This window comes from Formosimonas limnophila (genome assembly GCF_014652675.1).
Taxonomy (GTDB): domain Bacteria; phylum Pseudomonadota; class Gammaproteobacteria; order Burkholderiales; family Burkholderiaceae; genus Hydromonas; species Hydromonas limnophila.
In genome coordinates this window covers 1-57,671 of sequence record NZ_BMZG01000010.1, presented here as the reverse complement: position 1 = coordinate 57,671, position 57,671 = coordinate 1, and the positions used below count along the sequence as shown (strand labels likewise).

Sequence of the window (57,671 nt, the reverse complement as noted above, 5' to 3'; positions counted from 1 at the left end):
GAGCTGGTCGGACGTGTTAATGACCAAGCTGGCTAACTCGCTTTTTGAACCTGCGGGGGTTTTCCAACGCATTTTGAGAAATGCGGGTTCACGGCCTGAATCTGATTTTGGCTTTTCATTTTGGTAACTCAATGAGTCAGCTTTAACATCACCCTTACTGCCTTTGAGAACCAACTCATACAAAACAGTGACACGTTTGCCCGCGCCGATGTCGCCCGCATCCACTTTGTCGTTATTAAAGTCTTCGCGAGCAAGCTGGCGGTTTTCGTAACCGATTTGACGGTATTCGACCACTTGAAAACTCACTGAGTGTTTTAATGATCGTGAGCCCCAAAAGCGTCAAAGATGGCTGCATGGTTTATTATTTTAAAAGCTCGTTGGTTAGAAAGCGCTTTGTCATACGAGGGCACACTCGCATTTCATCCACGTTCTGCCGTTATGATGTATTTTTACCCAAACTTGGTACTCATCATGAATTTATTTCCCATCATCGTGACATCTTTATTGATTCTTTTGGCCGCTTATATAGGCTGGCGGTTGGTACCGTCGCGAGGGTTTGTCGGCTGGCGGGTGCTCGCTTGGTTGTCGATTGTGGCATTAGCGGCGTGTGTGCCATTTGGGTTCATATTGCGCGGGAGTAATAGCGTCTGGTTGCCGTCGGTCAACTATGGTTTTGGATTGTATTCGCTGCTATTGGTATTTGTGTTTTTGCGAGACGCGTTGCTGCTGGGGACAAAATTTTGGCCAAAAAGCCAATCAGCATCGCTAGAACGACGTGAGTTTTTAAGAGGTGCATCTCGCGTGGGTGCAGTCGGTGCAGCCGCTGCGGTATTTGGTTACGGAGCGGCACGTGCAGCGGCATCACCGACGGTGGTGCACATGGATGTATTGGTAAAAAACTTGCCTGACAGCCTAATTGGCACAACGATTGTGCAGTTATCTGATGTGCACATAGGCCAGCTCGCAGGTGAAGCAACGTATGTGCAGCGAATCGTGACGACAGTGAATGAGCTCAATGCAGATATCCTTGCTCTCACAGGTGACTTTGTCGATGGCTCGGTGGCAAGATTACGAGAAAACTTCGCGCCATTGGGCCAACTCAAGGCGAAGTATGGCGCGTTTTTTGCCACAGGCAACCATGAGTATTATTCTGGCGTGGCAGAATGGATGGAGGAGTTTCGTACATTAGGCTGGGATGTCTTGGAAAACGAACACCGGGTACTGAACATCAACGGTAGCCCGCTCGTCCTCGCGGGCGTACATGACTACAAAAGCGGCAGCCGCTCAAAAACCCATCGCTGCGACCCAGCGGCGGCGCTCGCCAACGCCCCCGCCGATACACCACGCATTCTGCTTGCACACCACCCCGACACAGCATTGCTCACCGACGGACTGAATGTAGACTTACAATTATCTGGCCACACTCACGCAGGCCAATACTTCCCAGCAACGTGGATTGTCCACTGGGTGCATCAATACGCCCAAGGATTAAATCGCCGTGGTGACATGAACATCTATGTCAATTCGGGGACAGGTTACTGGGGGCCGCCAATTCGCACCACTGATATCACAGGAGAAATCACTTTAGTGACCCTTAAAAAAGCATAAATTCCACCAAAAAGAACGTGCGCTCACAGCATAAACCGAATATTCTTTTGTCTAACGCGCCAAATCTGCCAATAAATCACCAATTGTGTGTAAATTTTGGAGGGTAAAAACCACCCACCAATGTTAGCATACGCCCGCAACATTTTCTTTTGTTCACAACAACATCAACATGCGGGCTGGAGACTGTAACTTTATACACCCGCACACAAAGAGAAGGATGGTTTTATGGAAGCGTTTCACGGTTTTATTAATGACATCAACGGCATACTTTGGTCGTATGTTTTGGTTTACCTACTGTTCGGTGTGGGGATTTACTTCACCATCCGTTTTGGCTTTTTACAATTTCGTGGTTTAAAACGTGCCTGCCAAGTCACATTCGCCAAAGCAGGCCCAGGTGAAATCAGTTCATTCCAAGCATTCGCCACAGGTTTGGCCTCTCGCGTGGGTATGGGGAATATCGCAGGTGTCGCCACAGCCATCAGTGTTGGCGGCCCAGGTGCTGTGTTTTGGATGTGGGTGACGGCATTGCTCGGTATGTCATCAGCATTCGTCGAAGCAACGTTGGCTCAGATTTTTAAAGTCAAAAACGGTGACGGTACATTCCGTGGTGGCCCTGCTTACTATATCCAACAAGGCTTGGGTTCACGTGGCTGGGGTATTGCATTTGCGTTGAGTCTATTGCTTGCATTCGGTTTGGTATTTAATGCGTTGCAAAGCAACGCGATTGCCGAGTCCATGGAAGTCGCATTTGGCATTGACCGCACGTTGATGGGCATTATTCTGGTTGCAGCCTCTGGCGCGGTGATTTTTGGTGGTGCACGTCGCATTGGTAAAGTGGCTGAAATTCTCGTGCCTGTGATGGCGGTCATTTATCTACTCGTCGCAGTGTACGCCATCATCACCAACATTGGTGAGTTGCCACGCGTTCTTGGCCTGATTGTTTCTGCTGCCTTTAACCCACAAGCGGCTTTGGGTGGTGCTGCAGGTGTTGGCTTGAAACAAGCGATGGAAATGGGCATCAAACGCGGCTTGTTCTCTAATGAAGCAGGTATGGGCTCTGCACCAAATGCGGCAGCTTCTGCCTCAACACCACACCCTGTTAACCAAGGCTTATTGCAAATGCTCGGCGTGTTTGTCGACACCATCATCGTGTGTAGCGCGACAGCACTGATAATTTTGCTATCGCCTGCCTACACCGCAGGTGATGAAGCGAAAGGGATTGCGTTAACGCAAGCGGCGGTTAATCACCACGTTGGCGCAGGTGGTCCCGGCTTCTTAGCTATTGCCATCTTCTTATTTGCCTTCACTTCCATTATTGGTAACTATGCTTATGCAGAGAGCAACATCAACTTCATCAAACGTAGCCCAACACTGGTGTTGATTTTCCGCTTAATGGTGCTAGGTATGGTGATGTTCGGCGCAACAGGCAGCTTGCCACTCGTGTGGGACATGGCTGATGTCAGCATGGGCTTCATGGCATTAATTAACTTAGCCGCCATTTTGCTTCTTTCTAAATTCTCTTTCGCGGCATGGAAAGACTACGCAAGCCAGCTCAAAGCAGGCAAAGAGCCTGTTTTCAAAAGCGAATCAATTGAAGGTTTGAAAGGTAAGTTAATGGACGACAACTGGAAGTAATCCTTTGCCGTTTGATTGACCAACAAAAAAGCGACGCCGCTGAGGCGTCGCTTTTTTTTACGTCAATCAATTTAGACCACAATTGAGCAAGCACCCAAAAAAACAGATAAAATGCCTTATCTTTGGTATTGCTCTTGAAAATCAAAAGCGCATCACCAGTTAGCCCATAGATTCTATTCACACCACAAGGAAAACCCATGAGCACCCTAAAGCATGTTACCGACGACACTTTTGAAGCAGACGTTTTAAACGCCGCCACCCCAGTATTGGTGGATTTTTGGGCTTGCCCCAGTATTGGACGAATTATCAAAAGACTACGATGGCAAAATCACCATTGTGAAAGTCAATGTCGATGAAAACGCCAACACGCCTGCCAAATTCGGTATTCGTGGCATCCCCACTTTGTTGTTGTTCAAAAACGGCACAGTCATGGGCACAAAAGTCGGCGCAGCGAGCAAATCACAATTGGCCGCTTTCATCGACAGCCACCTTTAATCAAAGCACACAGCGCGGTGGTTATAACCGCGCTGTGGCGTTATTCATAAAACCCTCACCTTACCCTGTTTTTCAGCTATAATCGCGCATCTTATCGATTTTCGTGTCGCTCGACACATTCTGCAATACTTCTTATTTCCCCTCAAAAAGTTATTTCCGCCGCGTCACTCGCACGCATCTTAATGATTGTTCATCATGCATTTAAACGAATTAAAATCCCTACCCATCAAAGAACTCGTCGAAATGGCGCTTGAGCTGGGCATCGAAAACGCCAGCCGTCTGCGTAAACAAGAGCTCATGTTCGCCGTGCTCAAACGTCGCGCCAAAACAGGCGAGTCGGTCTTCGGCGATGGCACGCTCGAGGTTTTGCCCGATGGTTTTGGATTTTTGCGCTCACCCGACACATCTTATCTCGCCAGCACGGATGATATCTACATCTCACCCTCACAGATTCGTCGTTTCAATTTACACACAGGCGACACCATCGAAGGTGAAGTACGCACACCGAAAGACAACGAGCGCTATTTCGCCCTCGTCAAAGTCGATAAAGTCAACGGCCTTGTCCCTGAGCACACCAAACACCGTATTTTGTTCGAAAACTTAACCGCGATTCACCCGAACAAACTCCTGCCGTTAGAACGCGACATCAAGGCCGAGGAAAACCTCACAGGCCGTATCATTGACATCATTTCCCCCATCGGTTTGGGACAGCGTGGCCTCATCGTCGCCCCGCCCAAGTCGGGTAAAACTGTCATGCTGCAAAACATCGCTCACGCCGTTGCCGAAAACCGTCCTGACATTGACTTATTTGTCCTATTGGTTGACGAGCGTCCCGAAGAAGTGACCGAAATGCAACGCGCTGTCAAAGGCGAAGTCATCGCCTCAACATTTGATGAGCCAGCCACCCGTCACGTCCAAGTCGCCGAAATGGTCATCGAAAAAGCCAAACGTTTGACCGAAACAGGTAAAGACGTCGTTATTCTCGTTGACTCCATCACCCGATTGGCACGCGCATACAACACCGTCATTCCAGCCTCAGGTAAAGTCCTCACAGGCGGTGTCGATGCCAATGCCCTACAACGCCCAAAACGTTTTTTTGGTGCAGCACGCAACATCGAAGAAGGTGGCTCACTGACCATCATCGCCACCGCGCTCGTGGACACGGGCTCACGGATGGATGATGTGATTTTTGAAGAATTCAAAGGCACGGGCAATATGGAACTGTGCTTGGATCGCCGCATGTCAGAGAAACGTGTTTACCCAAGCATCAGCTTGAACAAATCATCCACGCGCCGCGAGGAGCTTTTACTCAAACCAGACGTTCTTCAAAAAATCTGGATTCTGCGCAAATTCCTCTACGAGATGGACGATATCGCAGCCATGGAGTTCATTGTCGACAAAATGAAACAAACAAAGAACAATGCTGAGTTTTTTGAAATGATGAGACGCGGCGGGTAATCAACGCCATCAAAAAATCAGTACTGTAGCACTGATTTTTTTTCGATCAGTCTTACACTTGAGTAACCTTGATTTTCCCTCTTGAGAAAACCATCGATCATTTGTAAAACCGCACTCATTCACTCAGCGATATGGGTAGCCTCACAGTCACCGTTGTTCACCGACCTAACTCGCTTTTAACAACCAAATGCCCTTGATGCCGCATAATAACCGTTCGCGCCATCGCAAACCCAACATCAAGACTATTTGCAGCATCTGGTTGCGTACCCTGCGTATGTGGGATGAGCTGCAGACCCAAATTCAATCGTGCGAGTTGCTCGTTTGACATCCCTCGCCAGCCATCAATAATACGACAGATGAACCCACTGGGGATTAGAGCCTTCCGTGCACACAGCGACTCTGACCACACTGTCGCTTTCGCTATAACGAATCGCATTGGACAACAGGTTATCCAAGGCACGAATCAGCAAAGCACCATCACACAAAACCCAGATACTTGTGGCAGCTAATCTGTCTGCCTCATCGAACGTCAGTTCAATGCGTTTAGCCTGCACCTGAGACCAAACATGCTCAACGGCTTCATCGAGTATCTGAGTCGCATTTAGCTCATTCATTTGATATTGGTTGACTTTGACCTTGGATAGATCAACCAAGTCTACCGCCCAATCCAATGTTTGGTGTACTTTATCTACAATTTGGCTATAAAACACCTCATCATCCACACGACTGTTCGACTGCCGCTGTAACTCCAATCAACGACAGAATCGAAACTTGAGGGCTGCGCAAGTCATGGGACAAAAACTCAATCAACTCACCACGCTCACGCTGCATCAAACATTCATTTGATAGATTCAAAAAATTCACCAACCACACACTGCTTTTGCCCAAAGTATTTGACACCACTGCAGTTTTACCATCATCGGTCAGTGCCACTTTTTTTATAATTAAGGTAATAACATCACGCAATTAACCATCATCTGTTATTTTGTATAAAGTGCATATCACTTAGATGCCTTAAATTCGGCCATACGACAGCACGTACCCATCATCTTGACGCACATCTAATTGCGCCACTCGACCCACAGGTAAAGTTAGCTTGTCTCGAACATGCCCAAATGGCAGATCGGTCAAAAGCGGAATATCGATGCGTGAACGCAGATGTTTGACCATTTCATCAAAATCGTAGCCCGCATCATTTTCATAAAGTTTGTAACCGTTAAACTGCCCAAGAATCATGGCTCTCTGCTGGGTTAAAATCCCCGCCTCTCTCAGCTGGTAAATCGCTCGCTCGATGCGATAGGGATGCTCATTGATATCTTCAAGAAACAAAATACCATCTTTAACTTCTGGCAAATAACGACTACCCACCAGCTGGGACACCATAGTCAAGTTCCCCCCCCACAACATGCCTTCTGTTTTGAACTGATACGGCTGAGCCACTCTGACTTTTATGGCGTCAATACCCGCGCCCAGCAATTCCCAAAAGTGGTGTTGCGTAAAAGAAGAAGGCGAATCAGCACCGAAATCAAAACACGTCATCGGCCCACTATAGGAAGCCTTACCCGTGAGAGCATAGTACGCCAGTGTGAATGCAGTAAAGTCGCTGTGACCGATAAAAACTAAATCTGCAGCTGCCAAGCCATCAAAATCAATACGATCAAGAATGCGCGACAAACCATAACCACCACGAAGTGCCATAACAAGGTCAGGCTTACTGTCTTTGAATTCGGGCTGTGCGTATTTGGTCAAAGCATTTAGCTCAGCCGCTCGCTCGTCGTCCGTTCCTGCGAATCTCTGAAAGTGTCGCAGCGCAGAAGATTGGCCTTTGACCTGCCAACCTTTTTCTTGAAAATAATCAACAGCACGAGCAACAGCGTCCTGATCCTGAGGGTCACCTGATGGGGCAATGAGATGTAAGAGAGGCATGGTTATCAACAAAAAAGAGGTGAGTGAAACAATAAAGATTCATTGTACCCTTTCCTCACGCCCGTGTGAACGTATGCAGATAGGGCTTGTGCACTGCGACACCTAAAACCACCAAGTGGATTGTGTGTGTCTGCAATATTGGTATCCAACGTATCCAACAAATGAAACAAAGACGCGATCAATCGCGTCTTTGTTTTAAATTCTGAACCCTAAGTACCATTTAGTCATTCAATCCTTGGCTATCGAGGTAAGACTCATAGTCACCTTTGTAATCAACAATGTTTCCATCGCCTTTGACCTCAATAATCCGTGTCGCGACGTTGTCAATAAACTGGCGATCATGCGACACAATAAACACCGTGCCTGTGTACTTCTCCAATGCCAGCTGAAGCGACTCAATCGACTCCATATCCAAGTGATTGGTTGGTTCATCGAGCATCATCACATTGTGACGCCCCAGCATCAAACGACCAAAGCTCATACGGTGTTTTTCACCACCCGAGAGAACCCGTACTTTTTTACCCACGTCCTCGCCAGAAAAAAGCAGTTTACCCAACACGCTGCGAATCGCTTGATCATCATCGCCTGCCTGACGGAATTGGCCCATCCAATCCATCACCAACTCATCTGAGTCAAACTGCTCAGCCACATCTTGCGCCATGTAGCCAATATCGGCATTCTCAGACCATTTGACTTTGCCGCTATCGGGTTCGAGCTCACCTTTGAGAATCCGCAGTAGCGTGGTTTTACCCACACCATTGCCACCAATAATGGCGATTTTCTCACCTGCCTCAACCATGGCGGAGTAGTTTTTGACAATCGGTTTATCAAAGGTTTTTGCAATGGTCTCAACTTCAACGGCCAAGCGATGCATGACTTTGTTTTGTTCAAACCGAATGAAAGGATTTTGGCGTGATGAAGGCTTCATCTCGACGGTGTCCCCTTTGATTTTTTGAATCATTTTCTGGCGTGAAGTGGCTTGACGAGCCTTGGCCTTGTTCGCCGCAAAGCGCTGAACGAACTCTTGTAACTCCGCAATCCGTTCTTTAGCTTTTGAGTTGCTGGCCATTTGACGAGCGCGCGCCTCAGCCGAAGCCATCATATAGTCATCGTAGTTGCCCGAATACACCGTGAGCGTGCCGTAATCCATATCGGCCATGTGGGTACACACCGCGTTCAAAAAATGACGGTCATGCGAAATGATGATCATCGTGCAGTCTTTTTCGTTAATCGCGTGTTCCAACCAACGGATGGTATCAATGTCCAAGTTATTGGTTGGCTCATCCAGCAGCAAAACGTCAGGATCAGAGAACAGGGCTTGTGCCAGCAACACACGAACCTTCAAACCTGGAGGCACAGCACTCATGAGACCGTCGTGATAACTATTGACAATCCCTACCCCAGAGAGCAACTCACCCGCACGAGCTTCGGCAGTGTAGCCGTCGTATTGGGCAAAGACCCCCTCAAGCTCAGCCGCTTTCATGTAATCGTCTTCAGTCGCTTCCATGTTGGCATAAATCGCATCACGCTCGGTCATGGCGAGCCACATCTCAGAATGCCCCATCATGACCACGTCCAGCACGCGCAAGTCTTCGAAAGCAAACTGGTCTTGACGCAATTTACCCACGCGCACATTGGGCTCAACACTGACATTACCCGCACTCGGCTCTAAATCGCCGCCGAGGATTTTCATGAACGTTGACTTGCCACAGCCATTAGCTCCGATGAGGCCATAACGATTGCCTTCGCCAAACTTAACACTGATGTTTTCAAACAAAGGCTTTGCGCCAAACTGCTGGGTAATATTTGCTGCTGATAACACGTTAAACTCCAAAATGAAAAACAAAAGAGCAGTCACCTACTTTTTTGTCGCTCAGTTTAAACAAGTTGCTTGGGAGCCTATATCACTCGGCCAAAGCCCCAAACACAATTAAAACCAAATTTAAAAAACAAGTGCTCATCAATCAATGATGCACGCTGTCCTAACAATATTTTTGTCGCGACACATTGACAACCGGAACACCACAACAAACAAGGCAGGGATTACCCTGCCCAGCTTTGGCCATTAAGCCGTTTCTTTTTTAGCCGCGACGATTAACTCAGGATACGTTTTCACACCATAACGTGCACGCAAAACCTGTAAATAAGCCGTTAATTGCAGCTGCTCTGCCACGCCGCTCCACTCCGCCAGCAAACCATCAAAATTGGCATTATTCGTGTCAAGCGGCGCACCTTTGCCCAAAACCCGGACCAGCTCAATTTTATCACTGCCCGCACTAAGCAACAGCTTTGGTGCACCGTCAGTAACACCCAAAACCTGCGATACCGTCGCTGAATCCAACCCATTGCCCTGAACCAGCGCAACGGTTTGTAGCGGGCCAATACTTGTAGCTGCACTCATAACGCTGAGTTTGCCTTCGTAGTCTTTACGCGCAGCCGTGACAGCCGCCTCTGTCCTGAGTATTTGCTCAATGACTGCTTTAACAACCTCCAACGGCTGCAAGCCCCCTGGGGTTTGTCGCGTGACCTTACCAACAACCAGCGTGTAATCATCCGCTTGGACTGGGTTACTGATGGTCTTTTTGGTAACATGCTCGCCACTGAGCAACACTTCGCGAACTTCCGCGCGAACCAATGGGGTGTTTTGTAAAGCTGGAGCCACTTCACCAGCACGTGACACATTTTGAGCAGAACCGAGTCGAGCACCAAACGTTTTTACTAAAGCAGTCAAGTCACTGGGGGTTTTAGCCAGTTCTTCACCCAGCTTCTTTGACATATCAGACACACGAGCGGCAGCGGCTTTTTTCATTACTTCTCGCGACTGATTTTGATCAGCACGCACCTTCGCGTATTGCTCTGCAGTCCCTTCACCAAAAGCGAGTTTAATGTCCTCATCGGTGATGACATAGTTTTCCGGCAGAACAGGAATAATCGCATACTCAACATCGGACTGGTCTGTCACTGTAAACTTGGCAGGATTTTTTGCATAATACCCCTGCACCTGCTCCGCAGTGACGGACACATTCGCCAAATAAGGCGTCAAATCAATCACCCGACGCTCGATTTGTCGAGTTTGGCTAAGCAAAGTCTTTAGTGCTGCACTTTGTGCAGGCAATAGTCCCAGAACTGAACTCATTGAATTTGATAAAATGATTTGCGCTTGCTGCTCACGCAACCGTGATTCGTAGACAGCTACCGTCATACCATTGGCTTTAACCATGTTTTGATAAGCCGCCGTATCAATTCGACCGTCTTCAGTTTTGGGCAGATTAGCAGCAATACCTGCCTGAATCGCTTTACTCAACGCAAAATCAGACACTTCTATACGCTCGTCTTTTGCCGCTTCTTTAATCAACGCTTCATTAACCATGGACTCTAAATAAACCGCACGCTGCTCGGCGGTATCAAACTGTGTCGCATCATAAGCACTACCCAACATTTGTTGCACCTGTCCCAATCGATTGCTAAAAGCTGCTTCAAACTGCTGCTGCGTGATGTGCTGAGAACCAACGACAGCCACATTAGGCGAACGCGCTGTGTCATTAAAAAATTGCCCCCCTGTTAACACCAACGCGGGCACCGCGATAGCAAACAACAAAACTTGAGCGAATCGCTTATTTCTCTGAAAATACTCAATCATAATCGTCCTTAAATCTTGAATACGTCACCACCGCCCCAAACCATCCAACCCGAGCAGAGCCAATCGCGTATTATATAGTGATTCACAAACCTGTGGTGCGCTGTTCGCCACCTACATGTGGCTCAACCAGCGTGATGAGCGCAACAAAAAAGGTGAACCAATCGGTTCACCTTTTATATACTGGCGGAGCGGACGGGGCTCGAACCCGCGACCCCCGGCGTGACAGGCCGGTATTCTAACCAACTGAACTACCGCTCCAGTTTACTGCATCGGATACGTGGTGGGTGTTGAGAGGCTCGAACTCCCGACCTACGCCTTGTAAGGGCGCCGCTCTACCAACTGAGCTAAACACCCGCATCCATTTTGTCACTGCATTCTAAGCAAAAAATACTCAGAATAAAAACGCGAACCTGAGTTCGCATTTTTGTTTTGGCGGAGCGGACGGGGCTCGAACCCGCGACCCCCGGCGTGACAGGCCGGTATTCTAACCAACTGAACTACCGCTCCAAAACTACTATTTTAAGACTGGTGGGTGTTGAGAGGCTCGAACTCCCGACCTACGCCTTGTAAGGGCGCCGCTCTACCAACTGAGCTAAACACCCAATCTTAAAAAATTAATTTACTGCGTCTTTCAAACCTTTACCTGGTTTGAACTTAGGTACTTTTGCTGCTTTGATTTTGATTTCAGCACCAGTTTGTGGGTTACGACCCACACGAGCGGCGCGCTTGCCAACTGAGAATGTACCGAAGCCAACCAAAGTTACTGTACCACCTTTTTTCAAGGTTTTTTTAACGGCTGTTGTTACTGCGTCCAAAGCGCGACCAGCGGCTGCTTTAGAGATCTCTGCTTCAGCTGCGATAAAATCTACTAATTCTGACTTATTCATAAAGATTCTCCACTTGCAAAATATGATTTACGTCCTTGCATTGCATCCACAAAGACACCGTGTGTCATTTACAACAGCCGTCATTAGAACACAGCTTATCGAGCCGCGTCAAGCCACTTATCGATTTTTTTCTTAAAGCCCTGAGATTTGACGGGTGCTCGAGGCTATTTCTCATCTACAAGCCCCAAAAATTCGCTTTAAAAACAAATGACTTAGCACAGACTTTAGAGATAATTACCTAATTAAAACGGCGTGTCCAAAAACATCAAGAAGAATGCCCATACTTTTCAGCATGGGCATTCTTAACTAAGCATCACATGATGTGATGTGATAGAAAAAGATGCTCTTTTTTCTACGACTTTTAGTGAGCCAATCCCTCTGGCTGCTTCGAGCCAGCACTGCTGGCTTCGGGCGTAATGACTTCTGGCTCAATGATTGGGTTAATTGGCTTTTCGAGCGAATGCTTGAGCACCTCATCAATCCACTTAACGGGGATGATTTCCAAACCATTTTTCACGTTGTCTGGAATTTCAGTCAAATCCTTAACGTTTTCATGAGGTATCAAAGCCACAGTGATACCGCCACGCAATGCAGCGAGTAGCTTTTCCTTCAAACCACCGATGGCCAATACTTCACCGCGCAAGGTAATCTCACCCGTCATCGCCACATTAGATCGAACAGGATTGCCCGTCAAAGCAGATACCAACGCCGTGGTCATAGCGATACCTGCCGAAGGACCATCTTTCGGTGTCGCTCCCTCTGGTACATGGACATGGATGTCTTTTTTCTCAAACACGCCGTTTGAAATACCAAAGGCGTTGGCACGAGAGCGCACCACAGTCCGCGCCGCTTCAATCGACTCTTTCATGACATCACCCAACGAACCTGTGCGCGTCACCGCGCCTTTGCCAGGCATGGTTTGTACCTCAATGGTGAGCAATTCACCACCGACCTCTGTCCATGCCAAACCAGTGACTTGACCCACTTGGTTCTCTTTCTCTGCCACACCAAAGCTGAAACGGCGTACGCCAAGGTAAACATCCAAGTTAGAGGAGTCCACAGTCACCATTTTGAGCTCTTTGTTGAGCAACAGCATTTTGACGGCTTTGCGCAGAATTTTCGAGATATCACGCTCTAACGAGCGCACACCAGCTTCTCGTGTGTAATAGCGAATGATGTCTCGCAAAGCTTCCGAAGCAACCACCACTTCACCTGCTTTCAAACCATTGTTTTTGATTTGTTTGGGTAAGAGGTACTTTTCCGCAATCGAGAGTTTCTCATCTTCGGTATAGCCAGACAAGCGAATCAACTCCATCCGGTCAAGCAACGGCCCAGGGATATTCAGCGAATTAGAGGTCGCCAAGAACATCACATCGGATAAGTCGAAATCGACCTCAACGTAGTGATCCGAAAACGTGTTGTTTTGCTCTGGGTCAAGGACTTCTAACAAGGCTGAACTTGGATCACCACGGAAATCAGCGCCCATCTTGTCAATTTCATCGAGCAAAAACAATGGGTTGCGCACGCCAACCTTCACCAAACTTTGCAAAACACGCCCCATCATCGCGCCAATGTAGGTGCGGCGATGACCACGAATCTCGGCTTCATCACGCACGCCACCCAAAGCCATGCGCACGAATTTTCGGTTAGTGGCACGTGCGATGGACTGACCCAGCGAGGTTTTACCCACACCTGGCGGGCCGACTAAGCACAGAATGGGTGATTTGTTTTTGTCCACGCGCTGCTGCACAGCCAAATGCTCTAAGACACGATCTTTGACTTTTTCTAAGCCATAATGGTCTTCATTGAGCACTTTTTCCGCGAAGGCCAAATCCGTGTTTTGCTTGGTTTTTTTCTTCCAAGGCAAGCTGACCAAGGTTTCGAGGTAGTTACGCACCACGCCAGCTTCCGCAGACATTGGAGACATGAGTTTGAGTTTTTTCAATTCAGCATTGGCTTTGTCGAGTGCTTCTTTCGACATTTTTGCCGCGACGATTTTTTTCTCTAACTCTTCAATGTCCGCGCCTTCTTCGCCCTCACCGAGTTCTTTTTGAATCGCTTTGACCTGCTCATTCAAATAATACTCACGCTGACTTTTTTCCATTTGGCGTTTGACGCGACCTTTGATGCGTTTCTCAACCTGCAGGATGTCAATCTCGATTTCGAGCTGGTGCAAAACATCTTCAAGACGACTTTTGACGTCAAAAGACTCGAGCAACTCTTGCTTGAGCTCAAGCTTAATCGGTAAATGCGCGATAATCGTGTCAGCCAAATGCGCACCGTCATCAATCGTCGCCAGCGTGGTCAAAATCTCGTCGGGGATTTTCTTGTTTAATTTGACATACTGGTCAAATTGGGCAATCACCGTGCGACGCAAAGCCTCAATTTCAGCCGTATCATTCGCATCGGTTGAGACTTCATTAGCCACGCAAACCAAATGATTATTTTGCTCATGCACATTGACCAGCATCGCCCGAACACGCCCCTCCACCAGCACTTTAATCGTGCCATCAGGGAGCTTGAGCATTTGCAAAATACGCGACACGCAACCGACCTGATACAAATCAGCCGCATCTGGATTGTCCTTTTCAGGATTTTTTTGCGAGACCAGCACCACATCCAGCTCTTGGGTCATGGCCGCTTCTAAGGCGCGAATCGACTTCTCACGCCCCACAAACAAAGGAATCACCATGTGGGGAAACACCACCACATCGCGCAGCGGCAGCAAGGGCAGGTGACCGGCCGTCAGCGCGGTCATTTCGCGGCTCGGTTCAACCGTTGGCTCATTTGACGTGCCATCGTTAGGCTCGCCCAACCCTGTGAAGGGCTTTTCGTCTTGATCACTCATCGTTTTCTCCTTCGTTGATTCATGAATTGCATCGCATATAACAACGATGAATGCAGGTATTAACAAAAATACCCTACTTAACAACCTATCTAAGGCTGATTGTACAAAAAACAAGGGCGCATCGGTGAAATGATGCGCCCTTAATTGACCGTTCTCGCCAAAGTGTTATAGCGCTCTGGCTCGGAAGGTATCACACGTGCGCCAATCGCCCGTTTTTAGACCTTGCGTGAACCAACGCGCGCGCTGTGCGGATGAACCGTGGGTAAAACTATCGGGCACGGCATAACCCTGCGCTTGTTTTTGCAAATAGTCGTCACCGATTTTATGAGCAGCATTCAAACCTTCTTCAATGTCACCCTGCTCCAAAAACTGGTATTTCTCTTGGGTTTTATTCGCCCACACACCCGCAAAGCAATCTGCCTGCAATTCCAGTCGAACCGACAAGGCATTCGCCTGTGTTTCAGAGACGCGTTGACGCTGTGCGTTTACCTGCTCTTCAATGCCCATTTGGTTTTGTACGTGATGCCCCACCTCATGCGCGATGACATAAGCGTATGCAAAATCACCACCCGCGCCCATCTGACGACTCATTTGCGCAAAAAACGACATATCTAAATAAATTTTTTGATCACCTGGACAATAAAACGGTCCTGCAGCGGCTTGCCCCACCCCACAAGCGGTGCGTGTCGCGTTTTCGTACAACACCAAAGCAGGCGGTTGATAGCGACCACCCGCTTTGGCGAATTCGTCTGTCCACACTGTTTTGGTGCTTTGCAGGATTTTTGAGACAAATACCGCGTTTTGGTCTTTGTTGTACTGACCGACAGGTGCTGATGGCGCTGCTGCGCTACTGTTGGAATTGACCGCATCCAAACCAGACAAGGTCGTTGAAGGACTCACCCCAAAAACAAAATAAGCAATCGCCGCCAAAATCAAGCTGCTAATCCCCAAACGACCACCGCCGCTGATTCTGCCACCGCCACCACTCTGACCACGACGATCTTCAATATCGCCACTCTCGTCAAATTGATCCAAACGCATAATATTTCCTTTAGAGCACAGTCAATCAGCCACCACGCTGACGAACCGATTCAAACAAACAAACACCCGCCGCCACCGATACATTCAAACTCGATACTGAACCTGCCATAGGAATGCTAACCAGTTCATCACAAGTCTCACGGGTCAAACGACGCATGCCCTCACCCTCCGCGCCCATGACCCAAGCCATCGCACCGCCGACTTTTGCTTGATACAACGGCGTTGAACCTTCATCATCCGTACCGACCACCCAAATATCGTGCTCCTTTATTTCGCGCAAGGTTCGCGCCAAATTCGTCACCATGATGTACGGCACATGCTCAGCAGCGCCAGAAGCCACTTTAGCCACTGTCGCGTTAATGCCCACCGCTTTGTCTTTCGGTGCAATCACCGCGTGCACACCCGCCGCATCCGCCACACGCAGACACGCGCCGAGATTATGCGGATCGGTAACGCCATCGAGTACGAGCAAAAGTGGCGGCATTATGACATTCTCAAGCACTTCATCCAAGCTTTTCGCCAATGCCACATCAGTGGCCACTGCCGCCACACCTTGGTGACGATTGTGTCCCACCAAGCCATCCAATCGTTGTTTGTCGACCAAGCGCGGCTCAATTCGCAAGCGATTAAGAAGTGTCAAAAAGTTCTGCATGCGCTTGTCCGCACGCGATTGCTCCACATACACCTCATGAACACTCGTCGCTGCAACGCGCAAACGCGCTTGTACCGCATGAAAACCAAAGAGAATTTTACCGCTGCTCATAAACATCCTTTATTTTAAGCCGTCATTGTAGTAGAAAACCCCGCATACGGCGATAAAAAAGGCTTGCCCATGAGGCAAGCCTTTTCAAATCAGCTGAGATATCTCAGCGATAAGTGCGCAACTGCATCGCAAAACTTTGTAAAACGGCAATGCCGCTTTTCTCTGCTCGATCACACCAATCGTGTAAGTGCGCCAAAAGCTGTTCGCGCGAGAGATTAGAACGACGCCACAACGTGGCCAATTCATTGCGCATGTCATACATTTTTTGCAACGTCGGGCTCACTTTGATTTCACCTTCTAAATGCTCAATCACTTCGGGCGACATATTGTCTGTGTCTTTAACAAGGACTTTTTTGAGGCTGGCCAAGCGTTTTGCCGCCGTTTTGTCTACGTCACTGAGTTTTTCTACCTCGGCCTTTAAACCAGATTTGAGTGAGCGCGCATAGGTCGCCATCACTTCATAGCGATTTTTGATGATGGATTCAAGCGTGTGCTCGTCAACAGGGATGTTTTTCACAAATACTGGCTTAGGCGGTGTTTTTTTCACTTTAGCCAAACCCAGCGCGCTCAGAATCCGAATGTACATCCAACCAATGTCAAACTCGTACCATTTGTTCGACAGCTTCGCAGACGTTGCATACGTATGGTGATTGTTGTGCAGCTCTTCACCACCAATCAAAATACCCCACGGAAAAATATTGCGTGCCGCATCGGAGTTGTCGAAATTGCGATAACCCCAAAAGTGACCAATCCCATTAATCACACCCGCCGCCCAAAATGGAATCCACGCCATCTGAATCGCCCAAACGGTCAAACCCGCCACACCAAACAAAGCGACATTGATCACCATCATGAGCGAAACACCCAGCGTGGTATAACGCGTATACAAATGACGCTCAATCCAGTCGTCAGGCGTACCGGCGCCGTATTTGTCGAGTGTTTCTTGATTTTTTGCTTCGATGCGGTATAAATCCGCACCTTTCCACAAAACCTCACTCAAACCACGCGTTTGAGGGCTGTGTGGATCTTCTTCGGTTTCACATTTTGCATGGTGTTTGCGATGAATAGATGCCCATTCCTTGGTGTTTTGCCCTGTCGCAATCCACAACCAAAAACGGAAAAAATGCGACACAATCGGGTGCAAGTCCAGCGCGCGATGCGCCTGATGGCGGTGCAGGTAAATCGTCACCCCCGCAATGGTGATGTGCGTGGTAATTAATGTATAAGCAGCTATTTGCCAGAAAGAAAAATCCAACAAACCATTCGACAAGAATGTTAAAAAAGCGTCCATGGTCAAAAAACCTCGGTAGTTAAAGAATCTACATTTTACTTCATAAATCAACGAGTTGTGCAAAAATGGAACACATCAAGCGTTGTGCCTCATACAGCCAACTATGCGCCTCTGGGATGATGCTGCGCATGGATTTTTTTGAGTCGCTCTTTGGCGACATGGGTATAAATTTGTGTGGTTGAAATATCCGAGTGCCCCAGTAACGTCTGCACCACGCGCAAATCCGCGCCATGATTGAGCAAATGCGTGGCAAAAGCATGACGCAATGTGTGCGGCGAAATCAGCGTGATCGGAATACCCGCTTGAATCGCATAACCTTTAATGATGTGCCAGAACATTTGACGGGTCATTGCTGCACCTCGATTATTGAGAAATACCGCATCACACGTCTTACCTTTGAGCAACACAGGTCTTGCTTGGTTCAGATACGTTTGGATATGCACTGCGGCCTCTTCGCCAAATGGCACAAGGCGGGTTTTATCACCTTTGCCTGTGACACGCACCACTCCATCCGTCAAAGAGAGATTGAGCATTTTCAAGTCAACCAACTCAGAAACGCGCAAGCCGCTGGCATAAATCAGCTCAATCATGGCTCGATTTCGTAAGCCCAACGAGCTTTGGTCTGGGGCATGGATGAGGGCTTCTACTTGCGCTTCAGACAGGCTTTTGGGCAAACGAGCAGAGGGTTTGGCCAACAGCAGTTGAGCACACGGGTCATGGTTGAGCAGATGGTTTTCACGCGCCCACAGATAAAATCGTTTGAAACTGCCAATTTTTCGGTTGGTCGACGTTGATTTTTTCACCACGCCATCACCATAGAGATAAGCCAGATAACCTTGTAAGTCAAGGGCTTGGGCATTAATCAATCCTTTGCCCTGCGCGTGTAGAAACTTGGCCAGTAAGTTGACATCACTGCCATAAGCAGACCGGGTGTTCTTAGACAAGCCATGCGCCAACCAAAGGCTGCTGGTGAATTGATCAATCAGGGCGCTGTCTGGGTGGTTTTGGCTCATAAGAATTTAATAGCTCAAACCTTCGTGTTGCAGCAACCAACGTTTGACATCTACATAGAACCCAGCGTCATCATGTCGTGCAAAGCCACCAATACCACCAGCAGCCACGACCCGATGACATGGCACGATTAATGGATAAGGATTCGCCCCACAAGCGCCACCAACCGCACGCGGACTGCCGCACTCAATGGTTTTGCCGACTTGTTTGTAAGTATGAACATTTCCCATGGGGATTCGTGAAATCGCTTGCCATACCCGATTTTGAAAAACGGTGCCTTGTGCGACCAAAGGCAAGTCAAAACCTTTTCGGGCATCTTTTAAGTACGCTTTGACTTGCTGAGCCGCCTTTTTTGCCAGCGGCATATCACTGACATGGGCAGGAGCACCATCGGGCAAATACAACAACTCAAACAACGACTGCTTGTCTGCCGTCAAACGCAATCCAACCGCGCCAAATGGTGCAGGCACGATGGCATCAAACCACTCTGGGTTGATGCGCAGCTGAGCAAAAGCGGTATTGTCGAACATGATAAATAATAATTATGATGGATTTTGTTGGCGTTTTTTATCTGCCAATTCTTTCATGGCTTGATGTTTCTTTAACTTCAGATAGCCAAACAAAACCACCAAAAAAACGGTGCCCAATAAACCAACGGCGGTGACAAACTGATCCCACATGATGTGTCCTTCTCTTCTTGTGATGAATTGATTTAAATTAAAGCGACTCGACATTGACCGAGATACTTTGCAAGCCTTTCAAACCTTTCGGCAAAGGAAAGCTAACCGCCTCCTCGACGCCTTCAAGCACCGATACTTGCGTCGCACCCAACTCGCGAATGCGGGTTAAGACGCTTTGTACCAAAACTTCTGGTGCCGATGCACCCGCTGTCACGCCAATTTTTTTGGCATTGGCCAACCAACTGGCTTGTACATCATCCGCCAAATCAACCATGTAGGCGGCCACGCCCATTTTTTCGGCCAATTCACGCAAACGATTAGAATTTGAACTATTCGGGCTACCCACAACAATCACAACATCCACCTGCGGCGCGAGTACCTTCACTGCGTCTTGGCGATTTTGGGTGGCATAGCAAATATCAGCCTTTTTGGGTGCATGAATGTGAGGAAAGCGCTCTTTTAAAGCGTCAATAATGCCCCGAGTGTCATCCACCGAAAGCGTGGTCTGCGTGACATAAGCAAGCTGCTCAGGATTAAGAACACTCACAGCGGCCACATCAGCTTCCGTCTCGACCAAATAAATACCATCGTCGGCCTGACCCATTGTGCCTTCCACTTCAGGATGCCCTTTGTGGCCGATCATGATGACCTCAAGTCCTTGCTCACGCATTTTAACGACCTCAACATGGACTTTGGTGACCAAAGGACAAGTGGCATCAAAAATCTGCAAACCACGCGCCGCAGCTTCCTCACGAACCTCACGAGACACGCCATGCGCGGAGAAAATCACCGTACTACCGGTCGGCGCTTCGTGCAACTCCTCGATAAACACCGCACCTTTGGTGCGCAAATCATCGACGACATATTTGTTGTGAACGATTTCATGGCGCACATAAATCGGTGCCCCATACTGTTGTAACGCACGTTCAACGATCTCTATCGCGCGGTCAACACCCGCGCAAAAGCCACGTGGCTGAGCCAATAACACTTCCATCACAAAACCCCTATGATTTGCATTTCGAGGCGAATCGGATGCCCCGCAAGCGGATGATTAAAGTCCACGAACGCGCCGTCCTTTTGCTCATTCCAGCCTTTGAATATCCCCGTCATTTTGTAACCATTGGGCATGGCAAACTCGACAAAATCACCATTGGCAAAACCATCCACATGTGGATTGCCTTCTAACAGTAAAGACTTGCTTACTTCTTGCAATAGCTCAGAATTGTAGTCACCAAAGGCCTCATCTGCAGATACATCAAACACCTCATGCGCCCCTTCGCTCAAACCCAACAAGCGGCTTTCCATAAAGGGGGCTAACTGGGCTTGCCCAACAGCCACCGTCGCGGGGTTGCCCTCAAAGGTACTCAAAAAATCACTCAGGACATCACCCAACACCGTGAGGCGATAATGAAGCGTCACGTGTGAGTGCTCACTGATGACGGGAAGATTGACTTGCTTAAAATCAGACATTCGGGTTTAATTCCTTTTATTCTATATACCACAATACGCGCCGCGGTCTCTGACTGCTCAGCTGCGTCAATTCACTGCCAAATTATATCCGATTATGTCCATCACCGATTGGCCTGTTGACGAACGTCCTCGCGAAAAGCTCATGACCCAAGGTGCCGCCAGTTTAAGCGATGCCGAGTTGCTGGCGATATTCTTACGCATCGGTGTGACAGGCAAAAGTGCGGTTGAGCTCGCCGATGAGCTGCTCGCACATTTTGGCTCACTCGCAGCCCTGTTTGACGCAAGTGAGTCAGAGTTATCCCAAATAAAAGGAATGGGAGAGGCCAAATATGCTCAACTACAAGCCATCCTTGAAATGAGCCGCCGTGCACTGGTCTCTAAACTCTCCATTCACAATGGTTTTGAAAACAGCGCAGCTCTTAAAACTTACATTGAACACCAACTCCACGGACAAACAACAGAGCAGCTCATCGTTCTATTTTTCAGCCCAAGCCTTACTCTGATTACTTGCGAGGTTATGAGCACAGGCACACAACGTCACACAGACCTGCCAATTCGCGCCATCGCTCAACGCGCCTTAACACTTAACGCCCATGGTTTGGTCCTTGCACATAACCACCCGCATGGCCACGCTGAACCATCGATTGATGACATCACCAGTACAGTGTTGATACAAAAGCATTTGGAAGCGTTGGATTTACACATTCTCGATCACTTTATTGTCGCTGCTGGTAAACCCATTTACAGCATGATTGAGCATGGCGACTTAATCACTGTATAGTCGATTACCTGTTGATACTCCTTTTGCCTCATCAAACAGCGTGTACAAAAATTGACCAAATCGGCACACCTTTGAAAAGTTCATGCTAACATGCACTCCAAGCGTATGCGGGTTTTACTTAATTCCGTACCGCTCCACGGGTTTGGCTCATCAGAGTCAATACTTTCAAACAGTTTTGAATCAAAGGAAATATCATGGGATTGATCGACGGTCTTTTGGGTGCGGCTCTGGGCGGCAACAACAACAGTAACAATGGTTTGCAAGGCGCACTGCTCCAAGCAGTGATTGGCATGATTACAAAACAAGCAGGCAGCAACAGCGGCGGCTTGGGTGGTTTAATTGGCGGTTTGCTCGGCGGTGGCCAGCAGCAATCGAGTGGTTTGGGTGGTTTGCTCGGCGGCTTACTCGGTGGCGGTCAGCAAAACAACGACGCAGTCGCAGGTGGTTTGGGTAGCTTGACGGGGATGCTTAGCCAACTCGGTTTGGGTGACCAAGTACAGTCATGGATTGGCACTGGCGAGAACCAGCCTGTTTCTGCTGATGACATCCAAAAAACTTTGGGCGCAAACGGTACTTTGACTGAATTGGCTCAAAGTGCAGGCGTTTCTGAAGGTGAAGCAGCAGGTGGTTTGGCTGAGTTGTTGCCTAACTTAATCAACCAGCTGACCCCAAATGGTAAAATCGATGCCAACGACATTGGCTCAATTTTAGGTAGTTTACTCGGCGGTAACAAATCTTAAGCCTACACAGACATTCACAACAACGACAAAGCGAACCATTAGGTTCGCTTTGTTCATTTGCCACAGTCGCCAAAAACCAAATCCACTCTCAATCGCAGGCCTTAGAAAAGAGCTTCTCTTTTAACCAAAAAATCCCCAACTGTGTTTTCACATCAGGTACCCAGCCTTGCTTCATCCAAGCCTCAAGCTCCACAAACGGTACCCTCATGACCTGCAAAAACTCATGATTATCCAACGCTTGCTCGCTTTGTTTCGTCAATCCACGCGCAATATAAAAATGAATCACTTCATCGCAGTACGCAATCGCATTGTGAATGTCTGTCACATGCTCCCACTCTGCGGCGGTGTAGCCAGTCTCTTCAAGTAACTCTCGCTGCCCTGTCTGCAAAGGCTCTTCGCCTTCATCCTTTTTACCAGCAGGAAACTCAACGAATACTTGACGCAGCGGATAGCGATACTGCCGCTCAACCAACACATCCCCATTGTCAAAAACAGGCATGACCATAACCGCGCCTGGATGCTTCATATGCTCACGCACAGCCGTTGCGCCATCGGGCAACGCCACCTTGTCATGAAAAACATGAAAGAAATAACCATCATAAACCTGCTCACTGCTGACAGTCGTTTCTAACAAACCAGACTCATTGAGCAACTGTGCACGTGTCATACTCATGTTCATCTATCCCACAAATACCGATGGGCAAAAGCAGGAAATGCCGCCACCACAAACAGCAAAAAAGTCGCCGCATAAAAAGCCCAGCCCTGCGATGCAATTTGCCCCAGTGTTTTTTCCAGCGCCAAGCCGACCACCACAAATAGCCCATAAGCGAGCAAAAACTCAACCACATGCAGCCATGGTTTCTTGCGTGCCGCACGCAACAAAGGCAGCCCCAAGAAAAAACGCTCACCCATAAACGGCAAAGACGCCAGAACCAGTCCAGCGCCTAAGAGAACCCAACCTGAAACCGTCATTATTGCCCTAAACTTTTAAGTACGGTATTAAATGCCATATTAAGCAGCCCCGACGCCAGCCAAGGCATAAAACCAAGTGCCAGCAAAAACAACACGTTCAGGCTCAACACCCAATGATGCGATAGAGAAAATTCAATTTTACTGTCTGTTTCAGGCTTATCGAAATACATAAGTTTAACCACACGCAGATAGTAAAAAGCACCAATCAAAGAGAACAACACCGCAATAACCGCCAACATGTTGTGTCCTGCCAAAACCAAGCCTTGAATAATGACAAATTTTGCCAAGAAGCCCACCAGCGGTGGGATACCAGCCAATGAAAACATGATGATCAAGACCAAAAATGCCAACCATGGATTGCGATGGTTCAAGCCCTTTAAATCATCCAACTGATCGGCCTCAAAACCTTGAGCACTCATAGCCAAAATCACACCAAAACCAGCCAACGTCGTGATGGCATAAATAATCACATAATAAAATCCAGCCCCAACGCCACTTAACCAAGCAAACTCATCCAAGCTTGGCTTGGTCGCCAAAAAGCCCAGCAAAACAAAACCCATGTGCGAAATACCAGAGTAAGCCAACATGCGCTTGAAATTCTTTTGGCGAATGGCTGACAAATTACCCAATGCGAACGACACCACCGCCATTGAAGCAAACATGCTGCTCCAATCAACGACCAATGACGGTAGACCTTCGACGAAGATGCGCACAACCATAATGAATGCAGCAATTTTTGGCGCGGCAGAAATCATCAATGTCACGGCAGTTGGTGAGCCTTGATAAACATCTGGCACCCACATATGGAATGGTACCACGCCGAGCTTAAACGCCACACCAGCCACCAAAAACACCAAACCAAATACCAACACTTGATTTTGTACCTTACCACTGGCAATCGTGCCTGCAATTTGTTGAATATCCAACGCACCACCTGTCGCACCATAAATCATCGAGATACCAAACAACATGAAACCTGAAGCAATCGCTCCCAAGATGAAATATTTCATCGCCGCTTCAATTGAGCGCACATGGTCACGACGTAACGCCGCCATCGCATACAAAGAGAGCGCTTGCAACTCCAAGCCCATGTACAACGCCACCAAATGGTGTGATGAAATCATAATCATTTGACCAACGAGCGCGAACAAGGACAGACTGTAATACTCACCGTGCAAAAAACCACGATCAGCAGCGTAGCGCTGACCGTAAACAAATGTCGCTGCCACACAAATATAAGCAAACATTTTGGCCAAATTGCCCATTGGGTCAGAGACAAACATCTCATTGAATGTCTCCAGCATCAAACCACTATGCAACTGATTTGCCGTCAAAATGCCCGCACCAGCCAAGCCAAGTAAACTCACCGCATGAATCACTGAACGCTGCGCGTCTTTGCGGCACAACTCAAGTAACAACACCGCAGTCGCCACCAAGGCCAACAAAATTTCAGGGTAGGCAATAAAAAAATTTGACATAAAATAACCTAAAAGCCATTCAAAAAGGGGCTTCAACCACTGCCATCACATCAGCAGTTCGTCAAAGGCTCAAAAAGCAACCGTCACTTTTTGCTTCATTCATCAAGGGCACAAAAGCCCCAGTTTATATTATGGGAGCAACTTGCTCTGCGCCACATGCTTGAGCAACTCACCCACCGACACGTCCATCGCAGAGGTGAATGGTGCAGGATACAAGCCCATCGCCAGTACGGCAATGGCCAAAATCCATAAAATCGTCAACTCACGGGCATTCACATCAGTCAGTTCTTTGACATGGTGATTGGCAACCTCACCAAATACCACACGCTTGAACATCCACAGCGAATAAGCTGCGCCAATGACCATAATGCTCGCTGTCAGCGCACCAATCCAAAAATTAAATTTCGTCGCACCCAGAATCACCATAAACTCACCCACAAAGCCACTGGTTGCTGGCAAACCCGAGTTTGCCATGGTAAAGAGCAAAAAGAATGCAGCAAATTTCGGCATCGTATTGACCACACCACCATAAGCTGCAATTTCACGGCTATGCACGCGGTCATACAAAACACCAATACAAAAGAACATGGCCGCGGAAATAAAACCGTGCGAAATCATTTGGATGATAGAACCCTGAACCGCAATACTGTAACCCATACCATTTTGATCAAACATGAAAAAACCGAGGGTCACAAAACCCATGTGCGCAATTGATGAGTACGCCACGAGTTTTTTCATGTCTTTTTGAACCAATGCAACGAAAGCAATGTACACAATCGCCACCAAAGAAATCGTCACCACAAAGCCAGCTAATGCATGCGACGCATCAGGCGCAATCGGCAACGAGAATCGCAAGAAACCATAGGCACCGAGCTTGAGCATAATCGCCGCCAACACCATTGAGCCACCTGTCGGTGCTTCAACGTGGGCATCAGGCAACCACGTGTGGACAGGCCACATCGGCACTTTCACCGCAAAAGCCATAAAAAATGCGCCGAACAACAATTTTTGGGCATTCAATGACAGTTTGACTTCATGCCACGCCGCGATGTCAAATGTTTTGGTCTGAGTGTACAGATAAATAATCGCGACCAACGTCAACAAAGAACCCAGCAATGTGTATAAGAAGAACTTAAAAGCCGCATAAACGCGATTCGGGCCGCCCCACACGCCGACGATGATGTACATGGGAATCAACGTTGCCTCAAAAAACACATAAAACAACAAACCATCCGTAGTCGTGAACACGCCAATCATCAAACCAGACAAAATTAAAAAAGCAGCCATGTACTGAGGTGCTTTTTCCTGAATCACTTCCCAGCCAGCCAAGACCACCAAGACAGTAATGAATGCCGTCAAAGGCACAAACCACATCGAGATCCCATCCACACCAAGTGCATAGCTCGCAGACAATGACGGCAACCACTCAAAGTTTTCAATGAACTGAAGATTCGCAGTTGAGCCATCAAACCCCGTCATCACGGGTATGGTCACAGCGAAGGCGATGATGCTCCCAATCAAAGCGACTTGACGCGCCAAACCATCACGGCCATTGCGACCGAGCACGATGACGAGCACACCAAACAAGATGGGAATCCAAATCGATAAACTTAACCAAGGCATCATGACACCATTCTTTTTTATAGTCAAAAAGTCAAAAGAGACTTTTTCGTTAAACACGCACCACTGCAAGCTGCACCGCATAAGTCGCGGCACACATATTTTTTATCAACGCATCATCGTGACAAACAGGGTCAAAAACACAACCAAACCGAGAATCATCGCTAATGCATATTGGTAAATCAAACCCGACTGGAACAACGCCACAGCTTGTGAGAAGACATTAACCACGCGTGCCGCACCATTGACAATCAAGCCGTCGATAATTTTCACATCACCCCACTTCCAAAGCAGCTCGCCCAGTTTACGAGCACCACCAGCAAAAAAGGATTCATTGAACTTATCAAAGTAATACTTGTTCTCGAGCAAGGTATTAATCGCACGGGTTTTTCCTTTAATGGCTTTCGGAATCGAGGGTTTAATCATATAAAAATAATACGACAACGCAACACCCGCAATCGCCAAATATAAAGGCAACGTTTTAAAACCATGCGTCACCATGCCAACAGGCCCATGAAAATCTGCTTTCAACTCTTCCATAGTTGGATGAGCCAAGTGAATCACATCTTTAAATGCCACACCATGCTCAAAGAAGCCGCCATACAGCATTGGCTCAATCGCAATGTACCCAATTATCACTGAAGGAATCGCAAGTAAAATCAAAGGTAAAGTGACAACCCATGGTGATTCGTGAGGTTTGTCATTTGGCCCCAAGCCGTGATGGTGACCATGGTCATCGTCGTGATGATCTTCTTCATGACCGTGCGCATGATGCGAAGCATCCATCCAACGCTCTTTGCCATGAAACACGAGGAAGTACATACGGAAAGAATAAAACGCCGTCACAAACACCCCCGCAACCACCGCAAAGTAGGCAAAGCCAGAACCCGCGATGGTTGAGGCATGAACCGCCTCGATAATCGAGTCTTTTGAGTAAAAGCCTGAGAAAAATGGTGTCCCAATCAAAGCGAGCGAACCAATCAATGAGGTAATCCACGTGATTTTCATGTACTTACGCAAGCCACCCATATTGCGAATGTCTTGGTCATGATGCATGCCCATGATGACCGAGCCAGCGCCAAGGAACAGTAATGCCTTAAAAAATGCGTGCGTCATCAAGTGAAAAATCGCAATCGGATAAGCCGATACACCCAGCGCGACCGTCATGTAACCGAGCTGAGACAAGGTCGAATAAGCCACCACACGTTTGATGTCGTTTTGAATGATGCCGAGAAAGCCCATGAACAAGGCCGTAATTGCACCAATAATGAGCACGAATGACAATGCAGCATCAGATAACTCGAACAGTGGTGACATGCGAGAAACCATAAAGATACCAGCCGTGACCATTGTCGCCGCGTGAATCAATGCCGAAATCGGTGTCGGGCCTTCCATTGAATCAGGCAACCAAACATGGAGTGGCACTTGAGCAGATTTCCCCATTGCACCGATGAACAAGCAAATACAAACCACGGTGATGAGCTGCCATTCAAAACCATTGGCAAAAGTCAACTGAGCCAAATCACCCGCCTTAGCAAAGACCTCAGCATAGTTCAAGGAACCAGTGTATGCATAAATTAGGCCAATGCCCAAAATAAAACCAAAATCACCCACACGATTAACCAAAAACGCTTTCATGTTCGCAAAAATCGCCGTCGGTCTGTTGTACCAGAAGCCAATTAGTAAGTAAGACACCAAACCAACCGCTTCCCAGCCGAAGAACAGCTGCATGAAGTTGTTGCTCATAACCAACATCAACATCGAAAACGTGAATAGAGAAATGTAAGAGAAAAAGCGTTGATACCCAGGATCCTCGGCCATGTAGCCCATGGTATAAATATGCACCATCAATGACACAAAGGTGACCACACACATCATCATCACAGTCAAACTGTCGATGAGAAAGCCGACTTCAATTTTCAAGCCATCAAGCATCGCCCACGTATAGACAGTGCCATCAAAGGTAATGCCGTTTTGCACCTCAAAAAAGACTTTCACTGAGGCCAAGAACGAAACCAAAACCCCAAAGATAGTGAAATACGAAGACGGCTTACGACCGAGCTGCTTGCCAAACAAGCCAGCCAAAATCGCCCCCACCAGCGGCGCCATTGGTATCAAAAGGTATAACGGATTCATGTTTTCTCGCTCAATAAATGCTTCTAATGTTTGTCTATGTGAAACGAATTAACCTTTGAGGTTATCCAGTTTATCCATGTCCACAGTATTCATATTTCGGAACAGCACCACCAAAATTGCCAAACCAATCGCAGACTCTGCCGCAGCCACTGTGAGAATAAAAAAGACAAAAATCTGACCTGCAGCATCACCCATTGCATAGGAGAAAGCTACAAAATTCATATTCACAGCCAGCAGCATCAGCTCGATGGCCATTAATAAAACAATCATGTTTTTTCGGTTCAAGACAATACCAATCACGCCAATAGCGAACAGCGCAGAACCCAAGATAAGGTAATGAGATAAATCCAACATTATTTTTTCTCCCCAGTAGACACGACAGCGGCAACAGGTGCCGTCATAACCGAGGCTGCAGGTGTCGCCTCTTCAACCACTGGCACAGGCGGATTGGTCTGATGAGCGGCCATATCCGCCGTCACGTTAACCATGGTCAAACGATCGCTCGCACGGACTTGTGCTTGACGCGACGCATTTTGTGTTTTGGCATCTTTGCGATGGCGCAGCGTGATAATCACCGCAGCGATCAACGCCACCAATAAAATCAAAGCCGCAAGCTCAAATGGTAAGGCATACTGAGTGAACAACACCTCGCCAATCGCTCGAGTGTTCGAGCCTTCCTTCGCCACGGCAGCATAAGCAGGCTTAATGCTGTAATGATGGTAAATCAATGAACCCATTTGAACAACCACCACCGCACCGAGCGCGAGAGCCAAAGGTAGTAGTTTTTTGAAGTCTTTGCGAGGCTCATTCACGTTCAAATTAATCATCATGACCACGAACAAAAACAGAATCATGACCGCGCCAACGTAGACCAAAATCAGCAAGATGCCCAAAAACTCAGCTTGCATCATGATCCAAATACCCGCTGCTGAAAAGAACGATAAAATCAGAAACAGTGCCGCATGCACAGGATTAGGCACGGTCACAACCGCAAGCGCAGACATTAGAAGCACGCCTGCAAATACGAAATATAAAATGCTTTGAACGTCCATTATTAAGCCTTATTGCTTTTGTTCAAATCCAAACAACTTACCGAGGGTTCGATTGTTTGTCTAAAAGTTAAAAATACTGTTGATACTTGTTGACAACAGAAACAAAAAATAAATTACTTTTTTTGATTAATTATCGATATTTTGCATCTGCCGCTCTAGCTGCAGCAATCTCTTCTTCGTACTTGTCACCGACAGCGAGTAGCATTTCTTTGGTGAAATACAAGTCGCCTCGCTTCTCGCCATGGTACTCAAGAATGTGAGTTTCAACGATGGAGTCAACAGGGCAAGACTCCTCACAAAAACCGCAAAAAATACATTTGGTCAGGTCAATATCATAACGCGTTGTGCGGCGCGTACCGTCATCACGCTGCGCAGACTCAATGCTAATTGCCATGGCTGGGCAAACGGCTTCACAAAGCTTGCATGCGATGCAACGCTCTTCACCATTCGGATAACGGCGCAGTGCATGCAAACCACGAAAACGCGGAGAAATTGGCGTTTTTTCTTCAGGGTACTGCAAAGTGACTTTGTTCTTGAAAAAGTATTTGCCTGTGACAGACATACCTTGCAACAATTCAGCCAAGAAAAAACTTTTAAAGTAATGTTTTAATGATGCCATGGTGTTCTCTTTAGTTTAATCATTTCCAGATGCTCAGCGGCGTATGCAACCAAATACCGACCACCAACAACCACAACAACGACACAGGAATAAACACTTTCCAGCCCAAACGCATGATCTGGTCATACCGATAACGAGGGAACGTCGCACGTATCCACAAGAAGAAGAAAATCACAGCGCTCATTTTGAGGAGCATCCACACCACACCAGGTATGAATGACAAGAAAGCCACAGGAGCATCCCAACCACCCAAAAATAACAGTGACGTCAGTGCGGCAATCACATACATATTCGTATACTCAGCGAGGAAGAACAACGCAAAGCCCATACCAGAATACTCAATCATGTGACCCGCAACAATCTCAGACTCACCCTCAACCACGTCAAATGGGTGACGATTCGTCTCAGCCACACCCGAAATCAAATAAACAAGGAACATGGGGAGCAATGGTAACCAGTTCCAAGACAAGAAATTTAAACCCGCATCGGCCATCATGCCCTTTTGCTGGACTTCAACAATGGTGTGGAAATTCAAGCTATTTGACACCATCAACACAACGATGATGGCAAAACCCATAGCGATTTCATAAGAGACCATCTGGGCAGATGCACGCATCGCGCCAAAAAACGCGTACTTAGAGTTCGAGGCCCAACCAGCCAAAATTACGCCATACACACCAACCGATGCGATGGACATGACATACAACAAAGCCGCATCGACATTGGTAATCACAATGTCTTTACCAAACGGAATCACTGCCCATACCGCAAAAGCAGGCACAAGCACCATCATTGGGCCCAAATAATACAAGGGTTTGTCCGCGCGTGTCGGTGTGATGATTTCTTTGACAAGTAGTTTAAGAACGTCTGCAATCGGTTGCAACAAACCAAAAGGTCCCACGCGATTCGGACCAAGACGCCCCTGCATAAAACCGATGACCTTACGCTCCATGAACGTCAAATAAGCCACAGAGAGCAAAATCGCAACCATCAACGGCACAATGCGAATCAATGCCCAAATAACCATCCATAGGGTCTCACCGAAAACACCAGCACCCCATGTAGTGAATTGATTAATTAACTCCATTATGCTCGCTCCACAGTCACAGAGCCAAATTGGCTACCTAATTGCGCGGCCAAAGCACTGCCCGCTTGAATATCGACCACATTATCGGCCAACGACTCACGCAGCACCGCTTGCGCCTTCACGCGGGCACCATCCTGTGCCACATAAATCCATTCAGCATCACCCGCCAGATCAACGGCCAACCCTAAACTTTCATAAACATTTTTCGCCAAGCCAACCACCAAGGCATCTTGTGCCCAGCCAGTTTTTTGAAGTGACTCTGCGCGGCGCGTCACCGCATCGTTCGCATACGGAGCTACACGAGCTGATTTTTCTAAGCCACCAGTGACAAACGAGGTATCGGCAAGATTCTGCACCGCATTACTGCACAACGCAGCACCATTATCAATAACTTCAGAAAGAGTGGCGCGAACATCTAAAACGTCATTAGCGGTAAAACCAGCAAAACCAAAACGCTCACCCAATACGCGCAGAATTTTCCATGCCGGACGTGACTGAGCCAGAGGCTTGACTACAGGATGGAAGCCTTGCGCACGACCTTCGACATTGACAAATGTGCCCGCTGTTTCAGTAAATGGCGTGGCTGGCAAAATCACATCAGCGTAATCAGCTACTGCACTGGCGTAAGCGTTAATTGCAACAACAAAAGCAGAGTTGAGCGACTTAACGGCTTGCACAGGATTACCCGCATCAAATTGCGGTTCGGTGTTGAGCAACACATAAGCGGCACGAGGTTGCATAAACATTTGTTGCGCGGTCAAGCTACCGTTTTTCGCCACAGCACCAATCCAGTGCGCACCAACAGAGTTTGCACCTTCTGTCAATACCGAAATTGTTGCATTGGTCGCAGTAGCGATGCGATTCGCACTCGCCAGAATTTGAGCGGCTTGTGGGTGATTCAATGCGGCAGCACCAATAACGATGGCTTTATTTTTCGCTTTTGGATCGAGCAGACGCGCAGCGGTGGCAGAAACAAAGTCGTTGCCCTGCGCAGAGGCCGCGATGGCAGCTTCAATCGCGTGCAACCGTTCGAGCCACGCGCTCGGCGCGACGGCGACTTGCGTCGCTTTCATGAGCAAGTCGCCTTGCTCAGCGTTCATCACAAAGAGTTTTGCACCGTGTTTGCTTGCATCACGTAAGCGGGCTGTGAGCAAAGGTTGGTCTGCGCGTAAATCGCTACCAACAATCAAGGCCACGTGAATCTGTGAGAATGTTGCAATTGGCGTACCAAGCCAAGGCGCTCCAGTCAAAGCCTGTGACAATGAATCATCTGTTTGACGCAAATTCACATCAATGTGGTTGCTACCCAAGCCCGTCATAAAGGTTTTCAGCAGGTGGAGCTCTTCCAATGTTGAACTGTTTGAAGCTAATGCACCGATGCTGTCTGCACCATGCTGGCCTTTAATCGTTTTGAGTTGCTCCGTCACATAGGCGAATGCCTCATCCCAGCTGACGGGAACCCATTGGCCATTTTTTTTGATCATTGGCTCAGTGACACGATCATTGGCATTTAAGCCTTCATAAGCAAAACGGTCGCGATCAGCAATCCAGCAGTCGTTGACTTCTGCATTCTCAAGCGGCAGCACACGCATGACCTGACCACCTTTGACTTGAATAATCAAATTAGTACCAAGCGAGTCATGTGGACTGACAGATTTACGGCGAGACAGTTCCCAGTTACGGGCGCTGTAGCGATAGGGTTTAGAAGTGATTGCACCGACAGGGCACAAATCAATCATATTGCCCGAGAGTTCCGACGAAACGCTGTTGCCAACAAATGTCGTGATTTCGGCATGTTCGCCACGCCCGAGCATCCCCAACTCCATCACACCAGCCACTTCTTGGCCGAAGCGCACACAGCGTGTGCAATGGATACAGCGTGCCATTTCTTCCATTGAAATGAGAGGGCCCACATCTTTGGCATGAACAACACGTTTTTCTTCTTGATAACGTGATGAGCTCTTGCCATAACCGACGGCTAAGTCTTGTAATTGGCATTCACCACCTTGGTCACAAATTGGGCAATCCAACGGGTGATTGAGCAACAAAAACTCCATCACATCTTTTTGAGCGGTTTGAGCTTTTGGCGATTCGACTTGTGTGCGCACCACCATACCAGGTGTGACAGGCGTCGCGCACGCAGGCAAGGGCTTAGGCGCTTTTTCGACCTCAACCAAGCACATGCGGCACGATGCAGCAATCGACAATTTTTTGTGATAGCAAAAATGCGGCACGTATTTGCCAAGGGTTTTGACAGCGTCCATGACCATGCTGCCCTCTGGCATTTCGACTTTTACGCCATCAATTTCTAACTCAACCATGATTAGATACCTTCAATTAACGATACGTCGGCACGAGGCAAGACTTGTGCTCAATGTGGTGCGCAAACTCATCGCGGAAATTTTTCACAAATGAGCGAACCGGTAATGCAGCAGCATCGCCCAAGGCACAAATGGTACGACCCATAATATTGCCAGCCACAGAGTCAAGCAAATCCAAGTCTTCTGGACGGCCTTTGCCGTGCTCAATACGATTGACCACACGCCACAACCAACCAGTACCTTCGCGACACGGTGTACATTGGCCACACGATTCTTCGTAGTAGAAATAAGACAAGCGGAGCAGTGATTTGACCATACAACGGGTGTCATTCATCACAATAATCGCACCAGAACCCAACATCGACCCTGCTTTAGAAATCGAATCATAATCCATATTGGTGTCCATCATTACTTCGCCGCGCAGCACTGGCGCGGAAGAGCCACCAGGAATGACGGCTTTAATCGCGCCACCGCGCATACCACCAGCCAGTTCAAGCACTTTAGCAAACGGAGTACCCATCGGTACTTCATAGTTGCCTGGTAAATTCACATCACCTGAAATTGAGAAAATCTTAGAGCCACCATTGTTCGGCTTACCGATGTCAAGATAGGCTTGACCACCCATTTTAAGAAGGAATGGCACAGCAGCGAATGTTTCGGTGTTATTAATGGTGGTTGGTTTGCCATACAAACCAAAAGATGCTGGGAATGGTGGTTTAAAACGTGGCTGGCCTTTTTTGCCTTCAAGTGATTCGAGCAACGCTGTTTCTTCACCGCAGATGTAAGCGCCATAACCATGGTGTGCGAACAAATCAAAATTAAAACCAGAGTTTTGAATGTTGTCACCCAGCAAGTTGGCCGCACGGGCCTGCGCTAAGGCTTGCTCGAAAATATCGTAAACCTCAAAAATCTCACCATGAATGTAGTTATAACCACGAGAGATACCCATCGTGTACGCGGCAATCGCCATCCCCTCAATCAAAGCATGGGGGTTATAACGCAAAATATCACGATCCTTGAATGTGCCAGGCTCACCTTCATCTGAATTACAAACAAGGTATTTCTGACCAGGATACATACGTGGCATGAAGCTCCACTTCAACCCCGTCGGAAAACCTGCACCGCCACGCCCACGCAGAGCTGATAATTTAATGTCAGCAATGATGTCATCAGGCGGCGTTTGTTCGGCTAAGATTTTTTTCAAAACAGAGTAACCGCCACGAGCGACGTAATCGTCCAAGCCCCAGTTGCTGCCATTTAGACCCGCGAGTATCACGGGATCGATGTGTCGATCATGCAAACAAGTCATTTGGCCAACTCCTGCAAGAGTGCGTCGATTTTATCCGTGCTCATGAAACTGCACATTTTATGATTGTTATGCAGCAACACGGGCGCATCACCGCAAGCCCCCATGCATTCGCCTTCTTTGAGGGTGAATAGGCCGTCCGTCGTGGTTTCGTTAAAATCAATACCGAGCTTTTGTTTGATGTATTCAGCCGCATCAACACCGCCAGACAAGGCGCAGGGTAAATTTGTGCAAACAGTGATTTTGTGTTTACCGACAGGCTTTAAGTCGTACATGTTGTAAAACGTTGCGACTTCTTGAACCGCCACTGGTGGCATGTCGAGAATACCCGCGATTTCCAGCATCGTTTCAGGCGACAACCAGCCCAGCTCAGTTTGCGCAATGCGCAATGCACCCATCACCGCAGACTGGGCTTCGGTTGATGGGTATTTGGCGACTTCTGTCGCAATTTTTTCTAATGAGGCTTGAGATAACATTTTTTTACCTGTCAATTTCGCCAAACACAATGTCCTGCGTGCCAATGATGGTGACCACATCGGCCAGCATATGACCACGACTCATTTCGTCCAACGACTGCAAATGCGTGAAACCTGGGGCGCGGATTTTGAGGCGATACGGCTTATTCGCACCATCTGATATCATATAAATACCAAACTCACCCTTCGGATGCTCAACTGCGGCGTAAGCCTCGGATGGCGGGATGTGCATGCCTTCGGAGAATAATTTAAAGTGATGAATCAAAGCTTCCATGTTGGTTTTCATGTCTTCACGCGCAGGTGGCGCAACTTTGTGATCATCTGTGATAACAGCACCTGGATTTTTCTTGAGCCAATCAATGCACTGAACCATGATTTTGCACGACTCCCGCATTTCGGCAATGCGTACAAGGTAACGGTCATACGAGTCACCGTTTTTGCCGACAGGGATGACAAAAGCAAGCTTTTCGTACACTTCGTACGGTTGATTTTTACGCAAATCCCACGCAATACCCGAACCACGCAACATCGGACCCGTAAAACCCCATGATTTCGCGCGCTCAGGCGTGACGATACCGATGTCCACCAAACGTTGCTTCCAAATGCGGTTGTCGGTCAGCAGTGTTTCGTATTCGTCAACATAGTGCGGGAAGCGTTTTGTGAAGTCTTCGAGGAAGTCGAGCAGTGTGCCCTGACGATTCGAGTTGACTTTATTCACTGACGATTGGCTGCGCACTTTGGATTTACGCAATTGCGGCATTGAATCAGGCAAATCACGCGCCACGCCACCTGGGCGATAGTACGCTGCGTGCATACGCGCACCAGACACCGCCTCATAAGCATCGAACAAGTCCTCACGGTCACGGAACGCGTATAAAAACGGGGTCATTGCGCCCACGTCCAGCGCATGTGCGCCAATCCACATGAGGTGATTGAGAATTCGAGTAATCTCATCAAACAAAACACGGATGTACTGAGCGCGCACAGGCACTTGAACACCCAACATTTTTTCGATGGTCATGACATAAGCATGCTCATTGCTCATCATGGAGACATAATCCAAGCGATCCATGTACGGCAAGGCCTGAATGTAGGTTTTGTGTTCGGCCAATTTTTCTGTCGCGCGATGCAACAAGCCAATGTGCGGATCGGCGCGCTGCACAACCTCGCCATCGAGCTCCAACACCAAACGCAACACACCATGCGCCGCAGGGTGCTGTGGACCAAAGTTCAGGGTATAGTTTTTGATTTCTGCCATAATAGTCTCGTCAAACACGCATTATTGCGCGTGACCATACCCTTCTTCGCGAATGACACGCGGCGTGATTTCACGCGGGTCGATGGTTACGGGCTGATAAATCACACGTTTTTGCTCTGTGTCATAGCGCATTTCAACATGACCTGACACGGGGAAGTCTTTACGCAACGGGTGGCCAATAAAACCATAATCAGTGAGCAGACGACGCAGATCGTTGTGACCTTCAAACACAATGCCGTACATATCAAAGGCTTCACGCTCATACCAACCAGCAGCGACCCAAACACCTGTCACTGAGTGCACCACAGGAAAGTCATCATCGCTGGCAAACACTTTAAGGCGCAAGCGATGGTTATTATCAATCGACAGCAAATGCAAGACAACGGCAAAACGCGCACCAATCCAAGCACCATCAGCATATTCAGAGTAATCCACACCCGCCAAATCAATCATGATGTCAAAGCGCAAATCACTGGTGTCATGCAAAGTTTGACACACTTGCAAGTAGTCTGCTGCATTGACTGTCATCGTGACCTCGCCCAGCGTTTCCACAACGCCGGCAGCCGCACCAAAAGTGGTCTTTAAACGCTCAACCAGCGTAGCTTGCCAACTCATGCTGCACCTCGAACAATAATGTTTGTAACCGTGTCAATCGATTTTTGCTTACGAATAATCTTATTCTGAAGCTGGATGATACCGTAGATGAGCGCTTCCGCTGTCGGAGGGCAACCTGGCACATAGATATCAACAGGCACAATGCGGTCGCAACCACGCACCACAGAGTACGAATAATGATAATAACCACCACCATTGGCGCATGAACCCATCGAAATCACCCAGCGCGGCTCAGCCATTTGATCATAAACCTTGCGCAGCGCAGGTGCCATTTTATTGCACAGCGTTCCCGCCACAACCATCACATCCGACTGACGTGGGCTGGGACGAAATACAATGCCAAAACGGTCCAAATCATAACGCGCAGCACCCGCATGCATCATCTCGACGGCACAGCAAGCCAAGCCAAACGTCATCGGCCACAAAGAACCTGTACGCGTCCAGTTAATGAGGTTTTCAGCCGTGGTGGTGATAAAACCTTGTTTTTCGATGGTGTCACTCATGATAGCCTCTAAAAGCCAAACAACTGCTTCTGTTGCTTTTTAATAATGATTACTTTCTTCAACTTGAAGAAAACTCGCAAAAATGTGATTCAAAAGCCAATACAAAAACGCTCAACAGGACTACTCCCAGTCAAGCGCGCCTTTTTTCCAAATATAAATATAGCCTAAGACCAACTCAGCCAAGAAGACCAACATCACACCCAAGCCATAATACATACCAACCTCAGGTGTGGCCAAATCCTTCAAGGCAACCGCCCAAGGAATCAAAAATGCGGCCTCAAGATCAAACAAAATAAAGAGAATAGCGACCAAGTAGTAGCGCACATCAAAGCGCATACGCGCATCCTCAAACGCTTCGAAACCACATTCATAGGGAGAGAGTTTGGCCGCATCAGGCTTGCGCGGACCAAGGAGAAAACCAATGGCCACCACCAGCAAACCCAAGCCTGTCGCAGCGACCAAGAACAACAATACAGGAACGTAATTGGTGATATCCATGGTGTTTTTCCATTTTAATTGTAACCCCACAGGGGCACCGCCATTTTAGGCGTTTGCGCACCAATTGTGTGGGTTTTATTTAAAAACGCAAACATGCAGAGCACATTTGCGTTTCCGTATATTTGGTGCCGGCGGCGAGACTCGAACTCGCACAGTCATAAGACCACTACCACCTCAAGGTAGCGTGTATACCAATTTCACCACGTCGGCTTTAAAACTTAAATTTTACGTACACCAATCATTCACTTTGGAATGTTATCAGTAGACTCAGTCGTTTTCGCAGCAGGCGAACTCAACTCAACCTTATCAGGCGCAGCCGCTGACTCAAGCACGCTACCAGAACCACCCCAACGTCCAAATGCAAGCAACACAGTGCACACGATGAAGACTGTCGCCATCCAAGCCGTTGAGCGGCTTAAAAAATTTGCGGAGCCTACTGCGCCAAACACACTACCAGACGAGCCGCTACCGAATGCTGCACCAGCGTCAGCACCCTTGCCTTGTTGCAACAAGACCAAGACGATAACCGCGAATGCGGCTATCACTTGCAAAACGATGACTAAAATTTTGACTGCTTCCACTGCATTGTCCTTTTGAGCCAGTAAAATCGACCACTTACGAAATATGGGCATAACGAGCATTTACTGCCCAAAACGGTTCTATTATACGCACTTGCTTTATTGAGGTCAATCAGCACGGTAGCTATTTCTACATTTTTAACAGCACTTTGCAACCAAAAAAACGCCGTATGCTGCGCTGCACATGGGCTAATGCCACAATACATTTTTTTCAATGGTCGTGTATTTTAAGAACAATTTTGCCCGTATGAGCATTGCGCTCCATGTGTCGGTGTGCGTCTTGGACATCAACCATATCAAATACACTATCGAGCACGGGTGTGATTGCACCAGTCTGCATGAGCGGCCAGACCTTGGCATTTAAATCGGCTGCTATTTCGGCTTTCATCATTGACGACTGTCTTCGTAAAAACGAGCCAGTGAGCACCAACTCTTTCGCCATCACCTCACTGATTTTCAGTGCAGTGCGATTGCCTGCCAAAAACGCCAACCACACCAACCGCCCACCGTGCGCCATAACCTGAATATTGGCATCCAGCGTATCGCCACCGCGCACATCAAGCACCGCATTGACGCCATGGCCACCCGTAAAGCTCAAGACATTTCGCCACCAATCGACCTCTCGCACATCCACGACCAAAGCAGCACCCAGTGATTGACAGGCATTCGCCTTCGTCTCCATAGATTCACCTAAAGTGGCAACAACCCTAACGCCCAAGGCAGAGGCCAGCGAAATCGCCGCCACCCCAATACCACTCGCACCCGCATGAACAAGCAAAGTCTCGCCGGCGCACAAGCGCGCCTTTTGAAACAGATTAAACCACACCGTGAAATAAGTCTCAGGCAAACTCGCCGCCTGCACCATTGACCACCCCGTCGGCACAGGCAAGCAATGCCGTGCATCCACAACCACATACTGCGCATAACCCCCGCCGTGCGTGAGCGCACAAACAGCGTCGCCGACTCGCCAATTTGTCCCCACCAAATCACCGCCGACGATTTCACCAGCGACTTCCAAACCTAAAATCGGCGATGCATCTGGCGGTGGCTGGTATAACCCTTGCCGCTGCAATATGTCTGGCCGATTAACGCCCGCTGCATGAACCCGAATCACAACCAATCCTGAGCTATCGGCTGGCAAATTTGGCGTAGGCAATTCTGCTATGCGCAACACCGAAGCATCTCCTGTACCCTCACAGATAACTGCCTTCATGGTCGATGGCGTATCAAACTCTTTCATTTAGAACTCCTCTTTCATCCGATCTTTAATGTATGTTGGGTAACATTTTGTTTTATATCAAGATTGCACTTCGATAGCAAATTTTGACCTGATTATGCCAGCCTGATGAAAAATTCTCTGTTATGATTCACCTCATCACTCATTGTTTGAGTTCAGGGAACCATGTGAGAATCATGGACTGTAGCGCAACTGTAAGATGTGTAACTACTGACCCACAGCGTCACTGCGAGCTTCGCGGGAAGACGGGTCAATTTAACATCAAGTCAGGATATCTGCTCAAACAATCAGTGTGTCACGACCTTCGCATTAAAGGCGTGCACACGGCCAATCAATTTGTGGTTTATGTTTTTTCAAACCTCACCCACAGCACGCGCCCATGGACTTTGACATCCTCGCGCGGCTCGCCGCTGCACCCCGCCTTGTTTTTGCGATGGTTTGTCCTGCCGTTGATCAAACATTTAAAGGCACGCCTCATGTCCACCGCACTTCCCATAGAGCAACCCTCGTTTTTCTCTGACACCTTCGATCCCACATTAGAGCCGATGCTCGCACACAACCCCAATCGCTTTGTGTTGCTGCCTATTCAACACCCAAATTTATGGCAACAATACAAACGCCACAAAGCGAGTTTTTGGACCGCACAGGAAATTGACTTAGAAAGTGATTTGACCGACTGGCGCGCGCTATCCAACAATGAACGTCATTTCATCAGCCATGTCCTCGCATTTTTTGCTGCCTCAGATGGCATCGTGAATGAGAACCTCGCTGTGAACTTCATGCAAGAAGTGCAGATTCCAGAGGCGAGATGTTTTTATGGCTTTCAAGTCGCTGTGGAAAACATTCACTCAGAAACGTACGCACTACTGATTGACACCTACATCCAAAATCCTGACGAAAAAGCACATCTATTCAACGCCATCGACACCATCCCCGCCGTCCAAAATAAAGCAAATTGGGCATTTCGCTGGATTGACAACGGTAACTTCGCCGAGCGTCTGGTCGCCTTCGCAGCCGTTGAAGGAATTTTCTTCAGCGGTAGTTTTTGTGCTTTGTACTGGCTGAAAAAACGTGGCCTCATGCCTGGACTGACGTTCTCTAACGAGCTGATTAGCCGCGACGAAGCACTGCACTGTGAGTTCGCCTGCACACTCTATCGCATGCTGCGCCAACGCCTATCCACCGAGGCTGTGCAAGCCATCATCCGCGACGCCGTTGAGATTGAAAAAAACTTCGTCTGCGAAGCCCTGCCCGTGAACCTCATCGGCATGAATGCCGAACTCATGGCTCAGTACATCGAATTCGTCGCCGACCACTGGCTCGCCGCGCTCGACTACCCGAAAATCTACCACACGAAAAACCCATTCGACTTCATGGACATGATTTCGCTCGAGGGTAAAACGAATTTCTTTGAAAAACGCGTCGGCGATTATCAAAAAGCAGGTGTGTTATCTAATAAAAGCGATCAGGTGTTTTCGTTGGAAGAAGATTTTTAATCAAACACAACTCGCACGCCACCGACCATCTACACAAAGAAGGGAAACCCTATGTTCGTCATCAAACGCAACGGCAAACAAGAGCCAGTCCAATTCGATAAAATCATCGCCCGCATCGCAAAACTGTCTTACAGCCTGCACCCGCGCATCGAGCCGATTGATGTCGCCAAAAAAGTCATCGCGGGTCTGTACGACGGCGTGACCACCACAGAGTTAGACAACCTCGCCGCCGAAACCGCCGCGAGTATGGCAACCAGCCACCCCGATTACGCCGTACTCGCCGCGCGCATCGCCGTATCGAATCTGCACAAAAACACGACGAAATCATTCACGCAAACCATGCAGCAGCTGTTTGATAACGTTGATGCCAACACAAAAAAACACTCACCCATCATCACCGAAGAATTGCTGGGCACGGTCAAAGCGAATGCCGATTTACTCGACTCGACACTGATTTACGACCGAGATTTTAATTTCGATTACTTCGGATTCAAAACCTTAGAGCACAGCTATTTGCTACGTGTGCATGGTCAAATTCTCGAGCGTCCGCAACACATGTACATGCGGGTCGCGCTCGGCATTCATGGCGACGACATTGCATCGGCCATCGAGACTTACAACCTCATGAGCGAGGGTTGGTTCACGCATGCCACGCCAACCTTGTTTAACTCTGGCACGCCACACCCGCAAATGAGCTCATGCTTTTTACTCACCGTCCAAGATGACTCAGTCGAAGGCATATACAACACACTCAAGCAAACCGCACTCATCTCTAAGAACGCGGGCGGCATCGGTCTGTCTATCCACAAAATCCGTGCCAAAGGCAGCACCATCGCGGGCACGCACGGCACGAGCAACGGCATCGTGCCCATGCTCAAAGTGTTCAACGACACCGCACGTTACATTGACCAAGGCGGCGGCAAACGCAAAGGCGCATTTGCCATTTATCTTGAACCATGGCACGCGGATGTGTTCGACTTTTTACAACTGAAAAAAAACCACGGTGCGGAAGAATTGCGTGCACGTGATTTGTTTTATGCATTGTGGGTGAATGATTTGTTCATGCAGCGTGTACAAGCTGATGGCGAATGGAGTTTATTCTGCCCGCACGAATGCCCAGGCTTAGACGACTGCTGGGGCGAGGCGTTTGAAACACTCTACACCCGCTACGAATCAGAGGGCAAAGCGCGCCGCGTCATCAAAGCCCAAGAACTCTGGTTCGCCATTCTCGAATCACAAATCGAAACAGGCACGCCGTATCTGCTGTACAAAGACGCCGCGAATCGCAAAAGCAATCAACAACATTTGGGCACAATCAAATCCTCCAACCTGTGTACCGAAGTCATCGAGTACACAGCACCCGATGAAGTCGCAGTATGCAACCTCGCGTCCATCGCGCTGCCGAAATTCGTTGAGGGCAGTCAATTCAACCATCAAAAATTATTTGATGTAACCTACCACGCGACCAAAAATCTCAACAAAATCATCGACAAAAACCTCTACCCAATTGAAGAAGCCCGCAACTCAAACATGCGCCACCGCCCCATCGGCATTGGCGTACAGGGGCTTGCTGACGCATTCATTTTACTACGGATGCCCTTTGATTCTGAAATGGCTCAGACACTCAACCAGCGAATTTTCGAGACGATTTACTACGCCGCGTTACGCGCTTCGATAGACCTTGCCGCTGAGCAAGGCACTTACCCAACCTACGAAGGCTCACCACTCTCGCAGGGAAAACTCCAGTGCGACTTATGGGACATCACCCCATCGCCTCACTGGAACTGGGAGGATCTGCGCACAGATTTGGCCAAACACGGCGCGCGCAACTCACTCTTGCTCGCCCCCATGCCCACCGCCTCGACGTCGCAAATATTGGGCAATAATGAGTGCTTCGAGCCTTACACCAGCAACATCTATACACGTCGAGTCCTCAGCGGTGAATTCATCGTCGTCAACAAACACCTCTTGCGTGACCTCGACGCCCTTGGCATCTGGGACGACAAAATGCGCAACGACCTCATCCGCGCCAACGGCTCCGTCCAAGACATCCCGCGCATCCCCGAGCCGATTAAAGCCCTGTACAAAACCGTCTGGGAAATCAAACAAAAAACCCTCATCGACATGGCCGCCGACCGTGGTGCATTCATCTGCCAATCCCAATCCATGAACCTATTTATGGCGCAACCCACCATCGCCAAACTCTCCTCCATGCATTTCTACACATGGCAAAAAGGGCTTAAAACAGGCATTTACTACCTACGAGCCAAAGCCGCCGCGCAAGCAGTGCAATTCACCGTCGCAGCCGAGGAAAAAAAAGAGGAACTCATCGAAGGTGCGGTGTGCACAATGGAAGAAGGCTGTATTTCCTGCGGTTCGTAATCAGAAAAATCACGCAAGGCATCCTAGAAGCGCACGTGCGTCACGCCCTTGGATACGACAAGAGTCACATCCCGTAAAACAAAAACGCCGAGCATTTTGCTCGGCGTTTTTTGGTCCGTGTTTCATATTTGTGCGGACTCTTTAAGTTGCAAGTATTGACTGATTAAAGCGAGAGGCAACTGATCCGCCTCCACATCTATAACCAAAATACCGTGATGGCGCAATTTGACTAAACATACACACCATTTGAATCGCATAGAGCACCAAAATAACCACAGCCAGTGCCCAGATTTATTCAAATCATGCAAACGGCGCACCATGAAAATCACAGAAATCACGAGGTAGGCAATAGACAAGGCAAAGACCAGCAACGCTCCCAAAATCCCCAATGTCGCCATACCACCATCTGCACCACCACTCGCGAATACGCCCAGCGGTACCATAACCACCAATGCAACCACAAAAAAAGCCAGCATCAGCACAAAGTTTCAAGCCAAAAACGACAAGAGCCTGATAAGCCAATGAGCTTTTAAAATAAAAGCGTTCTTTAAAAAGAAAACCCCCGCCTTATTTGGCAGGGGCTTAGCTTAGGCTATACGTTTGCGGAAAAGCTGTTATTTCTTTTCAGCGGCTTTGTCGTCGGTTTTAGCTTCCGCTTTTGTCTCAGTCTTTGGCTTAAAGCCATCTTCGAGTTTTTTCGCGTAGTCTTGCTTGGCCATTTGAACCAACTGTGTCTTAACGGCTTCAAATGACGGCACGTCTGTAGGAGTGCGAGCCGCCTCAACCAACTCAATCACATGGTAACCGAATTGAGATTTAACAGGTGTTTGAGTGAACTCTTTTGGCTTCAATGCTGAGCCAGCGGCAGAAAACTCAGGAACCCAGCGCGACAAAGGTGCCCAGCCCAAATCGCCACCTTTGGCACCCGATGGGTCAATAGACTGTTTGGCCAACTCAGCAAAGTTGCCACCTGTTCTGAGCTTCTCGATGATGGCTTTGGCTTCGTCTTCGGTTTTGACCAAAATATGACGGAAGTGGTATTCAGACAACTGCCCCACTTGCTTGTCGTACACAGCTTTCAAGTCAGTATCCGTTGGCTTGAATGCTTCCATTTTTTTGCGCATGTACTCTTGCATCAACACCTGATCTTCTTGTAAAGAAATTAAGGCTTTGACGTTCACATCTTGATCGAGTTTGTCTTTGCGAGCAGCCTCAGCGACAGCTGACTGAATAGCCAACGCATCTTCAATGTTTTTGCGCTGTTCATCAGTTACTTTTTGCCCATCAGCACTCATGGTGCTGACAATAGCGTTAACCAGTTGCTCTGTGGCGGGTTTCTTTTTGCCCATCATGTCACAGGCGCTTAAAGTCAATGTGCTCGCCAAAATCAAAGTCACCAAAATACTGCTTTTTTTCATGTCTCACTCCTTCAAGTGATAAGGGTTAAAATTTAAAATTACTGTCAAACAATCAAATCACGGTGTTTTCGCATCAATGCGCAAAGCATGAATCGGGTGCGGTATCAGGTCAGCGACCGCTGCATACACCAGACGGTGTTGTGCCATTCGTTTTATACCCGCAAATTGCGGAGAAACGATGCGGATGGCAAAATGCTGTGCGCCGCCCGCTGCCCCCACATGACCTGCATGCAGATGCGATTCATTCACGATGCTTAATTCTGTAGGGTTTAAACAATCCACTAATCGCTGGCGCAAGATGACTTCAATTTCCATCAAATTTTTCCTGTGTCAGCAGGAAGATGACGACTTAGCCAAATGCCTTGCAACACCAAAAAAACCAAGGTGACGGCCAAAACACCATACGTTTTAAAATTCACCCACTGTGCCTCAGTGTAGTTCGTAAACACATACAGATTCAAGGTACCCAAACCAATGAAAAACAAAGCCCAAATCAGCGCCAGTTTTTTCCACACTTCATCTGTAAGCTCAAGCTCGTTGCCCATTAAAATACGCAACATGTTTTTACCAAAAACATACTGTCCGATGATAATCGCAGCCCCCATCAACCACTCCAACACTGAGAACTTCCACATCAGAAAGCGAGGGTCACGAAAAGCAATCGACACAGAACCGAGCACCACAATCATGACAAAGCCCACCCAGTGCATGGGTGCAATGGGTAGTTTTTTCCATTTCATCAAAATCAGCTGCAATATCGCCGACGCGATGGCCACACCTGTGGCAATGAATATGTTGTCAGTGACCTTGTAAGCCACAAAGAACAGCACTACGGGAAATAAATCAATAATTAGCTTTGTCATATTAAATTGATGCACCAATAAAAAACGGGTTCACTCATCCATCAAACAACTCACAGAAGGGCAAACTGCGATTTTAACGTTATTTATACGACATTGTTAGACTTAAATCACTTATTTATCCAAATTACCCAACCCATCAAACTTCAACGCAGCACCATTGATGCAATAGCGTAAACCCGTCGTCTCAGGCGGCCCATCAGGAAAGACATGACCCAAATGCGCACCACAGGCATGACACACCACTTCGGTGCGAATCATGCCATGTGACAAATCGCGATGTTCAGCGACAGCAGCCTCAGTCACAGGTGCATCAAAACTTGGCCAGCCACAACCTGCATTAAATTGATTATCCGACTCAAACAACACCGTATCACAGACCACACAGTGATATTGCCCCGAACGCCAACTCTCAGCAAATTCACTGGAAAATGGTCGTTCAGTGCCTTTTTCTTGAGTCACTCGATAGGCCAAAGGGCCCAAACGTTCAAGCAGTTCACGATCAATTTCATTTTGACTCATGATGATCTCCTAAGCTATTTCACATTTTAATTACTGCCTCAATTTTAGACGATTCGCCTAACAATTTCTGACAGAGGTTGTACAGCCCGACACAATAAAGTACAATAGGCGCTTTCGGTTAAAGCATATTGGCATTTTGCTGGTATTTTAACCTTGCCACAAACAGCGAGGGTGGCGAAATTGGTAGACGCACCAGGTTTAGGTCCTGGCGCCCTAAACAGGTGTAGGGGTTCGAGTCCCCTCCTTCGCACCAAAAATGAGTACCGATGTTGCGCATCGACTCAATGACCGCAAACCCCGTGTGCCGACTGACACGGGGTTTTGTAACAACACGATTCACTTTTATTAAAGGTTCATCATGACCGCAGAAACTCAAACTGTCGCCACGACTTCTTCATTAACCCGCACGATGAACATCGTTGTTGCCAAGTCAGCCATTGACGCAGCCACTGACAAACGCCTACAGCGCATGGCCAAAACCGTTAAGGTTGACGGTTTCCGCCCAGGTAAAGTACCTCTCGCCAAAGTCAAACAAATGTACGGCGGCCAAGCCAGCTGGGAAGCCTTGAATGACCAAGTCGGCGAAGAATTCGCCAAAAAAGCCACTGAAGAAAACTTGCGCGTTGCAGGTATGCCAAACATTGAGCCAGAAGACGACGGTTCTGCTGACCAGCTCACATTCAAAGCTACTTTTGAAGTCTACCCTGAGATTGCGGATGTCGAACTCAAAGGCGTTGAAATTGAAGAAGCCAAATGCGAAGTCACCGATGCCGACGTGACACGCACGTTGGATGTGTTGCGCCAACAGCGCGTTCACTACCATACTGTTGACAAAGCCGCAGCCAAAGAAGACCAAGTCACCATCGATTTTGAAGGTCAAATCGACGGCACAGCATTTGCGGGTGGTTCAGCAACTGACTATCCGTTCGTTTTGGGTCAAGGCCGCATGTTGCCAGAGTTTGAGACAGCCATCGAAGGGCTCAAAGCTGGCGAATCACGCACTTTCGACCTACCATTCCCAGAGGACTACCATGGTAAATACGTTGCAGGCAAAACCGCTCAATTCACCGTGACAGTTAAATCAGTCGGCCAAGCACACTTGCCTGAACTCAATTCAGAATTTGCCAAATCCCTCGGCGTGGTTGACGGCGACGTTGAAAAAATGAAGCTGGACATCAAAACCAACCTCGAGCGCGAAATCGCCCAACGTACCAAAGCCATGACCAAAAACAACGTCATGGACACCTTGATCAAAACAGCATCGTTTGAAGTACCAGCAGCCTTGGTCAACGAAGACATCGAGCGCTTACAAGAAGGTGCAAAGAACGACTTACGTCAACGCGGTATTCCTGTCGATGACAAAATGGCGTTGCCTGTTGAGTTGTTCAAAGACCGCGCAGAGCGCCGCGTACGTCTCGGTTTGTTGATTGCCGAAATCGTCAAAAAGCATGACTTGCGCGCCACAGCAGACCAAGTCAAAGCCCAAGTCGAGCAAATCGCCGCCGCTTACGAAGACCCGCAAGGTTTTGTCAAATGGTACATGACAGATGCCAACCGCATGGCTGAAGTCGAAGCAGTTGTGATGGAAGACAATGTAGTTGCTTGGGTCAAAGCGCAAGCCAAAGTCACGACCAAAGATATAGCATTTGAAGAGTTAATGAATCAAAATCGATAAGCACATCGCATCAGCCAGTGCGACCTCACAAAAGCTGGGGCTTACTTGTACGCACGATGCCAATTTGAGCTATCATTGCTCATCATTTGATGAATGGGCTGCTGGTTCGATTACCACAAAAAAGCAGCGTATCACGCTGCTTTTTTGTGCCCAAAACACATATAAAGCAGTCAACAAGAGAACTTCTACAGACTGTTCAAGCCTTGTCTTTCACCATTTAAGCCTCATATCAAACGCTCATACCGAATTCAGGAGTCACTCATGCGCTACCCAAACCAATTTAATGCCTCACAAGAGCCAGAGAACCTCGGTCTCATTCCGATGGTGGTTGAACAAACCAGCCGAGGTGAGCGCTCATTCGACATTTACTCTCGTTTACTAAAAGAGCGCATTGTCTTTCTCGTCGGCCCCGTGACGGATCAGAGCATGAACCTCATCATCGCTCAGATGCTGTTTCTCGAAAGCGAAGACCCCGAGAAAGACATTCACCTCTACATCAACTCACCTGGTGGCTCTGTATCAGCAGGCTTGGCACTGTATGACACCATGCAGTTCATTAAGCCTGATGTCTCAACCATGTGCTTGGGCATGGCAGCCAGTATGGGGGCGATTTTGCTTGCGGCGGGCGCCCCTGGCAAACGCTTTGCTTTGCCAAACTCACGTGTGATGATTCATCAGCCTTCAGGTGGCGCACAAGGGATGGCCTCAGATATTGAAATTCGTGCTCGTGAAATCTTAATTTTACGTGCGAAGTTGAACCAAATTTTAGCGGATCGTTCAGGTCAACCTGTTGAGCGAGTTGAGCGTGACACAGACCGCGACACTTGGCTGTCCGCCGACCAGTCGCTCGAATACGGCTTAATTGATAAAATCCTGACTGATCGCGCATCGCTCTAAACGCTCAAGTATCACGAGACACATAATGACCGAAAAAACCAAAAAACCAACCACCAGCAAAGAGTCTTCCTGCTCTTTTTGTGGCAAACCGCAACATGAAGTAAACAAGCTCATTGAAGGGCTGCACGGCTATATCTGCGATGAATGCATCTCATTGTGCGGCCAAATCCTTGATGCGGACACCAATCAAGATGATAGTACTTCTGAGCAAAGCAGCGCTTTACCTGTGCCTCAAGAGTTATTAGACAAACTTAACGACTACGTCATTGGTCAAACCGACGCTAAACGCGTATTGGCTGTCGCGGTGTACAACCACTACAAACGTCTGCGCCATCTAAAAAATCGCAAAAAAACAGATGTTGAACTCTCAAAAAGCAACATTTTGCTCATCGGCCCAACAGGTTCAGGTAAAACCTTGCTGGCACAAACACTTGCGCGCCTGCTCAACGTACCATTCGTAATGGCAGACGCCACGACATTAACCGAAGCTGGTTACGTGGGTGAAGACGTCGAAAACATCGTGCAAAAACTGTTACAGAATTGCAACTACGACGTCGAAAAAGCCCAGCAAGGCATCATTTACATCGACGAAATCGACAAAATTTCGCGCAAAACCGAGAACCCATCCATCACCCGCGATGTATCTGGCGAGGGCGTTCAACAAGCCTTGCTCAAATTGATTGAAGGCACTGTCGCATCTATTCCACCACAGGGTGGGCGCAAACACCCCAATCAAGATTTTATTAAAGTTGACACTTCAAATATCTTGTTTATCTGCGGTGGTGCATTTGATGGACTGGAAAAAGTCATTTCAAAGCGCTCCGAAAAAACCAGCATTGGCTTCGGTGCAGACGTTCGCAAACTCGAACAAAAATCCACAGGCGAGCTCTTTAGTGACATTCAGACAGAAGATTTGATTAAGTTCGGCTTGATTCCCGAATTGATTGGTCGTTTACCTGTCATCGCCAAACTCAATAACCTTGACGAAGATGCCCTCATCAATATTCTGACACAACCTAAAAACGCCCTCGTCAAACAATACACTGCATTGTTGGATATGGAAGATGTGGAGTTGACTTTCACAGACAATGCCCTTAGGGCCATCGCTCAAAAAGCACTCTCACGAAAAACAGGCGCACGCGGTCTGCGTGCCATCGTTGAGGAAACCTTGCTCGACACCATGTTCCAATTACCCTCCTCACCAGCCATCACAGGGGTAGTGGTACACGAAAACACGGTTACCGAAAAAGCCGATCCCGAATTCATCAAGGACAAAGCAGGCAGAAAAGAGAAGAAGCCAGCCCCTGTTCACGTTCAACAAATCGCTTCATAACACCCTATAAAAAATGACGAGCCAAAAGCCCGTCATTTTTTATATAGCACACTCAGTTAACCGACGCCCTCCTACGTGCAAAACAATCTGCGATGCACCCACACACCCAATAATGCACAAAAATACCCGGTCAACTCAAAAAACTCTTCAAAAAAAACATACGCCGCAATACCCAAGATGTTCATTTCAAAAAAACGGGCCAGAATCAAAGCGGACACGACCGACAGCCCCATAAACATTGGCAAATCTGACGCAAAAAATCGCTGTCGACAAAGCCAAAGCGCGCGCCCATGGTACGCCAACATCAACAAAACCAACACACTCCCCACAAAGGTAACACCATGTCGCCACTGTCTCTGACTGGCAATCTCCAACATTGAGGCAGGTAGCTGCCAATCATTATTACTCAGCTCTCTCAAAATCACGGTAAAAAATAGCCAAGCCACAAAAACCCATGCCAAAGATTTTGGGTATGGTGTTGACCATACTGCCCAGCCAGCCGCCAAAATAATGAGAAAAATCAAAATAATCTCAAAACTCTCAATCACATGTCCTTCAGACTCCACAACGGCACCAAGCCGCCAGCGAACCACAGACAGTATCAACAAACACAACAGCCACAGCAACCACCACACATGATATTGGCACACTCTCGACCAAACGTTCTTTATACCCACACACCACTCCATAAAATTATCAATTACGCCAACCGTCACGACAGCACACATACTCCGCATTGCCCCATAATTACAATCGCCAGCACTGTACACGAATCAAAACAGAACAGGCGAGCCAATTGGCTCGCCTGTTTTGGTATGGTGACGACTATCACGAAATGATGAGCGACCGAACCAGCACTTTTCTGGGGAAAGTGCATTGCGGTAAAAACCGCATAAATGAAACATTAAATTGTATCAACAGCTTTCGACAATGTTTGTACCGAAAAAGTGAACAATACGCGTTCAACTCAACGCGCCCCATTGCGCGGTTAGGTCAACTGTGCTTGCTGTGTTTATCCATGCGTTCCGTGCTTTTACCAAACAACGTGTACACTGGGCAAAAGCGCATCGCACCTGTTGCAATCAACATCAAACCCAACCAACCCCATGCGCCGATTATCTCTGTTGCGGCAAAAATCACCATCAAGAGACCCACTAGTACGCGTAAGGTGCAATCCAGTTTACCGACATTCGTTTCCATAATGACCTCCTTAGAAGCTCACAAAAATTTTACCTCGGTGAAATTAATTGTACGCCGTTTACCATCCAATGCAAGTGTTTTTTAGTTAAAAGAAATCACTTGGCATCCATGATTATTTTATGAATCCCCACCTGATTTTCATCCGCTTTATACCCGCAACCACCGACCGTCTGCACGAATCAAAACACCAGACACGTCATGCTGAGGATACATCTGAGACAGTAGGGTTTGATAACTCTGCACTTGTTCACGATACAGCGGCAAATCCTCTTCGCGCCAGTCACTTTTGTAGTCAATAACGGTTATGTCAATCCCTCGCCGCACCCAACGGTCAATGCGCTTCACCGTACCTGTCGCATCCACAATCATTGTTTCGTTGTGAGCCTCATCAAAATACACGGGGTTCAACCACACTTGAAGTTCTGGCTGAGCACAGACATTCTCCATCCACTGCACAACGACGTGAGCATTATCGAATGGTACTCGGTACTTTTGCATGACGTCCGCGACGCTCAAGCGTGGTGCCTGCCAATTGTCCGTGGTGTGCTCCATCACAGCGTGCCAAAGGATACCCAATTGGGCAGCAGGCTGCTCCTCGTTGATTGGTTGCGCCGCAATAACAAGCTCATCACTGCTCATCATTTGAATATAGCGGTTGATGTGTGAAGATGTCGGTGACGAAGGACTATCTGCCAAAAATTCCGCTCCCTCCATAATGGGCAAATCAAAACGATACGCTTCATCCAGCATTTTTGCACTGTCATGCAAATACTCATAGAGCGTACGCTTGCCGCTCTCGGTATCTTTTTTGGTTTTCTTTTCTTTTTGCGCACTGCTCACAATCAAGGTTTGTTGCGCGCGCGTCATCGCGACATATAGCAAATTCCATTTTTCAATCGCCGCGCGGGTTTCATTGTCTTGCCAGCGCACTTGGCGCCACTGACCTCGATACGCCTCACTGGCCACCAACGACACGTGCGCAGGACGCAACGCATCAATCGGCCAATCAATTAACCAGTGGTAAGCGCGCTCTCGCTCAGATGTTTCTTTCACATCAATCAAAATCACAATTGGCGCTTCCAGACCTTTCGCGCCATGTGCCGTCATCACCTGTACAGCATTCGTCGCCTCAATCGGCGTCGCTTCGGATGGCGCATTTTTACTTTGTTGTTGCCATGTTTTTAGGGCTTGCCAATAACGGTACAAGCTCGGATAACGTCCTGCATTCAGCGCCAAAGCCATGTGTAGAAACGCGCGTAGGTTGGCTTGCACTTGCTCATTCAGCCACGCTGGTGTCACACTGGCATAGCATTGGAATATATCCGCCTCATGGTAAATCATATCCATCACTTCGTGCGGCGTCATGTTTGGTGCTCGTTCCTGCCAACTGGACAATCGCTCCCACAATGCTCGGCGCGGAATACTTTCATCCGACAAACCAACACACCACAGCGATACCGAACGCCCCAACTCAGCCCACTCACGCCGCCGCCCAACCAGCAATTGGACAAAGGCTTCATCCACACCACCCAAAGGACTGCGCAACACATGCAACAACGACAAGTCATCATGTGCATCCATCAACCATGCGACCAAGGCCATAATATCCAAAGCCTCAAGCGTATCGAGCAAGCCGCCTTTGCGCGTGCTAATGAATGGAATTCGCGCTTCTCGCAGCTGACGCTCATAGACGGCCAAATGCACACGGTTTTGTAGCAAAACCATGATGTCTTTAAACTCGGTCAAACGGGTACTGCCGTCCTCATTGGCCAACTCGTATCGGCCAACCAATGAACCAACAACCGCGGCCAACTGCGCCGCCTCACCATCATGCTCCGTCGCCTCAATGGTGTGCTGAGGTTCGCGCAACCAATCGCGCGGTGACTTCTCCTCAGAATCCTCTGTTTCCTCTGATGAGGTAAATTCTGCCTGCAAGCAGGCCACATGCCCAGCCACTTTACTGGTGGTTTGCTGTGTTTTAAATCCCATCAATTGGCTGTTTTCACTCTCAAAAACCCGATTAACCCACTCAACCACCGCAATGCTGTTTCGACGAGTCAGGTGCGTCTCCAGTACATCAGCCTGATACTGCGTGGTCAACAAATGCTCTGCTGCGGCAAACACCCGCGCATCGGCTTTGCGAAACCGATAAATGGACTGTTTCAAATCACCAACCACAAACACCTTTGGCCGATTTTCATCAGCACCATAAGCCGCCAACCAACCATGAATCACCTGCCATTGCAGTGGGCTGGTGTCTTGAAACTCATCAAACAATAAATGCTGATAACGTGCGTCGAGTTGAATCTGCACATACGCCGCTGTACGCTCGTCCGACAACAGAGACAAACAATGGTACTCAACATCATTAAAATCAAAAGTCCCCGACCGTTCTTTCACCGCTTCATACACCCGCAGCAAAGCTTGCACACACGGCACAATATCAACGTGCAGCGCAAAAGCAGCTGCGTCTTTTTCCATCGCATAGTATTTCGCCGTCGCCTGCGCCATTTGCTCGTTAATGGCTTCAAACTCCGACTCTGAAATGCCAAAGATAGCTATTGCTTTTTGTGCAGAAGAGGCCGTGAATAAATTCCCCTTCCAAGTACCTGTTCCTTTGGCCAAATATGGTTGAATGTATGCAAATTGCTCACGCGCATCTGACATATCAAACACCGTTTCCAGCAAACGGATTTTTTCTTGTGTTGGCTTACTGGGCGCACACTGCCACACCTTCAACCAAGTTTCAAACGCACGATTGGCAAAAAAACCCTGCTGCCACACCGACAACAACTCATCCGCTGTCGCATCAACCGACACGCCCAAATCATTTTGGTAATCAGCAGCCAAGTTCGCCAAAACATCTATCCCTTGCTCAGCACAGCTTGTCTCAAACAACCGCCATTCTGTGGCACTGCTCAACGCATTATCCAAAATCACTTGCGTCGAATGCTGCCCCAAACGACGTACCAAAGACAAATAATGCGCCCGTAAAACCTCATCAGTCTGAAACAGCTCATAAAAGTCATTCCACGCCTCTTGCTGCAAACTCGCCACATCCTCACTCAACGTTGCATCACGCAAACGCCCCACCTCAGCCAAACCTGTCGGTGCAGCACGCAGCAATCGAGCAAACCACGCATGAAAGGTATAAATTGGGAGCGGCTGCACCGCACCGAGCACTTCGTCATACAGCCGACGTGCACGCGGCAAAGCTTCATGTGCAGCATCCAGTGATAAACCACGCATGGTGAGCTGCCCAAGCACCGCATCATCCGTGCCGTCGGCCAACTCACGCAAGACATCACCGACGCGGTTGCGCATTTCTTGGGCGGCTTTATTGGTAAACGTGATGGCGAGAATCTGGTGTGATGGCACGCCAGCGAGCAACAAACGTACAATTCGCGACGTGAGCAGCCACGTTTTGCCACTGCCTGCACAGGCTTTGATTAAAACGCTGCGTGCAGGGTCAAGCGCAGACTGGTTAAATGTCTGACCATCTACCGCCGTGTTGTTTTTAAAGTAAGGAGAGTCTTGAGTCATGCGTTGGCGCAATTTTTTGAATAAAACAGCATCTGATGCAAGCATCAGACAGAGGCTGCATCAGCCGTTTAACCAATTGAAGGCTTTGTCCAAATACACCTCAAAGCTCAAATCATCGCGCGTGTTTAACCACGCACCATCAACATATTTAAAGTGATAGCCACCTTCACGGCTGGCCAACCAAACCTCCTGCATCGCCAATTGCTGGTTGATGATGATTTTTGCGCCATCATCATTCTCAATTTCGAGCAGAGCACCGTGCTGGCTCACATCCCAGTCGGCGTTAAAATTCTCTGCTTGCTCAGTGATTCGCACAAACAAGGTGTCAACGTGTTGCAAAAACTCGGATTCGGTCATAGTTATCTCAAAATAATCAAAAATTCAATGCGTCACCAACATACAGTGGCCAGCAGCCAATTTTGGCTGGGTGACGCCACATAATTCGCTATAATACTCGTTTTGCCGAGCCTCACCACCCAAGGAATTATATATGAGAAACCCTCTCAGCACGATGCGCTTGCTCGCACTCTCGGTTTGCACAGTTTTATTGTGCAGTGCCTGTGGTTATCGCAGCTCGCTGTATTATCCAAGTGATACACCTCCTACACCACAGCCACCTGTGATTGCACCTACCCAATAAATCATTCTACATATGACAACTTACCCGATTCCCACGCTGTCCGAAAAAAACAACGAACTGCACCTCGAAAACGTCTCACTCAACCATTTAGTCAAAGAGTACGGCACACCCTTATACGTCTACTCAAAAGCAGCACTGCAACAAGCATGGGATGCATGGCAACACCCAAATGCTGACCGTAACATTCACATCTGCTACGCCGTCAAAGCGAATTCGAACCTTGCGATTTTGCAGTTTTTTGCCCAACGCGGCGCGTACTTCGACACGGTGTCCAAAGGTGAAATCGCTCGCGTGATTAAAGCAGGCGCATCGGCTGACCGCATTGTGTTTTCGGGTGTGGGCAAAACGGTTGAGGAAATCACCTATGCATTGGAACAAGGCATTCACTGCTTTAACGTCGAATCATTGCCAGAACTTGACCGCATTCACGACATCGCGACTCATTTGGGAAAACGCGCCCCCATCTCATTGCGCATCAATCCCGACGTAGATGCACAAACGCACCCTTATATTTCAACAGGCCTAAAAGAAAACAAATTTGGCATTGACCACAACCTCGCCGAATCAGCCTACATGCACGCGGCATCATTATCAGGGTTGAAAATTGCAGGGATTGACTATCACATTGGCTCACAGCTGACCAATCTCTCGCCGTATCTAGATGCCCAAAATCGCTTATTTAACCTCGTCAAAAAATTAGCCGCCCGAGGCATTGAGCTTGAGCACATTGATTTGGGTGGTGGTTTGGGCGTGCGCTACAAAGACGAAACACCTCCCGCTGCTTCTGAATTAATCGCACAGTCGCTGCAAGGTTTGCGTGATGTAGGCTTCAAACACACACTCATGTTTGAACCAGGCCGCTCACTCGTGGCCAATGCGGGCCTGCTGCTGACCAATGTCGAATACCTCAAACCGACCGAAGCCAAAAACTTCGCCATCGTTGACGCAGGTATGAACGACCTCATCCGCCCAGCACTTTATCAATCATGGATGCAAGTCGTCAACACCACCGTGCGCAACGAGCCTGCGATAAACTACGATATCGTCGGTCCCGTCTGCGAGTCCTCAGACTGGTTCGCACATGATCGCGAGTTAGCCATCGCCGCAGGCGACACTTTAGCGATTTTAAGCGCAGGAGCCTACAGCATGACCATGGCCTCCAACTACAACACGCGCCAACGACCTGCCGAAGTCTTGGTTGACAATCAAGAAACCCACTTGATTCGACAGCGCGACACGCTTAACTCCTTATGGGGCAATGAACAATTGCTATAATAAAAATATAAAAAATACCCCACCATAGCTTTATGCAAGAAAGGGCGATGTATTCACATCGCCCTTTTTCACAAGCAAGCCCATCGAGTGACTCGTCGTTACATCACACCCAAAAACTTAGGCAGCCACAATGACAATGCAGGTACATAAGTAATCAGCAGCAAAAAGACCAGCATAGTCAGCAACCACGGCATAACCGCTTTGGTTAAATCCATTAAACCCAGCCGCGTGATGCCTGAGGCGACATATAGATTGAGGCCGACATGACGTCCTTGACGTCCTCCCGCAAGTGTATTCAGTTTAAGTTAGAAACTTCAAGCGGCATATTGTGTTAAAAAAGCTTTTGCAAACAATGCTGGCGGTATGCCGCCCAGTGCTGAATGCGGTCGGAACAAGTTGT

54 protein-coding genes, 6 tRNA genes, 3 pseudogenes and 1 riboswitch (1 of these 64 running past the window's edge) are annotated in these 57,671 nt (G+C 48.2%); of the genes and pseudogenes, 14 read left to right on the top strand and 49 right to left on the bottom strand.

What is annotated here, in order from left to right:
• Positions 1-306: the 5' portion of a YfbK domain-containing protein gene (locus tag IE082_RS09520; protein WP_189493685.1), read on the bottom strand. It extends 204 nt beyond the left edge of the window; 306 of the gene's 510 nt are visible here — the first part of the coding sequence; its start codon is at positions 304-306; its stop codon lies off the left edge, out of view.
• Positions 307-345: 39 nt separating this feature from the next.
• On the opposite strand from IE082_RS09520, the gene IE082_RS09515 reads away from it, so the two are divergent.
• The 4 genes and pseudogenes from IE082_RS09515 (at position 346) to rho (ending at position 5,196) form a co-directional block, all read left to right on the top strand.
• Positions 346-1,608 carry a metallophosphoesterase gene (locus tag IE082_RS09515; protein ID WP_189493684.1) on the top strand — a complete coding sequence of 421 codons (1,263 nt, stop codon included), beginning with the start codon at positions 346-348 and terminating at the stop codon, positions 1,606-1,608.
• A 225-nt stretch (positions 1,609-1,833) separates the two neighbouring features.
• On the top strand, positions 1,834-3,243 hold the full coding sequence (locus IE082_RS09510; RefSeq protein ID WP_189493683.1) for an alanine/glycine:cation symporter family protein: 1,410 nt from the start codon (positions 1,834-1,836) through the stop codon (positions 3,241-3,243).
• A 197-nt stretch (positions 3,244-3,440) separates the two neighbouring features.
• A pseudogene (locus tag IE082_RS09505) lies at positions 3,441-3,738 on the top strand (thioredoxin family protein).
• A 195-nt stretch (positions 3,739-3,933) separates the two neighbouring features.
• Complete coding sequence (gene rho, locus IE082_RS09500) at positions 3,934-5,196, top strand: transcription termination factor Rho (RefSeq protein ID WP_189493682.1); 1,263 nt, start codon at positions 3,934-3,936, stop codon at positions 5,194-5,196.
• Positions 5,197-5,537: 341 nt separating this feature from the next.
• Here rho and IE082_RS09495 read toward each other — a convergent pair whose 3' ends face one another.
• The 19 genes and pseudogenes from IE082_RS09495 to IE082_RS09405 all read right to left on the bottom strand — a co-directional run bounded on the left by IE082_RS09495 (position 5,538) and on the right by IE082_RS09405 (position 20,753).
• Positions 5,538-5,906: a sensor histidine kinase gene (locus IE082_RS09495; RefSeq protein ID WP_189493681.1), complete on the bottom strand. Its 369-nt coding sequence runs from the start codon at positions 5,904-5,906 to the stop codon at positions 5,538-5,540.
• 4 nt (positions 5,907-5,910) lie between these two features.
• Positions 5,911-6,129, bottom strand: a complete 219-nt coding sequence (locus IE082_RS09490; protein ID WP_189493680.1) for a hypothetical protein — start codon at positions 6,127-6,129, stop codon at positions 5,911-5,913.
• An 81-nt stretch (positions 6,130-6,210) separates the two neighbouring features.
• The gene (locus IE082_RS09485; protein WP_189493679.1) at positions 6,211-7,122 is read right to left on the bottom strand and encodes an LD-carboxypeptidase; all 912 of its coding nucleotides are present in this window, start codon (positions 7,120-7,122) and stop codon (positions 6,211-6,213) included.
• A gap of 220 nt (positions 7,123-7,342) precedes the next feature.
• Positions 7,343-8,944 (bottom strand): ABC-F family ATPase, encoded by a 1,602-nt coding sequence (locus IE082_RS09480; RefSeq protein WP_189493678.1) that lies wholly within the window; start codon positions 8,942-8,944, stop codon positions 7,343-7,345.
• Positions 8,945-9,187: 243 nt separating this feature from the next.
• Positions 9,188-10,762, bottom strand: a complete 1,575-nt coding sequence (locus IE082_RS09475; RefSeq protein ID WP_189493677.1) for a peptidylprolyl isomerase — start codon at positions 10,760-10,762, stop codon at positions 9,188-9,190.
• A 181-nt stretch (positions 10,763-10,943) separates the two neighbouring features.
• Positions 10,944-11,020 (bottom strand) — tRNA-Asp (locus IE082_RS09470).
• Positions 11,021-11,040: 20 nt separating this feature from the next.
• Positions 11,041-11,116 (bottom strand) — tRNA-Val (locus IE082_RS09465).
• A 76-nt stretch (positions 11,117-11,192) separates the two neighbouring features.
• Positions 11,193-11,269: transfer RNA gene (locus tag IE082_RS09460), tRNA-Asp, on the bottom strand.
• Positions 11,270-11,288: 19 nt separating this feature from the next.
• Positions 11,289-11,364, bottom strand: a tRNA-Val gene (locus tag IE082_RS09455).
• 12 nt (positions 11,365-11,376) lie between these two features.
• Positions 11,377-11,649: an HU family DNA-binding protein gene (locus IE082_RS09450; protein ID WP_133619211.1), complete on the bottom strand. Its 273-nt coding sequence runs from the start codon at positions 11,647-11,649 to the stop codon at positions 11,377-11,379.
• Positions 11,650-12,108: 459 nt separating this feature from the next.
• Positions 12,109-14,407: pseudogene (lon, locus tag IE082_RS09445) on the bottom strand (endopeptidase La); the annotation flags it as partial.
• 255 nt (positions 14,408-14,662) lie between these two features.
• Positions 14,663-15,538, bottom strand: a complete 876-nt coding sequence (ypfJ, locus tag IE082_RS09440) for a KPN_02809 family neutral zinc metallopeptidase (protein WP_189493676.1) — start codon at positions 15,536-15,538, stop codon at positions 14,663-14,665.
• A gap of 25 nt (positions 15,539-15,563) precedes the next feature.
• Entirely contained in the window at positions 15,564-16,301 is a 738-nt protein-coding gene (gene rlmB / locus IE082_RS09435) for a 23S rRNA (guanosine(2251)-2'-O)-methyltransferase RlmB (protein ID WP_189493675.1), read from the bottom strand.
• Between the two features lie 103 nt (positions 16,302-16,404).
• Positions 16,405-17,592 carry a DesA family fatty acid desaturase gene (locus IE082_RS09430; RefSeq protein ID WP_189493674.1) on the bottom strand — a complete coding sequence of 396 codons (1,188 nt, stop codon included), beginning with the start codon at positions 17,590-17,592 and terminating at the stop codon, positions 16,405-16,407.
• 101 nt (positions 17,593-17,693) lie between these two features.
• Positions 17,694-18,605 (bottom strand): site-specific tyrosine recombinase XerD, encoded by a 912-nt coding sequence (gene xerD / locus IE082_RS09425; RefSeq protein WP_189493673.1) that lies wholly within the window; start codon positions 18,603-18,605, stop codon positions 17,694-17,696.
• A 6-nt stretch (positions 18,606-18,611) separates the two neighbouring features.
• Positions 18,612-19,133: a methylated-DNA--[protein]-cysteine S-methyltransferase gene (locus tag IE082_RS09420; RefSeq protein WP_189493672.1), complete on the bottom strand. Its 522-nt coding sequence runs from the start codon at positions 19,131-19,133 to the stop codon at positions 18,612-18,614.
• Positions 19,134-19,145: 12 nt separating this feature from the next.
• A complete protein-coding gene (locus tag IE082_RS09415; protein WP_189493671.1) occupies positions 19,146-19,283 on the bottom strand; it encodes a hypothetical protein in 138 nt (45 codons plus the stop codon).
• A gap of 37 nt (positions 19,284-19,320) precedes the next feature.
• Positions 19,321-20,277 (bottom strand): 4-hydroxy-3-methylbut-2-enyl diphosphate reductase, encoded by a 957-nt coding sequence (ispH, locus tag IE082_RS09410; protein WP_189493670.1) that lies wholly within the window; start codon positions 20,275-20,277, stop codon positions 19,321-19,323.
• Complete coding sequence (locus IE082_RS09405; protein ID WP_189493669.1) at positions 20,277-20,753, bottom strand: FKBP-type peptidyl-prolyl cis-trans isomerase; 477 nt, start codon at positions 20,751-20,753, stop codon at positions 20,277-20,279. The genes ispH and IE082_RS09405 overlap by 1 nt, the downstream gene beginning before the upstream one ends.
• Before the next feature lie 94 nt (positions 20,754-20,847).
• Here IE082_RS09405 and radC point away from each other — a divergent pair, with 94 nt between their 5' ends.
• Together radC and IE082_RS09395 are read left to right on the top strand one after the other, a co-directional pair.
• Positions 20,848-21,534 carry a RadC family protein gene (gene radC, locus IE082_RS09400; RefSeq protein ID WP_189493668.1) on the top strand — a complete coding sequence of 229 codons (687 nt, stop codon included), beginning with the start codon at positions 20,848-20,850 and terminating at the stop codon, positions 21,532-21,534.
• A gap of 194 nt (positions 21,535-21,728) precedes the next feature.
• Positions 21,729-22,274 (top strand): YidB family protein, encoded by a 546-nt coding sequence (locus IE082_RS09395; protein WP_189493667.1) that lies wholly within the window; start codon positions 21,729-21,731, stop codon positions 22,272-22,274.
• Between the two features lie 88 nt (positions 22,275-22,362).
• Here the strand turns inward: IE082_RS09395 and IE082_RS09390 are convergent, their stop codons facing one another.
• The 19 genes from IE082_RS09390 to IE082_RS09300 all read right to left on the bottom strand — a co-directional run bounded on the left by IE082_RS09390 (position 22,363) and on the right by IE082_RS09300 (position 40,033).
• Positions 22,363-22,947 (bottom strand): NUDIX domain-containing protein, encoded by a 585-nt coding sequence (locus tag IE082_RS09390; protein ID WP_229809805.1) that lies wholly within the window; start codon positions 22,945-22,947, stop codon positions 22,363-22,365.
• Positions 22,948-22,949: 2 nt separating this feature from the next.
• On the bottom strand, positions 22,950-23,246 hold the full coding sequence (locus IE082_RS09385) for a DUF2818 family protein (protein ID WP_189493666.1): 297 nt from the start codon (positions 23,244-23,246) through the stop codon (positions 22,950-22,952).
• A complete protein-coding gene (gene nuoN, locus IE082_RS09380) occupies positions 23,246-24,724 on the bottom strand; it encodes an NADH-quinone oxidoreductase subunit NuoN (protein WP_189493665.1) in 1,479 nt (492 codons plus the stop codon). The genes IE082_RS09385 and nuoN overlap by 1 nt, the downstream gene beginning before the upstream one ends.
• Positions 24,725-24,853: 129 nt before the next feature.
• A complete protein-coding gene (locus tag IE082_RS09375) occupies positions 24,854-26,347 on the bottom strand; it encodes an NADH-quinone oxidoreductase subunit M (RefSeq protein WP_373295096.1) in 1,494 nt (497 codons plus the stop codon).
• 105 nt (positions 26,348-26,452) lie between these two features.
• Positions 26,453-28,480, bottom strand: a complete 2,028-nt coding sequence (gene nuoL / locus IE082_RS09370; protein ID WP_189493663.1) for an NADH-quinone oxidoreductase subunit L — start codon at positions 28,478-28,480, stop codon at positions 26,453-26,455.
• Positions 28,481-28,528: 48 nt separating this feature from the next.
• Positions 28,529-28,834, bottom strand: a complete 306-nt coding sequence (gene nuoK, locus IE082_RS09365; RefSeq protein WP_189493662.1) for an NADH-quinone oxidoreductase subunit NuoK — start codon at positions 28,832-28,834, stop codon at positions 28,529-28,531.
• Entirely contained in the window at positions 28,834-29,532 is a 699-nt protein-coding gene (locus IE082_RS09360; RefSeq protein ID WP_189493661.1) for an NADH-quinone oxidoreductase subunit J, read from the bottom strand. Before IE082_RS09360 ends, nuoK begins: the two co-directional genes overlap by 1 nt.
• A 130-nt stretch (positions 29,533-29,662) precedes the next feature.
• Positions 29,663-30,151 carry an NADH-quinone oxidoreductase subunit NuoI gene (gene nuoI / locus IE082_RS09355; RefSeq protein ID WP_189493660.1) on the bottom strand — a complete coding sequence of 163 codons (489 nt, stop codon included), beginning with the start codon at positions 30,149-30,151 and terminating at the stop codon, positions 29,663-29,665.
• Positions 30,152-30,170: 19 nt separating this feature from the next.
• Complete coding sequence (gene nuoH, locus IE082_RS09350; RefSeq protein ID WP_189493659.1) at positions 30,171-31,238, bottom strand: NADH-quinone oxidoreductase subunit NuoH; 1,068 nt, start codon at positions 31,236-31,238, stop codon at positions 30,171-30,173.
• Positions 31,238-33,559, bottom strand: coding sequence for an NADH-quinone oxidoreductase subunit NuoG (gene nuoG, locus IE082_RS09345; RefSeq protein WP_189493658.1), 2,322 nt, complete (start codon positions 33,557-33,559; stop codon positions 31,238-31,240). Before nuoG ends, nuoH begins: the two co-directional genes overlap by 1 nt.
• A 16-nt stretch (positions 33,560-33,575) precedes the next feature.
• Positions 33,576-34,868, bottom strand: coding sequence for an NADH-quinone oxidoreductase subunit NuoF (nuoF, locus tag IE082_RS09340; RefSeq protein WP_189493657.1), 1,293 nt, complete (start codon positions 34,866-34,868; stop codon positions 33,576-33,578).
• Positions 34,865-35,341, bottom strand: coding sequence for an NADH-quinone oxidoreductase subunit NuoE (gene nuoE, locus IE082_RS09335; protein ID WP_189493656.1), 477 nt, complete (start codon positions 35,339-35,341; stop codon positions 34,865-34,867). Before nuoE ends, nuoF begins: the two co-directional genes overlap by 4 nt.
• Positions 35,342-35,345: 4 nt before the next feature.
• Positions 35,346-36,599: an NADH-quinone oxidoreductase subunit D gene (locus IE082_RS09330; RefSeq protein ID WP_189493655.1), complete on the bottom strand. Its 1,254-nt coding sequence runs from the start codon at positions 36,597-36,599 to the stop codon at positions 35,346-35,348.
• 21 nt (positions 36,600-36,620) lie between these two features.
• Entirely contained in the window at positions 36,621-37,214 is a 594-nt protein-coding gene (locus IE082_RS09325) for an NADH-quinone oxidoreductase subunit C (protein WP_189493654.1), read from the bottom strand.
• Positions 37,211-37,717, bottom strand: a complete 507-nt coding sequence (locus tag IE082_RS09320) for a NuoB/complex I 20 kDa subunit family protein (RefSeq protein ID WP_189493653.1) — start codon at positions 37,715-37,717, stop codon at positions 37,211-37,213. Before IE082_RS09320 ends, IE082_RS09325 begins: the two co-directional genes overlap by 4 nt.
• 120 nt (positions 37,718-37,837) lie before the next feature.
• Positions 37,838-38,215, bottom strand: a complete 378-nt coding sequence (locus tag IE082_RS09315) for an NADH-quinone oxidoreductase subunit A (protein ID WP_189493652.1) — start codon at positions 38,213-38,215, stop codon at positions 37,838-37,840.
• A gap of 123 nt (positions 38,216-38,338) precedes the next feature.
• Positions 38,339-38,425 (bottom strand) — tRNA-Leu (locus IE082_RS09310).
• Positions 38,426-38,457: 32 nt separating this feature from the next.
• Entirely contained in the window at positions 38,458-38,847 is a 390-nt protein-coding gene (secG, locus tag IE082_RS09305; RefSeq protein WP_189493651.1) for a preprotein translocase subunit SecG, read from the bottom strand.
• A 157-nt stretch (positions 38,848-39,004) separates the two neighbouring features.
• Positions 39,005-40,033, bottom strand: a complete 1,029-nt coding sequence (locus IE082_RS09300) for an NAD(P)H-quinone oxidoreductase (RefSeq protein WP_229809804.1) — start codon at positions 40,031-40,033, stop codon at positions 39,005-39,007.
• Between the two features lie 131 nt (positions 40,034-40,164).
• A riboswitch (cobalamin riboswitch) is annotated at positions 40,165-40,327 on the top strand.
• Between the two features lie 179 nt (positions 40,328-40,506).
• Here IE082_RS09300 and IE082_RS09295 point away from each other — a divergent pair.
• The gene (locus IE082_RS09295) at positions 40,507-41,526 is read left to right on the top strand and encodes a ribonucleotide-diphosphate reductase subunit beta (protein ID WP_189493650.1); all 1,020 of its coding nucleotides are present in this window, start codon (positions 40,507-40,509) and stop codon (positions 41,524-41,526) included.
• Positions 41,527-41,577: 51 nt separating this feature from the next.
• The gene (locus IE082_RS09290; RefSeq protein ID WP_189493649.1) at positions 41,578-43,908 is read left to right on the top strand and encodes a ribonucleoside-diphosphate reductase subunit alpha; all 2,331 of its coding nucleotides are present in this window, start codon (positions 41,578-41,580) and stop codon (positions 43,906-43,908) included.
• Positions 43,909-44,030: 122 nt separating this feature from the next.
• Here the strand turns inward: IE082_RS09290 and IE082_RS09285 are convergent, their stop codons facing one another.
• From IE082_RS09285 to msrB, 5 genes are all read right to left on the bottom strand, one after another.
• Entirely contained in the window at positions 44,031-44,384 is a 354-nt protein-coding gene (locus tag IE082_RS09285) for a DUF805 domain-containing protein (protein ID WP_189493648.1), read from the bottom strand.
• Between the two features lie 138 nt (positions 44,385-44,522).
• On the bottom strand, positions 44,523-45,326 hold the full coding sequence (locus IE082_RS09280; RefSeq protein ID WP_189493647.1) for a peptidylprolyl isomerase: 804 nt from the start codon (positions 45,324-45,326) through the stop codon (positions 44,523-44,525).
• A gap of 57 nt (positions 45,327-45,383) precedes the next feature.
• Positions 45,384-45,641 carry a BolA family protein gene (locus IE082_RS09275; protein ID WP_189493646.1) on the bottom strand — a complete coding sequence of 86 codons (258 nt, stop codon included), beginning with the start codon at positions 45,639-45,641 and terminating at the stop codon, positions 45,384-45,386.
• The gene (locus tag IE082_RS09270) at positions 45,641-46,189 is read right to left on the bottom strand and encodes a septation protein A (protein ID WP_189493645.1); all 549 of its coding nucleotides are present in this window, start codon (positions 46,187-46,189) and stop codon (positions 45,641-45,643) included. The genes IE082_RS09275 and IE082_RS09270 overlap by 1 nt, the downstream gene beginning before the upstream one ends.
• A gap of 111 nt (positions 46,190-46,300) precedes the next feature.
• Positions 46,301-46,708, bottom strand: coding sequence for a peptide-methionine (R)-S-oxide reductase MsrB (msrB, locus tag IE082_RS09265; RefSeq protein ID WP_189493644.1), 408 nt, complete (start codon positions 46,706-46,708; stop codon positions 46,301-46,303).
• Between the two features lie 165 nt (positions 46,709-46,873).
• On the opposite strand from msrB, the gene IE082_RS09260 reads away from it, so the two are divergent.
• The 4 genes from IE082_RS09260 (at position 46,874) to clpX (ending at position 50,613) form a co-directional block, all read left to right on the top strand.
• Positions 46,874-46,961 (top strand) — tRNA-Leu (locus IE082_RS09260).
• A 105-nt stretch (positions 46,962-47,066) separates the two neighbouring features.
• Positions 47,067-48,383 carry a trigger factor gene (gene tig, locus IE082_RS09255; RefSeq protein ID WP_189493643.1) on the top strand — a complete coding sequence of 439 codons (1,317 nt, stop codon included), beginning with the start codon at positions 47,067-47,069 and terminating at the stop codon, positions 48,381-48,383.
• A 261-nt stretch (positions 48,384-48,644) separates the two neighbouring features.
• Positions 48,645-49,280 carry an ATP-dependent Clp endopeptidase proteolytic subunit ClpP gene (gene clpP, locus IE082_RS09250; RefSeq protein ID WP_189493642.1) on the top strand — a complete coding sequence of 212 codons (636 nt, stop codon included), beginning with the start codon at positions 48,645-48,647 and terminating at the stop codon, positions 49,278-49,280.
• Between the two features lie 25 nt (positions 49,281-49,305).
• The gene (clpX, locus tag IE082_RS09245; RefSeq protein ID WP_189493641.1) at positions 49,306-50,613 is read left to right on the top strand and encodes an ATP-dependent Clp protease ATP-binding subunit ClpX; all 1,308 of its coding nucleotides are present in this window, start codon (positions 49,306-49,308) and stop codon (positions 50,611-50,613) included.
• A 71-nt stretch (positions 50,614-50,684) separates the two neighbouring features.
• Here clpX and IE082_RS09240 read toward each other — a convergent pair whose 3' ends face one another.
• The 4 genes from IE082_RS09240 to cyaY all read right to left on the bottom strand — a co-directional run bounded on the left by IE082_RS09240 (position 50,685) and on the right by cyaY (position 55,713).
• Positions 50,685-51,263 (bottom strand): hypothetical protein, encoded by a 579-nt coding sequence (locus IE082_RS09240; RefSeq protein WP_189493640.1) that lies wholly within the window; start codon positions 51,261-51,263, stop codon positions 50,685-50,687.
• Positions 51,264-51,606: 343 nt separating this feature from the next.
• Positions 51,607-51,813 (bottom strand): YgaP family membrane protein, encoded by a 207-nt coding sequence (locus tag IE082_RS09235; RefSeq protein WP_189493639.1) that lies wholly within the window; start codon positions 51,811-51,813, stop codon positions 51,607-51,609.
• Positions 51,814-51,960: 147 nt separating this feature from the next.
• On the bottom strand, positions 51,961-55,401 hold the full coding sequence (locus IE082_RS09230; protein WP_189493638.1) for a UvrD-helicase domain-containing protein: 3,441 nt from the start codon (positions 55,399-55,401) through the stop codon (positions 51,961-51,963).
• 15 nt (positions 55,402-55,416) lie between these two features.
• The gene (cyaY, locus tag IE082_RS09225; protein ID WP_189493637.1) at positions 55,417-55,713 is read right to left on the bottom strand and encodes an iron donor protein CyaY; all 297 of its coding nucleotides are present in this window, start codon (positions 55,711-55,713) and stop codon (positions 55,417-55,419) included.
• Between the two features lie 133 nt (positions 55,714-55,846).
• Between cyaY and IE082_RS09220 the strand changes: the two genes are divergently transcribed.
• Positions 55,847-55,996, top strand: a complete 150-nt coding sequence (locus IE082_RS09220; protein WP_189493636.1) for a hypothetical protein — start codon at positions 55,847-55,849, stop codon at positions 55,994-55,996.
• Positions 55,997-56,008: 12 nt separating this feature from the next.
• On the top strand, positions 56,009-57,271 hold the full coding sequence (gene lysA, locus IE082_RS09215) for a diaminopimelate decarboxylase (protein WP_189493635.1): 1,263 nt from the start codon (positions 56,009-56,011) through the stop codon (positions 57,269-57,271).
• 98 nt (positions 57,272-57,369) lie between these two features.
• On the opposite strand, the pseudogene IE082_RS09210 reads toward lysA, so the two are convergent.
• A pseudogene (locus IE082_RS09210) lies at positions 57,370-57,534 on the bottom strand (TRAP transporter large permease subunit); the annotation flags it as partial.
• Positions 57,535-57,671: the final 137 nt, after the last annotated feature.

Excerpts from the sequence above, each read along its gene's own strand:
- secG (WP_189493651.1), bottom strand. The coding sequence starts at position 38,847 with ATGCCCATATTTCGTAAGTGGTCGATTTTACTGGCTCAAAAGGACAAT.
- IE082_RS09230 (WP_189493638.1), bottom strand. The coding sequence starts at position 55,401 with ATGCTTGCATCAGATGCTGTTTTATTCAAAAAATTGCGCCAACGCATG.
- IE082_RS09270 (WP_189493645.1), bottom strand. The coding sequence starts at position 46,189 with ATGACAAAGCTAATTATTGATTTATTTCCCGTAGTGCTGTTCTTTGTG.
- rho (WP_189493682.1), top strand. The coding sequence starts at position 3,934 with ATGCATTTAAACGAATTAAAATCCCTACCCATCAAAGAACTCGTCGAA.
- xerD (WP_189493673.1), bottom strand. The coding sequence starts at position 18,605 with ATGAGCCAAAACCACCCAGACAGCGCCCTGATTGATCAATTCACCAGC.
- IE082_RS09420 (WP_189493672.1), bottom strand. The coding sequence starts at position 19,133 with ATGTTCGACAATACCGCTTTTGCTCAGCTGCGCATCAACCCAGAGTGG.
- IE082_RS09450 (WP_133619211.1), bottom strand. The coding sequence starts at position 11,649 with ATGAATAAGTCAGAATTAGTAGATTTTATCGCAGCTGAAGCAGAGATC.
- IE082_RS09275 (WP_189493646.1), bottom strand. The coding sequence starts at position 45,641 with ATGGAAATTGAAGTCATCTTGCGCCAGCGATTAGTGGATTGTTTAAAC.
- tig (WP_189493643.1), top strand. The coding sequence starts at position 47,067 with ATGACCGCAGAAACTCAAACTGTCGCCACGACTTCTTCATTAACCCGC.
- IE082_RS09405 (WP_189493669.1), bottom strand. The coding sequence starts at position 20,753 with ATGTCTGATTTTAAGCAAGTCAATCTTCCCGTCATCAGTGAGCACTCA.
- clpP (WP_189493642.1), top strand. The coding sequence starts at position 48,645 with ATGCGCTACCCAAACCAATTTAATGCCTCACAAGAGCCAGAGAACCTC.
- nuoN (WP_189493665.1), bottom strand. The coding sequence starts at position 24,724 with ATGTCAAATTTTTTTATTGCCTACCCTGAAATTTTGTTGGCCTTGGTG.
- nuoF (WP_189493657.1), bottom strand. The coding sequence starts at position 34,868 with ATGACTTGTTTGCATGATCGACACATCGATCCCGTGATACTCGCGGGT.
- nuoK (WP_189493662.1), bottom strand. The coding sequence starts at position 28,834 with ATGTTGGATTTATCTCATTACCTTATCTTGGGTTCTGCGCTGTTCGCT.
- IE082_RS09320 (WP_189493653.1), bottom strand. The coding sequence starts at position 37,717 with ATGAGTGACACCATCGAAAAACAAGGTTTTATCACCACCACGGCTGAA.
- IE082_RS09475 (WP_189493677.1), bottom strand. The coding sequence starts at position 10,762 with ATGATTGAGTATTTTCAGAGAAATAAGCGATTCGCTCAAGTTTTGTTG.
- IE082_RS09315 (WP_189493652.1), bottom strand. The coding sequence starts at position 38,215 with ATGGATATCACCAATTACGTTCCTGTATTGTTGTTCTTGGTCGCTGCG.
- IE082_RS09220 (WP_189493636.1), top strand. The coding sequence starts at position 55,847 with ATGAGAAACCCTCTCAGCACGATGCGCTTGCTCGCACTCTCGGTTTGC.
- IE082_RS09280 (WP_189493647.1), bottom strand. The coding sequence starts at position 45,326 with ATGAAAAAAAGCAGTATTTTGGTGACTTTGATTTTGGCGAGCACATTG.
- cyaY (WP_189493637.1), bottom strand. The coding sequence starts at position 55,713 with ATGACCGAATCCGAGTTTTTGCAACACGTTGACACCTTGTTTGTGCGA.
- nuoH (WP_189493659.1), bottom strand. The coding sequence starts at position 31,238 with ATGGAGTTAATTAATCAATTCACTACATGGGGTGCTGGTGTTTTCGGT.
- IE082_RS09330 (WP_189493655.1), bottom strand. The coding sequence starts at position 36,599 with ATGGCAGAAATCAAAAACTATACCCTGAACTTTGGTCCACAGCACCCT.
- nuoE (WP_189493656.1), bottom strand. The coding sequence starts at position 35,341 with ATGTTATCTCAAGCCTCATTAGAAAAAATTGCGACAGAAGTCGCCAAA.
- msrB (WP_189493644.1), bottom strand. The coding sequence starts at position 46,708 with ATGAGTCAAAATGAAATTGATCGTGAACTGCTTGAACGTTTGGGCCCT.
- nuoI (WP_189493660.1), bottom strand. The coding sequence starts at position 30,151 with ATGGCATCATTAAAACATTACTTTAAAAGTTTTTTCTTGGCTGAATTG.
- IE082_RS09285 (WP_189493648.1), bottom strand. The coding sequence starts at position 44,384 with ATGCTGGCTTTTTTTGTGGTTGCATTGGTGGTTATGGTACCGCTGGGC.
- IE082_RS09515 (WP_189493684.1), top strand. The coding sequence starts at position 346 with ATGGCTGCATGGTTTATTATTTTAAAAGCTCGTTGGTTAGAAAGCGCT.
- IE082_RS09360 (WP_189493661.1), bottom strand. The coding sequence starts at position 29,532 with ATGGACGTTCAAAGCATTTTATATTTCGTATTTGCAGGCGTGCTTCTA.
- IE082_RS09300 (WP_229809804.1), bottom strand. The coding sequence starts at position 40,033 with ATGAAAGAGTTTGATACGCCATCGACCATGAAGGCAGTTATCTGTGAG.
- radC (WP_189493668.1), top strand. The coding sequence starts at position 20,848 with ATGTCCATCACCGATTGGCCTGTTGACGAACGTCCTCGCGAAAAGCTC.
- IE082_RS09295 (WP_189493650.1), top strand. The coding sequence starts at position 40,507 with ATGTCCACCGCACTTCCCATAGAGCAACCCTCGTTTTTCTCTGACACC.
- IE082_RS09430 (WP_189493674.1), bottom strand. The coding sequence starts at position 17,592 with ATGGACGCTTTTTTAACATTCTTGTCGAATGGTTTGTTGGATTTTTCT.
- lysA (WP_189493635.1), top strand. The coding sequence starts at position 56,009 with ATGACAACTTACCCGATTCCCACGCTGTCCGAAAAAAACAACGAACTG.
- clpX (WP_189493641.1), top strand. The coding sequence starts at position 49,306 with ATGACCGAAAAAACCAAAAAACCAACCACCAGCAAAGAGTCTTCCTGC.
- nuoG (WP_189493658.1), bottom strand. The coding sequence starts at position 33,559 with ATGGTTGAGTTAGAAATTGATGGCGTAAAAGTCGAAATGCCAGAGGGC.
- IE082_RS09395 (WP_189493667.1), top strand. The coding sequence starts at position 21,729 with ATGGGATTGATCGACGGTCTTTTGGGTGCGGCTCTGGGCGGCAACAAC.
- IE082_RS09375 (WP_373295096.1), bottom strand. The coding sequence starts at position 26,347 with ATGCCTTGGTTAAGTTTATCGATTTGGATTCCCATCTTGTTTGGTGTG.
- IE082_RS09485 (WP_189493679.1), bottom strand. The coding sequence starts at position 7,122 with ATGCCTCTCTTACATCTCATTGCCCCATCAGGTGACCCTCAGGATCAG.
- IE082_RS09290 (WP_189493649.1), top strand. The coding sequence starts at position 41,578 with ATGTTCGTCATCAAACGCAACGGCAAACAAGAGCCAGTCCAATTCGAT.
- IE082_RS09415 (WP_189493671.1), bottom strand. The coding sequence starts at position 19,283 with ATGTGGGATCAGTTTGTCACCGCCGTTGGTTTATTGGGCACCGTTTTT.
- IE082_RS09325 (WP_189493654.1), bottom strand. The coding sequence starts at position 37,214 with ATGAGTTGGCAAGCTACGCTGGTTGAGCGTTTAAAGACCACTTTTGGT.
- IE082_RS09390 (WP_229809805.1), bottom strand. The coding sequence starts at position 22,947 with ATGAGTATGACACGTGCACAGTTGCTCAATGAGTCTGGTTTGTTAGAA.
- IE082_RS09510 (WP_189493683.1), top strand. The coding sequence starts at position 1,834 with ATGGAAGCGTTTCACGGTTTTATTAATGACATCAACGGCATACTTTGG.
- IE082_RS09235 (WP_189493639.1), bottom strand. The coding sequence starts at position 51,813 with ATGGAAACGAATGTCGGTAAACTGGATTGCACCTTACGCGTACTAGTG.
- rlmB (WP_189493675.1), bottom strand. The coding sequence starts at position 16,301 with ATGAGCAGCGGTAAAATTCTCTTTGGTTTTCATGCGGTACAAGCGCGT.
- nuoL (WP_189493663.1), bottom strand. The coding sequence starts at position 28,480 with ATGAATCCGTTATACCTTTTGATACCAATGGCGCCGCTGGTGGGGGCG.
- IE082_RS09385 (WP_189493666.1), bottom strand. The coding sequence starts at position 23,246 with ATGACGGTTTCAGGTTGGGTTCTCTTAGGCGCTGGACTGGTTCTGGCG.
- ispH (WP_189493670.1), bottom strand. The coding sequence starts at position 20,277 with ATGGAAGTGTTATTGGCTCAGCCACGTGGCTTTTGCGCGGGTGTTGAC.
- ypfJ (WP_189493676.1), bottom strand. The coding sequence starts at position 15,538 with ATGCGTTTGGATCAATTTGACGAGAGTGGCGATATTGAAGATCGTCGT.